The 57671-nt window shown below is 71.8% G+C and carries 50 protein-coding genes and 5 pseudogenes (2 of these 55 cut by a window edge); 17 read left to right on the forward strand and 38 right to left on the reverse strand.

The window, feature by feature from the left end; genetic code table 11:
• Together Phou_RS15545 and proB are read right to left on the reverse strand one after the other, a co-directional pair.
• A protein-coding gene (locus tag Phou_RS15545; protein ID WP_246273571.1) for a glutamate-5-semialdehyde dehydrogenase crosses the window boundary here: on the reverse strand, positions 1–361 show its 5' portion. The gene continues 884 nt to the left of window position 1, outside the view; the window shows 361 of its 1245 coding nt (coding positions 1–361); its start codon is at positions 359–361; the stop codon falls past the left edge of the window.
• A 13-nt stretch (positions 362–374) separates the two neighbouring features.
• Positions 375–1484 carry a glutamate 5-kinase gene (gene proB, locus Phou_RS15550; protein WP_173056691.1) on the reverse strand — a complete coding sequence of 370 codons (1110 nt, stop codon included), beginning with the start codon at positions 1482–1484 and terminating at the stop codon, positions 375–377.
• Positions 1485–1512: 28 nt separating this feature from the next.
• Between proB and Phou_RS15555 the strand changes: the two genes are divergently transcribed.
• The gene (locus tag Phou_RS15555; protein ID WP_173056692.1) at positions 1513–1827 is read left to right on the forward strand and encodes an MGMT family protein; all 315 of its coding nucleotides are present in this window, start codon (positions 1513–1515) and stop codon (positions 1825–1827) included.
• 70 nt (positions 1828–1897) lie between these two features.
• Here Phou_RS15555 and Phou_RS15560 read toward each other — a convergent pair whose 3' ends face one another.
• Positions 1898–3352, reverse strand: coding sequence for a gamma-glutamyltransferase (locus Phou_RS15560; RefSeq protein WP_308784453.1), 1455 nt, complete (start codon positions 3350–3352; stop codon positions 1898–1900).
• Between the two features lie 59 nt (positions 3353–3411).
• On the opposite strand from Phou_RS15560, the gene Phou_RS15565 reads away from it, so the two are divergent.
• Both Phou_RS15565 and Phou_RS15570 read left to right on the forward strand, forming a co-directional pair.
• Complete coding sequence (locus tag Phou_RS15565; RefSeq protein WP_173056694.1) at positions 3412–4755, forward strand: MFS transporter; 1344 nt, start codon at positions 3412–3414, stop codon at positions 4753–4755.
• A 54-nt stretch (positions 4756–4809) separates the two neighbouring features.
• Complete coding sequence (locus Phou_RS15570) at positions 4810–6207, forward strand: pyridoxal phosphate-dependent decarboxylase family protein (protein WP_173056695.1); 1398 nt, start codon at positions 4810–4812, stop codon at positions 6205–6207.
• Between the two features lie 53 nt (positions 6208–6260).
• Here Phou_RS15570 and Phou_RS15575 read toward each other — a convergent pair whose 3' ends face one another.
• Both Phou_RS15575 and Phou_RS15580 read right to left on the reverse strand, forming a co-directional pair.
• Complete coding sequence (locus tag Phou_RS15575; protein WP_173056696.1) at positions 6261–7466, reverse strand: hypothetical protein; 1206 nt, start codon at positions 7464–7466, stop codon at positions 6261–6263.
• On the reverse strand, positions 7459–7956 hold the full coding sequence (locus tag Phou_RS15580) for a SigE family RNA polymerase sigma factor (RefSeq protein ID WP_173056697.1): 498 nt from the start codon (positions 7954–7956) through the stop codon (positions 7459–7461). Before Phou_RS15580 ends, Phou_RS15575 begins: the two co-directional genes overlap by 8 nt.
• A gap of 168 nt (positions 7957–8124) precedes the next feature.
• Between Phou_RS15580 and Phou_RS15585 the strand changes: the two are divergent.
• Positions 8125–8661: pseudogene (locus tag Phou_RS15585) on the forward strand (NADH-quinone oxidoreductase subunit B); the annotation flags it as partial.
• Between the two features lie 353 nt (positions 8662–9014).
• Here Phou_RS15585 and Phou_RS15590 read toward each other — a convergent pair.
• The 6 genes and pseudogenes from Phou_RS15590 to Phou_RS15615 all read right to left on the reverse strand — a co-directional run bounded on the left by Phou_RS15590 (position 9015) and on the right by Phou_RS15615 (position 16019).
• Positions 9015–9803 carry a prenyltransferase/squalene oxidase repeat-containing protein gene (locus Phou_RS15590; protein WP_246273787.1) on the reverse strand — a complete coding sequence of 263 codons (789 nt, stop codon included), beginning with the start codon at positions 9801–9803 and terminating at the stop codon, positions 9015–9017.
• Between the two features lie 69 nt (positions 9804–9872).
• Complete coding sequence (gene moeZ, locus Phou_RS15595) at positions 9873–11054, reverse strand: adenylyltransferase/sulfurtransferase MoeZ (protein WP_173056699.1); 1182 nt, start codon at positions 11052–11054, stop codon at positions 9873–9875.
• Positions 11055–11176: 122 nt separating this feature from the next.
• On the reverse strand, positions 11177–12169 hold the full coding sequence (locus Phou_RS15600) for a DUF3152 domain-containing protein (protein ID WP_246273572.1): 993 nt from the start codon (positions 12167–12169) through the stop codon (positions 11177–11179).
• A gap of 89 nt (positions 12170–12258) precedes the next feature.
• Positions 12259–13074 (reverse strand): DUF3152 domain-containing protein, encoded by an 816-nt coding sequence (locus Phou_RS15605; protein ID WP_173056700.1) that lies wholly within the window; start codon positions 13072–13074, stop codon positions 12259–12261.
• A gap of 143 nt (positions 13075–13217) precedes the next feature.
• Positions 13218–14152: pseudogene (locus Phou_RS15610) on the reverse strand (alpha/beta fold hydrolase); the annotation flags it as partial.
• A 40-nt stretch (positions 14153–14192) separates the two neighbouring features.
• On the reverse strand, positions 14193–16019 hold the full coding sequence (locus Phou_RS15615) for a hypothetical protein (protein ID WP_246273573.1): 1827 nt from the start codon (positions 16017–16019) through the stop codon (positions 14193–14195).
• Positions 16020–16657: 638 nt separating this feature from the next.
• Between Phou_RS15615 and Phou_RS15620 the strand changes: the two genes are divergently transcribed.
• Together Phou_RS15620 and Phou_RS15625 are read left to right on the forward strand one after the other, a co-directional pair.
• Complete coding sequence (locus Phou_RS15620; protein ID WP_173056701.1) at positions 16658–17296, forward strand: TetR/AcrR family transcriptional regulator; 639 nt, start codon at positions 16658–16660, stop codon at positions 17294–17296.
• Positions 17297–17459: 163 nt separating this feature from the next.
• Entirely contained in the window at positions 17460–17687 is a 228-nt protein-coding gene (locus tag Phou_RS15625) for a DUF3107 domain-containing protein (RefSeq protein WP_173056702.1), read from the forward strand.
• 196 nt (positions 17688–17883) lie between these two features.
• Here the strand turns inward: Phou_RS15625 and Phou_RS15630 are convergent.
• A pseudogene (locus Phou_RS15630) lies at positions 17884–18341 on the reverse strand (ferritin-like fold-containing protein); the annotation flags it as partial.
• A 338-nt stretch (positions 18342–18679) separates the two neighbouring features.
• Here Phou_RS15630 and Phou_RS15635 point away from each other — a divergent pair.
• Positions 18680–20269, forward strand: a complete 1590-nt coding sequence (locus tag Phou_RS15635; protein WP_173056703.1) for a DEAD/DEAH box helicase — start codon at positions 18680–18682, stop codon at positions 20267–20269.
• 87 nt (positions 20270–20356) lie between these two features.
• On the opposite strand, the gene Phou_RS15640 is transcribed toward Phou_RS15635, so the two are convergent.
• Entirely contained in the window at positions 20357–21160 is an 804-nt protein-coding gene (locus Phou_RS15640; RefSeq protein WP_173056704.1) for a hypothetical protein, read from the reverse strand.
• 126 nt (positions 21161–21286) lie between these two features.
• On the opposite strand from Phou_RS15640, the gene Phou_RS15645 reads away from it, so the two are divergent.
• The gene (locus Phou_RS15645; RefSeq protein ID WP_173056705.1) at positions 21287–22429 is read left to right on the forward strand and encodes a class I SAM-dependent methyltransferase; all 1143 of its coding nucleotides are present in this window, start codon (positions 21287–21289) and stop codon (positions 22427–22429) included.
• Here Phou_RS15645 and Phou_RS15650 read toward each other — a convergent pair.
• The gene (locus Phou_RS15650) at positions 22413–23312 is read right to left on the reverse strand and encodes a DUF8832 domain-containing protein (RefSeq protein ID WP_173056706.1); all 900 of its coding nucleotides are present in this window, start codon (positions 23310–23312) and stop codon (positions 22413–22415) included. The two genes, Phou_RS15645 and Phou_RS15650, sit on opposite strands and share 17 nt — an antisense overlap.
• A gap of 83 nt (positions 23313–23395) precedes the next feature.
• Between Phou_RS15650 and Phou_RS15655 the strand changes: the two genes are divergently transcribed.
• The gene (locus Phou_RS15655; protein WP_173056707.1) at positions 23396–24337 is read left to right on the forward strand and encodes a C40 family peptidase; all 942 of its coding nucleotides are present in this window, start codon (positions 23396–23398) and stop codon (positions 24335–24337) included.
• 273 nt (positions 24338–24610) lie between these two features.
• Here the strand turns inward: Phou_RS15655 and Phou_RS15660 are convergent, their stop codons facing one another.
• Together Phou_RS15660 and Phou_RS15665 are read right to left on the reverse strand one after the other, a co-directional pair.
• On the reverse strand, positions 24611–25966 hold the full coding sequence (locus Phou_RS15660; protein ID WP_173056708.1) for an IS701 family transposase: 1356 nt from the start codon (positions 25964–25966) through the stop codon (positions 24611–24613).
• A gap of 458 nt (positions 25967–26424) precedes the next feature.
• A complete protein-coding gene (locus tag Phou_RS15665) occupies positions 26425–28518 on the reverse strand; it encodes a RecQ family ATP-dependent DNA helicase (RefSeq protein ID WP_173056709.1) in 2094 nt (697 codons plus the stop codon).
• Between the two features lie 171 nt (positions 28519–28689).
• Between Phou_RS15665 and Phou_RS15670 the strand changes: the two genes are divergently transcribed.
• Positions 28690–29595 carry a hypothetical protein gene (locus tag Phou_RS15670; RefSeq protein ID WP_173056710.1) on the forward strand — a complete coding sequence of 302 codons (906 nt, stop codon included), beginning with the start codon at positions 28690–28692 and terminating at the stop codon, positions 29593–29595.
• Positions 29596–29602: 7 nt separating this feature from the next.
• Here Phou_RS15670 and Phou_RS15675 read toward each other — a convergent pair whose 3' ends face one another.
• Positions 29603–30655: a glycerophosphodiester phosphodiesterase gene (locus Phou_RS15675; RefSeq protein ID WP_246273788.1), complete on the reverse strand. Its 1053-nt coding sequence runs from the start codon at positions 30653–30655 to the stop codon at positions 29603–29605.
• A 107-nt stretch (positions 30656–30762) separates the two neighbouring features.
• Here Phou_RS15675 and Phou_RS15680 point away from each other — a divergent pair.
• Together Phou_RS15680 and Phou_RS15685 are read left to right on the forward strand one after the other, a co-directional pair.
• Positions 30763–32099 (forward strand): annotated as a pseudogene (locus Phou_RS15680) (TrkH family potassium uptake protein).
• Positions 32092–32769, forward strand: a complete 678-nt coding sequence (locus Phou_RS15685) for a potassium channel family protein (RefSeq protein WP_173056712.1) — start codon at positions 32092–32094, stop codon at positions 32767–32769. The pseudogene Phou_RS15680 and the gene Phou_RS15685 overlap by 8 nt, the downstream one beginning before the upstream one ends.
• A 3-nt stretch (positions 32770–32772) precedes the next feature.
• Here Phou_RS15685 and Phou_RS15690 read toward each other — a convergent pair whose 3' ends face one another.
• The 5 genes from Phou_RS15690 to Phou_RS15710 all read right to left on the reverse strand — a co-directional run bounded on the left by Phou_RS15690 (position 32773) and on the right by Phou_RS15710 (position 38418).
• The gene (locus Phou_RS15690) at positions 32773–34251 is read right to left on the reverse strand and encodes a serine/threonine-protein kinase (RefSeq protein ID WP_173056713.1); all 1479 of its coding nucleotides are present in this window, start codon (positions 34249–34251) and stop codon (positions 32773–32775) included.
• A gap of 45 nt (positions 34252–34296) precedes the next feature.
• A complete protein-coding gene (locus Phou_RS15695; RefSeq protein ID WP_173056714.1) occupies positions 34297–35808 on the reverse strand; it encodes a fused MFS/spermidine synthase in 1512 nt (503 codons plus the stop codon).
• Positions 35809–35823: 15 nt separating this feature from the next.
• Entirely contained in the window at positions 35824–36807 is a 984-nt protein-coding gene (locus Phou_RS15700; RefSeq protein ID WP_173056715.1) for a coiled-coil domain-containing protein, read from the reverse strand.
• Positions 36808–36892: 85 nt separating this feature from the next.
• Positions 36893–37666: an SDR family NAD(P)-dependent oxidoreductase gene (locus tag Phou_RS15705; RefSeq protein ID WP_173056716.1), complete on the reverse strand. Its 774-nt coding sequence runs from the start codon at positions 37664–37666 to the stop codon at positions 36893–36895.
• 23 nt (positions 37667–37689) lie between these two features.
• Positions 37690–38418: an SDR family oxidoreductase gene (locus Phou_RS15710; RefSeq protein ID WP_173056717.1), complete on the reverse strand. Its 729-nt coding sequence runs from the start codon at positions 38416–38418 to the stop codon at positions 37690–37692.
• 102 nt (positions 38419–38520) lie between these two features.
• Here Phou_RS15710 and Phou_RS15715 point away from each other — a divergent pair, with 102 nt between their 5' ends.
• Entirely contained in the window at positions 38521–39372 is an 852-nt protein-coding gene (locus Phou_RS15715) for a helix-turn-helix transcriptional regulator (RefSeq protein ID WP_173056718.1), read from the forward strand.
• On the opposite strand, the gene Phou_RS15720 is transcribed toward Phou_RS15715, so the two are convergent.
• From Phou_RS15720 to Phou_RS15735, 4 genes are read right to left on the reverse strand one after another with little or no spacing between them, the layout of a single operon-like run.
• Positions 39365–40162, reverse strand: a complete 798-nt coding sequence (locus Phou_RS15720) for an inositol monophosphatase family protein (protein WP_173056719.1) — start codon at positions 40160–40162, stop codon at positions 39365–39367. The genes Phou_RS15715 and Phou_RS15720 overlap by 8 nt on opposite strands.
• Complete coding sequence (locus Phou_RS15725) at positions 40155–40607, reverse strand: response regulator (RefSeq protein ID WP_173056720.1); 453 nt, start codon at positions 40605–40607, stop codon at positions 40155–40157. Before Phou_RS15725 ends, Phou_RS15720 begins: the two co-directional genes overlap by 8 nt.
• The gene (locus Phou_RS15730; RefSeq protein ID WP_173056721.1) at positions 40604–42199 is read right to left on the reverse strand and encodes a sensor histidine kinase; all 1596 of its coding nucleotides are present in this window, start codon (positions 42197–42199) and stop codon (positions 40604–40606) included. Before Phou_RS15730 ends, Phou_RS15725 begins: the two co-directional genes overlap by 4 nt.
• On the reverse strand, positions 42196–43410 hold the full coding sequence (locus tag Phou_RS15735) for a PP2C family protein-serine/threonine phosphatase (RefSeq protein WP_173056722.1): 1215 nt from the start codon (positions 43408–43410) through the stop codon (positions 42196–42198). The genes Phou_RS15730 and Phou_RS15735 overlap by 4 nt, the downstream gene beginning before the upstream one ends.
• 108 nt (positions 43411–43518) lie before the next feature.
• On the opposite strand from Phou_RS15735, the gene Phou_RS15740 reads away from it, so the two are divergent.
• Positions 43519–45924: a M20/M25/M40 family metallo-hydrolase gene (locus tag Phou_RS15740; RefSeq protein ID WP_173056723.1), complete on the forward strand. Its 2406-nt coding sequence runs from the start codon at positions 43519–43521 to the stop codon at positions 45922–45924.
• Positions 45925–46964: 1040 nt separating this feature from the next.
• Here Phou_RS15740 and Phou_RS15745 read toward each other — a convergent pair.
• Positions 46965–48479, reverse strand: a complete 1515-nt coding sequence (locus Phou_RS15745; RefSeq protein ID WP_503827007.1) for a glycoside hydrolase family 9 protein — start codon at positions 48477–48479, stop codon at positions 46965–46967.
• Positions 48465–49219 (reverse strand): annotated as a pseudogene (locus Phou_RS56175) (cellulase N-terminal Ig-like domain-containing protein); the annotation flags it as partial. The gene Phou_RS15745 and the pseudogene Phou_RS56175, both read right to left, overlap by 15 nt.
• Positions 49220–49403: 184 nt before the next feature.
• Here Phou_RS56175 and Phou_RS15750 point away from each other — a divergent pair.
• Positions 49404–49730 (forward strand): hypothetical protein, encoded by a 327-nt coding sequence (locus tag Phou_RS15750; protein WP_173056724.1) that lies wholly within the window; start codon positions 49404–49406, stop codon positions 49728–49730.
• 66 nt (positions 49731–49796) lie between these two features.
• On the opposite strand, the gene Phou_RS15755 is transcribed toward Phou_RS15750, so the two are convergent.
• Positions 49797–50027, reverse strand: coding sequence for a hypothetical protein (locus Phou_RS15755; RefSeq protein WP_173056725.1), 231 nt, complete (start codon positions 50025–50027; stop codon positions 49797–49799).
• A 28-nt stretch (positions 50028–50055) separates the two neighbouring features.
• Positions 50056–50184: a hypothetical protein gene (locus Phou_RS54440; RefSeq protein WP_281365032.1), complete on the reverse strand. Its 129-nt coding sequence runs from the start codon at positions 50182–50184 to the stop codon at positions 50056–50058.
• Between the two features lie 237 nt (positions 50185–50421).
• Between Phou_RS54440 and Phou_RS15760 the strand changes: the two genes are divergently transcribed.
• A complete protein-coding gene (locus Phou_RS15760) occupies positions 50422–50712 on the forward strand; it encodes a hypothetical protein (RefSeq protein ID WP_173056726.1) in 291 nt (96 codons plus the stop codon).
• 329 nt (positions 50713–51041) lie between these two features.
• Here Phou_RS15760 and Phou_RS15765 read toward each other — a convergent pair whose 3' ends face one another.
• Positions 51042–51296: a Smr/MutS family protein gene (locus tag Phou_RS15765; RefSeq protein ID WP_173056727.1), complete on the reverse strand. Its 255-nt coding sequence runs from the start codon at positions 51294–51296 to the stop codon at positions 51042–51044.
• 143 nt (positions 51297–51439) lie between these two features.
• Entirely contained in the window at positions 51440–52135 is a 696-nt protein-coding gene (locus Phou_RS15770; RefSeq protein ID WP_218579030.1) for an ArsR/SmtB family transcription factor, read from the reverse strand.
• A gap of 93 nt (positions 52136–52228) precedes the next feature.
• Between Phou_RS15770 and Phou_RS15775 the strand changes: the two genes are divergently transcribed.
• Entirely contained in the window at positions 52229–52861 is a 633-nt protein-coding gene (locus tag Phou_RS15775; RefSeq protein ID WP_173056728.1) for a DedA family protein, read from the forward strand.
• On the opposite strand, the gene Phou_RS15780 is transcribed toward Phou_RS15775, so the two are convergent.
• From Phou_RS15780 to Phou_RS54445, 6 genes are all read right to left on the reverse strand, one after another.
• Complete coding sequence (locus Phou_RS15780; RefSeq protein ID WP_173056729.1) at positions 52842–53486, reverse strand: response regulator transcription factor; 645 nt, start codon at positions 53484–53486, stop codon at positions 52842–52844. The genes Phou_RS15775 and Phou_RS15780 overlap by 20 nt on opposite strands.
• Positions 53477–54598 carry a sensor histidine kinase gene (locus Phou_RS15785; protein ID WP_246273574.1) on the reverse strand — a complete coding sequence of 374 codons (1122 nt, stop codon included), beginning with the start codon at positions 54596–54598 and terminating at the stop codon, positions 53477–53479. The genes Phou_RS15780 and Phou_RS15785 overlap by 10 nt, the downstream gene beginning before the upstream one ends.
• A 492-nt stretch (positions 54599–55090) precedes the next feature.
• Entirely contained in the window at positions 55091–55300 is a 210-nt protein-coding gene (locus tag Phou_RS15790) for a hypothetical protein (RefSeq protein WP_173056730.1), read from the reverse strand.
• Between the two features lie 657 nt (positions 55301–55957).
• Entirely contained in the window at positions 55958–56872 is a 915-nt protein-coding gene (locus Phou_RS15795) for a GlxA family transcriptional regulator (protein WP_173056731.1), read from the reverse strand.
• A complete protein-coding gene (locus tag Phou_RS15800) occupies positions 56869–57453 on the reverse strand; it encodes a cysteine hydrolase family protein (RefSeq protein ID WP_173056732.1) in 585 nt (194 codons plus the stop codon). The genes Phou_RS15795 and Phou_RS15800 overlap by 4 nt, the downstream gene beginning before the upstream one ends.
• A gap of 43 nt (positions 57454–57496) precedes the next feature.
• On the reverse strand, positions 57497–57671 hold the final stretch of the coding sequence (locus tag Phou_RS54445) for a LysR family transcriptional regulator (RefSeq protein ID WP_173056733.1). Its footprint extends 689 nt past the window's final position; only the last 175 of its 864 coding nucleotides appear in the window; the start codon falls outside the window, past its right edge; it ends in the stop codon at positions 57497–57499.

A 57671-nucleotide genomic window follows, 5' to 3' on the forward strand; every position in this document is an offset into this window, starting at 1 on the left:
CGTAGACGATGCCGACCACGCCGAACGGCACGCGGATCTGCCGCAGCTCCAGGCCGTTGGGCAGGGTCGAGCCGCGCACGACCTCGCCGACCGGGTCGGGCAGGGCGGCCATCTGCCGCAGCGCGTCCGCCATCGCGGCCACCCGGCCCTCGGTGAGGGAAAGACGATCTATCATGGCCGCGGTCAGGCCACCTTCGCGGGCCGCATCCACGTCCGCGGCATTTCCGGTCAGAATCTCCGGGGTACGGGCCATCAGCGCCTCAGCCATTGACAGCAGCGCCGCGTCCTTGGTGGCCCGTGTGGCGGTGCCCAGCGCGGTGGCGGCCTCGCGGGCCCGCCGGGCCTGCTCGTTGACGCTCATCAGACTTCTCCTTCTAGAGCAGGACCAGGTCGTCGCGGTGGACAACTTCACGTTCGTACCCCGGGCCGAGCGCCGCAGCGAGCTCCACAGTGGAGCGACCGAGCAGCGACGGCAGCTCGACCGCGTCGTAGTTGACAAGGCCGCGAGCCACCGGGGCGCCGGAGGAGTCGACGAGGTCGACCGGGTCGCCCGCGGTGAAGGCGCCGTCCACAGCGGTGATGCCGGCCGGCAGCAGTGACTTGCGCCGCGCCACGACCGCCTGCACCGCTCCCGGGTCCAGGTGCAGCCGCCCGCGCGGGGAGGTGGCGTGTGCCAGCCAGAAGAGGCGGGCGGTGGGCCGCTGGCGTACCGGATGGAAGAGAGTGCCCACCTCCTCGCCGGCCAGCGCCGCGGGGGCGAGTGGCGCGGCGGTCAGCACCACCGGGATGCCGAACCCGGTGGCGATGCGCGCGGCCTCGACCTTGGTGACCATGCCGCCGGTGCCGACGCCCGCCTTGCCGGCCCGGCCGAGCGTGATGCCCGCCAGGTCGGCCTCGCCGCGCACATCAGTGATCTTGCGGGTGTCCGGCCGCGCCGGGTCGCCCGTGTAGAGCGCGTCGACGTCGGACAGGAGCACAAGCAGGTCGGCGTGTACCAGCGCGGCGACGAGCGCGGCCAGCCGGTCGTTGTCGCCGAAGCGGATCTCCTCGGTGGCGACGGTGTCGTTTTCGTTGACGATCGGGACGGCCCGCATGTCGAGGAGCTTGCGCAGCGTGCGGTACGCGTTGCGGTAGTGCGCGCGCCGGGTCACGTCGTCGACGGTCAGCAGGACCTGGCCGACGATGAGGCCGTGGCGGTCGAAGCTGGCGGCGTACCGCCCGATGAGCAGCCCCTGCCCCACGCTGGCCGCCGCCTGCTGGGTGGCCAGGTCGCGCGGTCGGCGCGGGATGGCGAGCGGGGAGAGGCCGGCGGCGATCGCGCCCGAGGAGACGAGCACGACCTCGCGGCCGTCGGCGCAGAGCCCGGCGAGCACGTCGGCGAGGGCGTCGACGCGCGCGGTGTCCAGGCCTCCGGTGGCCGTGGTCAGCGACGACGAGCCGATCTTGACGACGACCCGCCGCGCTGAGGTGACTGCTTCGCGCACCCAACCATTCTGCATAGGCTGTGTTTCCGTGAGCCCGGAGGAGTACGTCGAGCAGGTTCTCGCGCTCGTCGAGCGGATACCACCGGGGCGTGTGATGTCGTACGGGGCGATCGCCGACTACCTGGCCGACCGCTCCGGCCGCTCCTCCGCCCGGCTGGTGGGGTCGATCATGGCGCGGTACGGCGGCCCGGTCCCCTGGCACCGCGTCGTCAACAACGCCGGCCGCGTGGTGCCTGGGCACGAGCTGGAGGCGATGGCCCGCCTGATCGGCGAGGCCACCCCGATGCGCAACGGCCGTGTCGACATGAAGAAGGCTGCCTGGTCGCCCGACCCCACCGGTTGATCAGGGACTTGGTGGGACGACACGCCGCGCGCCACGCCCACCAACTCCCTGATCAACTGCATCAAGGGGGCTAGGTGACTGCGCCTACGCCGCCGCGTCTGGGGTCGCCGGCTGCTCCCGCTACGCCTACCGCGCTGACGCCGCCGAAGTAGTGGTCCATGTTGGGCCAGCGGGTTACCTCGTAGCCGGCTGTCTCCAGCGCTTGCAGCTCGTCTTCGGGGTAGCCGAGCTCGGCGTGCACGGTGTTGTCCACGACGTGAAAGCGTGGGCGGGCGATTGCGGACGGCATGTCGAGGCCGTCGACCAGCACGCCGAGGAGGGTGTCGACGAGCGCGGTACGGATGCGCGAGGCACCGGCCGAACCTGCGGCGACCACCAGCTCGCCGCTGTCGTCGACCACCACGAGCGGGCACATCATCGACTGGACGCGGCCGCCGGGTGAGAGGCCGGGCGTCATCAGCTCGCCCTCGCCGAGCATCGAGTTGAGGTTGATGCCGAAGCCGGGCAGCCACACGCCGGCCCCGATGCCGAGCGTGGTGGTGATCACGCAGGCGTCGCCCTCGTGGTCGACCACCGAGATGTTCGTGGTGTCGCCGAGCCGCTGGCGGCCACGGGTGCGCAGCGCGTCCGCCACGGCGACGGCCCGCGACGGGCGTGACATGGTGGCCAGGTCGGCGGGGAGCGCGGCGAGCGTGTCGATGGTGCCGTTGAGGTCGTGCCGGGCGTACACGTGGGCGCCGCCGACCAGCGCGTGACCCACCTCGAGCTCCAGCACCCGGTACGCCGCGAGGTCGGCCGGGCCGAGCGCGCCGCCCTCCGCTCGCACGGTGTCGACCATCAGGCGCCCGAGGCGGCCGGTGTAGAAGGTCGCCGGGCCCTCCTCGGCGAGGATGGTGAGCGCGCGGTCGAGGCCGGGGTGGTGCAGCAGCTCGCCGCCCTGCAGCAGCTCGCCGGCGGGCGCGTAGATCGCGGCGCCTTCGCCGGGCAGCAGCGCGGGCGCGACCGAGATCAGGGTGCGGGCCTGCGCGGCGGGCAGTACCACCCCGCTGCTGGCCAGCGTGATCGCCGGCTCGACGACGCGGTGCCAGGGCAGCCGGCCCCAGCGCCGGTGCACCTCGCCGCAGCCGGCCGGCACGCCGGGCACGCCGACGCTGGCGCCGCCGATGGAGTACGTCTGTGGCACGCGGCCGAAGTACACCTCGATCGGCACCATCGGCCCCGCGACGATGTCCCCGTCGAGTCCCGGATTGGAGCAGAAGAAGTCCAGACACGTCACGGTCTGTGTCGACGCGTCGTAGTACGTGGCGAAGCCACCCCCGCCGATCCCGGTCAGGACGCTCTCGCTGGTCGTAGTGGCGAGCACGGCCGCCACCGCGGCGTCGGCCGCCGAGCCGCCCGCGGCGAGAATGCGCAGCCCCACCTCGGCAGTGGCCGGATGACCTGCGGCTACGCCAGCGGGCACGCGCTTCGCCTCCGTCCGGAGCGGCGCGGCGACCTTCGTCGCCGTCGGGACACCAATAGTCACGCGCCGCAGCGTAGAACCAACTTCCGCTGCGCGCCGGCAGATGACTAACATCCGCGACCATGAACGACGCGTTGCCACGCAGGGTGCACGCCGGGTACGCGTCGGGCTCGTTGGCGACCGGCACCTTCGGCACGGTGCCGGGGCTGCTGTTACTTCCGTACCTCACGGACACGATGGGCGTCGCCGCAGGGGTGGCCGGCCTTCTTGTGCTGGTACCCAAAGCGTGGGACGTGCTCGTCAACCCCGTCGCCGGACGGATATCCGACAGGTGGGGCGGGCGTCGGCCGTACCTCCTCGGTGGTGGTTTCGCCCTTGCCGTGCTCTTCGCGGCGATCTTCGCCGCGCCCGCCGGGACCGGCGCGGGCGCCGCGGCCTATGTGGCGGTGGCGTTCCTGGCGACCGCGACGGCGTTCGCGTTCTTCCAGGTGCCGTACGTGGCGATGCCCGCGGAGATCACCGACGGGTACACCGAGCGGACCCGCCTGATGACGTGGCGGGTGGCGTTCCTCGCGCTGGCGATCCTCATCTCCGGCGCGGTGGCGCCGCTGGTGGTGAGCGCGGGCGGCGACGGCATACCCGGACACCGGTGGATGGGGCTCTTCTGCGGCGCCTTGATCGTGGTCGGCGCGGTGGGCGCGTACGTCGGCACCCGCGGCGTTTCCACCAGCGCGGCGCGGGAGAGCGAGCCGAGCCTGCGCGCCCAGTTGCGGGTGGCGGCGGGCAACCGGCCGTTCCGGCTGCTGCTGCTCTGTTTCGTGGTCCAGGCGGCGGGGATCGGCACGATGCTCGCCGGCGTGAAGTACTTCGCCGACCACGTGATCGAACGGCCGGACGACGGGCCGACCGTGCTCTTCGCCTGCTTCGTCGGGCCGGCGTTGCTGGTGATGCCGGTGTGGCGGCGGGTGGGGGCGCGGGTCGGCAAGCGGCGCGCGTTCGTGTGGGCGTCACTGATCTTCGCGGTGGGCGCGCTCGCGCTGGTGGCCGCGCCCGCGCTGCCGCCGGTCGCGGTCTACCTGCTGGTCGCCGCGGTCGGCTGCGGGTACGCCGGCGAGCAGGTCTTCGCGCTGTCGATGCTGCCGGACTGCATCGCGTACGACACCACGCGCACCGGCCGCCGCCAGGCCGGCGTCTTCACCGGGCTGTGGACGGCCGGCGAGACGCTCGGCCTCGCGCTGGGACCCGGGATCTACGCGGTGGTCCTCCAGATCTCCGGGTACGTCTCCTCGGACAGCGGCGACGCGGCGGTGCAGGACGGCACCGCACGGCTGGGCGTGCTGCTCGGCTTCACGGTGCTCCCCGCGGTCGTGGTCGGCGCGGCGGTCCTGCTGATGCGCGGATACGACCTGGACGAGCAGCGTCTGTATCGCGGGGCGATAGCGAGTGAGCATCGTAGGGAGCGCTAGCGACCGAGGAGCGGAGGGAGCGTAAGAGCCTCGCCAGGAACTACCGTGATCCGCATGTCGTTGCCGAAGGACGGCCTGCCAGCTGAGCAGGTGCTCGACGAGATCCGCGCGCTGCGCGCCGCCGACCGCCCCACGCACGGCGGGCGCCTGTTCGCGTACGTGTACGACCCGGGGCTCGACGGCCTCGACGAGCTGGCCATGGCCGCGTACGCCCTCTCCGCGCACGTCAACGGCCTCGACCCGACCGCGTTCCCGTCGCTGCTGGCGATGGAGAACACGCTGGTCGGCGCCGCCGCCGTGCTCCTTGACGGGCCCGAGGGCGTCGTCGGCAACGTGACCAGCGGCGGTACCGAGTCGCTGATGCTGGCGGTCAAGGCGGCGCGCGACGGCGCGCCCGGCGTGCAGCGGCCGCGCATGGTCGCGCCGGTGACCGCGCACGCCGCGTTCGCGAAGGCGGCGCACTACCTGGGTGTGACGCTCGACCTTGTACCCGTGTCGCCGCAGACCCTGCGCCCGGCGGCGGCCGACGTGGCCGCGGCGGTCGGGCCGGAGACGGTGCTGGTGGCCTGCTCGGCCCCGTCGTACGCGCACGGCGTCGTCGACCCGGTGGACGAGATCGCGGCCGCGGCCGCGGCGGCCGGCGTGCGGTGCCACGTGGACGCCTGCTTCGGCGGGTGGACGCTGCCCTACCTGCGGCGGCTGGGCGTGGAGGTGCCGCCGTTCGACTTCTCGGTGCCCGGGGTCACGTCGATCTCGGTGGACCTGCACAAGTACGCGTACACCCCGAAGGGCGTCTCGGTCCTGCTGCACCGCGACGCGCAGCTGCGGCGGCCGCAGTACTTCGCCTACGCCGGCTGGCCCGGCTACACGATGGTCAACCCGGTGATCTCGTCGACCCGCTCGGGTGGACCGATCGCCGCGGCGTACGCGGTGCTGCGCCACATCGGCGACAGCGGCTACCTCGCGCTCGCCTCCCGCACGCTGGAGGCGGTGCGTGGCCTGGCCGACGCGGTGTCCGCTGTGGACGGGCTGCGCCTCGTCGCGCCACCTTCGTCCACTGTGGTGTGCTTCACGGCCGACGCGTTCGACGTCTTCGTACTCGCCGACGAGCTGGCCTCGCGGGGTTGGCACACGCAGCCACAGTTCGCGTTCGACGGGGTGCCGCCGAGCATCCACCTGAGCGTGACGGCGTCGGTGGCGCCACGGGTGGCCGAGTTCGGCCCCGACCTGGCCGCCTCCGCCGCGGCGGCCCGCGCGGCCGGTCCCGTGTCGCTGCCGGAGGTGTCACTGGACCGCCCGCTGCCCGAGCTGCTCGCCGCACTCGGCTTCGGCGCCGGCCTGCCCGAGCGGATGGCACCGGTGAACGCGCTGCTCAACGCCGTACCGCCACACATGCGCGAGGCCCTGCTCGTCGACTTCCTCGGCTATCTACAGCGCCCGAACGGGGAGTAGCGCGGTGACCACCGACCCTGGTCAAGGTCAGTGGTCACCGCACTCGTGCTGGATCAGCTGATTTTGAACTGGGTGCTGTTGTCCTCGCCGGTCTGATCCGGGAGGTACTCGCCGTTCGGCCGGTCTGACACGGTGACGGAGCCCGTCGCGGTGACCGGGCCGGTCGCCGCGGCCTGGATGCCGAACCTCAGCACGCGCTCCTCGCCGGGCGCGAGCGGCTCGTCCACGTCGCACTGGTACGAGGCGCTCGGGCCGTCGGACACGCCGGCGATGCTGGAGCAGGCGGCCCAGCCGGGGCCGATGCGGTACGCCTCGATGGTGCCGAGCTCGAGGTTGACGGACACGTCGGCTTCCAGGTCGCCCTTGTTCCGCACGGTGACGCTGACCGTGCCGTACGGGTTGCCGTCGTTATTGATCATGAGTTTCAGGTCCGGCACGCTGACCACGAGGTCGGTGAAGAGCGGGTTGGGCTCGAAGCGCACCGGACCGCCGGTCTGCCGGAAGCGGCCGTCCTGCCAGGTGTACGTCCGGGCCTGCTTCTGCGACCACTCCTCCTCCCAGCCGCAGCAGGGCCGGACGTCGCCCACGGTCACCCTCACCCCGCCGTCCGCCAGTGGCTCGAAGGACTTGATCCAGCCGACCTGGTCCAGTGTGGGATAACCGACGATCCGGTCGGTCGCCACCACCCGGCCGAGCGTCACGATCTTCCTGCCCGCGTCCCGGTCGAAGACCACGACCTGCGCCTGCCCCGTCTGGGCGTACACGCAGTCGACCAGCGCGATAGTCTCCTCGGCGCCGTCCCGGTCGACATCCCCGTACTTGACGCTGGTCAGGAGGATGTCGCCGTTTTCGTCGCCGACGCTGGTGAGCCGCGCCCCCTCTTCCGCGCAGGGCGCGTCCGGCGCCCAATCAGGCAGCGTGACGCGGGCCCTCAGCAGGTCGGCCTTGCTGATCCGGCCGTCGGGAGGTGGCGGCGTGGTCGAGGCCGGCGGTGAAGGAGTGGGCGTCGAGGTGCTCTCCTCCGGTGTCGGCGTGTTGGAGCCGGCGGGTGCGGGCGCCGGGTCGGTGCCGCGGTTGAGGGCCGCGTACCCGGCGACGGGCGCGGCCACGAGCACCACGGCGGTGGCCACGAGCGCGGTCGCCGCGATCCGGCGGCGCCGCCGGACGGTGGCCCGCACGGCACCCGGCCCGGCGGGTGCGATCTCCGGCGTCAGGCCGGCGCGGTAGTCCGCGAAGAAGTCGTCAAGTTGGTCAGTCACGGCTTTCCTCCGGCTGCTCGTTGCGCTCCCGCAGCAGGGTCGCGAGCGTTGTACGGCCTCGGTGCAGCCAGGACTTCACGGTCCCCTCGGCCACACCCTCCTGGCGGGCGATCTCAGCCACGGTCATGTCGGCCAGGTGGTGCATCACCACCGCGCGCCGCTGGTTTTCGGGGAGCTTCGCCAGCGCGGCCGTCAGCATCACGCGGTCGGGGCCGGGTCCCGGGACGTGCTCCTCGCGCTGCCGCCGCAGGTACGCCCGCGCGGTCCGTAGCCGCCGCCACCGGCTGGCCGCGAGGTTCCACGCGACGCGGCGGACCCATGCCACCGGATCGTCGTACTGGACCACTTTGCTCCACCGCGCGTACGCGCGGCAGAACGCCTCCTGCGCGAGGTCCTGCGCCTGGGCGAGATCGCCGGTGTACGCACACAGCTGGACGGTGAGCACCCTGAAGTGCGCATGGTAGAAGTCGTCAAAATCGATCTCGGTCATGCCCCGTCCCACATCCGGCGGTGCCCCGTCGAGGCGTGGTGGCGTCGACACCTGCACAATCCCTCCCCGCGTCAATCCCCGTACTTCCGGGTTTCGGCCGGAAGCGCGCTTAACACGCCCCACCGTTCGGGCCGGTTGCGGCCGCGCGGGCTGTGGTTGACTTGTGTCGTGCAGTTGCCAGGAGTGCTCGGCGAGCCGATCCGGTTCGTGCTCAACTGGGGCCGGCGCTACTCGCTGTGGGTCTTCAACTTCGGCCTGGCCTGCTGTGCCATCGAGTTCATCGCCACGAGCATGGGCCGGCACGACTTCATCCGGCTCGGCGTGATCCCGTTCGCGCACGGCCCCCGCCAGGCCGACCTCATGGTCGTCTCCGGCACGGTGACCGACAAGATGGCGCCCGCGATCAAGCGCCTCTACGACCAGATGCCCGAGCCGAAGTACGTCATCTCGTTCGGCGCCTGCTCCAACTGCGGCGGGCCGTACTGGGACTCGTACTCGGTCACCAAGGGCGTCGACCAGATCATCCCCGTGGACGTGTACGTGCCGGGTTGCCCACCGCGTCCCGAGGCGCTGCTGCACGGCATCCTCCGCCTGCAGGAAAAGATCGCCGCCGAGCAGTCCGGCATCGGCGGCGTGTCCCGCCCGGACCCGCTCGCCCTCCCCGACGCCGAGACGCTGACCGCGCCACTTGTCACGGCGCCGGAGTCGCACCGCCGCGTGGTGCTCCCCGACAACATCGACTGGCATCGCTCCGTCCCGCCGCCGCAGGCTCCCCCGCTCGGCCCCGACGGCCGCCTCCCGGTCCGCGAGATCACCGGCGACCGCGCGGGTGCCGGCGCCCCCTTCGGCGACGACCGCGAGCTGCCACTCCCCCCGGACAAACTCGACTACCAACACCCCCACGAGGAAGACCGCGACTGACCTCGCCGCCCCCTGTCGCCTCCCCTGCGGACCTCCCCTGCGGTTGATCAGGGAGTTGGTGGGCGTGTCGGCCGGCGTTTCCACCCACGAAGTCCCTGATCAACCGCGGAGGGCGGAGGTCCGCGCAGGGGCGGAGGTCAGCGGGTGGCGCGGATGGCGGCGAGTGTCGTGTGCACGTCGAAGGCTGAGCCGTCGTCGCTGGGCCAGCCGCCGTCGCTGCGTTGGGTCTCGGCCAGCCGGCGCCGGGCGGCGGTGAGCAGCCAGTCGTCCACGGCGACACCGACGCGGCGCAGCGCGGACGCCATCGCGGCCACGTCAGCCGGACTCATTTTGCTCAGGCGCTCGCCGAGCATGATCTGGATGCGCGCGGACTCGTAGAACATGTCCTGCCGGTTGAGCACCGCGGCGCTCAGCCACGCGCTGACCAGAAAGGACTTCCACGAGCCGTCCTCGCCGATGTGCGCCGCGATGGCCTGGGCGGCGGGGCGGAGCTGTGCGCCGTACCGACCGCCGCCCCAGCCGGCGTCCAGGTCGGACACCGACAGCCAGAAGGCGGCGTTGGCGGTCAGGTAGAGCCTGGCCTCCGGGTCGCCGGGCTTGGCCCAGGACGGTGCCTCGCCGGCCAGCGAGTCGTCTTCCTCCCACATGCTGTTGTGCTGGCGGCTCGCCAGCCAGTCCAGCCCGCGCCGCGCCGCCGGCCGGCCGAGTGCGCCGAGGTCGTCGAGCTCGGCCAAGCGGAAGCAGGTGGCGTCAATCGACGCGATCTCGGCGGCCCAGCGGGCCGGCCAGCCGCCGTCGGGCGCCTGGCCGATCTCCGCGGTGGTGAGGATGTCTTCGCTGGGCACCGCGCCGGTGCGCAGGTAGGACAGTCGGGCACGATCCACGGCGTCCCCGTGGGCCACCACGAACCCGATCGCTCCGTCCATGTCGACCACGGGCGAAACCATACCGGCGCACCCGAAGTTACGCCTCGGTAAGTCAGACCAAAGACCAGGTCAGTAGGCGGGTAGCGAGGGGTCCACCTGCTTGATCCAGGAGAGCACGCCGCCCTGCACGTGCACCGCGTCCTTGAAGCCCGCCGCCTTGAGCGCGGCCAGCGCCTCGGCCGAGCGGACGCCGGACTTGCAGTGCAGCACGATCTGGCGGTCCTGCGGGAAGCGGGACAGCGCCTCGCCGGACAGGATCTCGCCCTTGGGGATCAGCGTGGCACCGGGGATGCGCACGATCTCGTACTCCGCGGGCTCGCGCACATCGACCACGAAGACGTCCTTGCCGGAGTCCTGCCAGTCCTTCAGCTCGCGGGCCGTGATCGTGGAGTCGATCGCCGCCTCCTGGGCCTCAACCGACACCGCGCCGCAGAAGTCCTCGTAGTCTTCCAGCAGGTCGGTGACCGTCGGGTTTTCCCCGCAGAGCGCGCAGTTGGGGTCCTTGCGGACCCGGATCTTCCGGTACGACATCTCGAGCGCGTCGTAGACCATAAGGCCGCCCACCAGCGGGTCGCCCACGCCGGTCAGCACCTTGATCGCCTCGGTGACCTGGATGGAGCCGATCGACGCGCACAGCACGCCGAGCACGCCACCCTCGGCGCAGGACGGCACCATGCCGGGCGGCGGGGGCTCCGGGTAGAGGCAGCGGTAGCAGGGGCCGTGCTCGGCCCAGAAGACCGACGCCTGACCGTCGAAGCGGTAGATCGAGCCCCACACGTACGGCTTGCCGAGCAGCACAGCCGCGTCGTTGACCATGTAGCGGGTGGCGAAGTTGTCGGTGCCGTCGACGATCAGGTCGTACTGCGAGAAGATCTCCCGCACGTTGTCCCGGTCGAGCGACGTGTTGTGGATGACCACGTTGACGTACGGGTTGATCTCCCGCACCGACTCCGCCGCGGACTCCGCCTTGGGACGGCCGATGTCCGACTGGCCGTGGATGATCTGGCGCTGCAGGTTGGACTCGTCGACGGTGTCGAAGTCGATGATGCCGAGCGTGCCCACACCGGCCGCGGCGAGGTACATCAACGCGGGCGAACCGAGGCCACCGGCGCCCACACACAGCACCTTCGCGTTCTTCAGCCGCTTTTGCCCGTCCATCGCGACGTCCGGGATGATCAGGTGGCGTGAGTAGCGGCGGATCTCGTCGACGGACAGCTCGGCGGCGGGCTCGACGAGCGGGGGCAGCGACACGGTGGACTCCCCGAAAGGTTAAGAGAGAGCGCTAACCGCACCATTGTTGCTCGCTGGTGACAGGACAGGGCAATGACGTGGCCCACGGCCCAGAAGGCGGGATCGGGGAATAGCAGCGCCCTTCAGGGAACTGCTGGTCCGGTATACCTGCGCCCAGCCAGGTACGGCCACGCGTAGGCCAGGCAGCCCTTCAGCCCCAGCGTCTGCTGCTGCATCACCGGAGCGGGCGAGCCGGGCGCCGGGCATGCCTCGTGTCCCTGGCCGAGCTGGTGTCCCACCTCGTGGTTGATCATGTAGGCCCGGTAGGTCGACACCGGCGCCCCGTAGTCGGGCACGGCGGTGAGCCAGCGGGCGAGGTTGATGATGACCTGGCCGGGCAGGCGGCAGGAGGTGTAACGCTCGGTGTCCAGGCCGCCCAGCGCGCACATCCGTTCCGAGGTGGCGGGCGTGGCCAGGTAGATCGTGAACTCGGCCGCCGCGCCCTTCGGCACGCGCTGCAGGCGGAAGCGCTTGGCCGCCACCCAGCTGCGGGAGTCGCCGAGGATGGCGTCCACCTCGGCGGCGAACGCTGCGGGGTTCTGCCGGGTGCCGTTTTCGACCGCGACCCGGAAGCGGCGCAGCGTGCCGGCGGTGCCGAGCGCCCGACCGGCGGTGCCCACCTCGGTGAACGAGCCCTGCCCCAGCTCCGGGTACTGCACCGCCGCGACCTGGCGCGAGGCCAGCGGGGACGGCGACTGGGTGCGCGTCGGCGCGGGCCTGGCGGAGGTCGGCAGTACCGGCGACGGCGAGGCCAGCGGGGACGGCGAAAGCGAGGGCGACGGGGCCGCGGTGGTCGGCGCGGGCGCGGACGCCGACGTGGCCGGAGCCGAGGACGGTGCGGCGGGCGCCGCCGACGTGAGCATCTCGGGCCGGCCGCGAGCCGCGTCCACGACCACGAGGGTGGTGCCGGCGAGGAGGAGTACCAGGAAGGCGGTGCGCCTGCGCCGGTGCAGCATCCGCTCCTCGGCGGCCGGCCGCGCGGCTGCCCCGGCCTCCGTCCGCCCGCCGCGGGGCGCGGAGGCGCGCGGGGTGCGTGCCGCGGGCGGAGCGGGGGCACGGGGTGCGCGCGTCGTCATGGTTCACTCAGCGTGCCAGTGATCATGCGTTGGGTAAGTGACGGCACGCCGACTTGTCCAGATTTATGGCTCGATTTCCGGCAGCGAGCCTACTTGAGCGGTCCGGCGTACCGGCGCCCGTTCAGAAACGGCCACGCGTTTGCCGTGCAGCCCTTCAGGTCGAGCGTCTGCTGCATCATCACCGGCGCCGGCCGTCCGCGCGCCGGGCACAGCTCGTGCCGGTGCCCAAGCTGGTGGCCGACCTCGTGGTTGATCACGTAGTCGCGGTACACCGACAGCGGCACCTTGGCCGCGACGAAGTGGTCGACCGACAGCCGCCAGCGGTCGAGGTTGATGACCACGCCACCGCCGATGCGGCACGAGGTGTACGGCCGGCCGCGCACCGTGATGTCGACCCCGCCCGCCCGGCACATCCGGCCGGCGGTCTCGCGGGTCGCCAGGTGCACGGTGAAGTCGAACGGCGCGCCGCGCGCCACCCGCTGCATGCGCAGCCCGCCGGCCGTCCAGCTCTGCGCGTGTCCGAGCGCCGCGTCCACGACCGCGCCGAACTCCTCGGTGTCCTCACCCGAGCCCCGCTCCACCGCCACGCGGTAGCGCAGCAGGGTGCCTGAGCGTCCGCGGACCGGGCCGGCCGTCGTCGCGTACTCAAAATTGCCACTCCCCCTGGTCGGCACCGGCTCGGCGAGCCGGAGCACCGGTGGGGCCGGCTTGGGTGAGGCCGGCGGCGACGGCGCTGCCGGCGGCGACGGAGACGGAGTGACCGGCAGCGTCACCGCCAGGGTTTCCGGGGCGGGTGACGGGACCGGCGCGGCCGGCGACAGGTTGACGGGAAGCACGCCGAACCCGACCAGCGTGAGACCGGCGAGCACGGCCGTCCCGGCGACCACGCCCAGGGCGCGACTCACGCCGGCGCCACCTGGGCGGGGCCCTGCGGGTTGCCCTTGCGCTCGGGGTGCTGGCGTGCGGAGTCCGCCTCCTCGGCGCTGGCCAGCGGCGCCGGGCGGATGGCTCGGCTGGCGCGCGGCGCGCGGGCGGTGGGGTGGCGCACCTCGTCCAGCAGTGCGACCACCGCGCGGGCGACCAGCCGCGGCACCTCCATCTGCGCCACGTGCCCGACCTTGTCGAGGATCAGCAGCCGGCTGTCCGGGATCGCGCGGGCCACTTGCGGCGCCACCCGGATGTCGACGAGCTGGTCCTGCCGCCCGCCGATGACGAGGGTGGGCGCGGTGATGCGGGAGGCGATGCGCCAGAGCGAGCCGGCCCCCGGCAGGTACGCCCGGAGGAAGCTGGAGACGAGCCCGCGCAGCGTGCTCAGGTATGCCGGGACGTAGTGGTCGAGCTCGTACCGGATGCGGATCTCCTCGACCGCCTCCAGCCGCCGCCGCTCACTGACCCGCGCGGGTCGGCGAAGCAGGTGGCGATGATCTGGTTGGCCATGTCTTCCGGCTTGATCCGGTTGAGGAAATGCGTGGCGAGGCGGTCGCCGCGCGGGATGGCGAGCAGCGGCAGCACCCGGCTCTGCGAGGAGCGGCGCGGGTCGAGAAACGGCATCGCCGGCGAGACGAGCGTCAGCGAGCGCACGAGGTCAGGCCGGGTGCCGGCGACACGGACGGAGATCGCCCCGCCCAGCGAGTTTCCGAACAGGTGCACCGGACCGCGGCCAGAATGCTCGATCCACCTGATGACGCGGTCGGCGAAGGCGGCCAGCGTGTACCTGCGGGCCGGCTCGCTGCGCCCGAAGCCCGGCAGGTCGATCGCCTGCCCGTCGAGGCGGCCGGAGAGCAGGCCGGCGAGGTCGGTCCAGTTGGTCGAGGAGCCGCCGAGGCCGTGCACGTACAGAGCGGGCTCCGCGCCGGGCGCGGTAGCGGGCGTGTCGCGCACGAAAACGCGGGTGCCGTCGAGCGTCTCCAGGCGACCGGGCCAATGCGGCGACTCCCGGTCGGCCGGGAAGATGTCATCCGCTCCGAGCAGCGCGCGCTTCATCGATCAATGATGCCCTGAGCGGGCCAGATAATGCCCCGCCTTACGCGAGCAATGCCTCCAAACGGCGGTTAACGGCGTTGAGTGTCGCACGTACGACAGCCTGTCGTGGGTCACCGGCCACCAGCGCGGAGCCGGCGAGCTGCTCGACCCAGCCGCCGCAGACCAGCAGCACGACGACGACCGCGACCTCGCAGCTGCCGAACGGCACCACGGCCGCGTGCTCCACGAAGCACTTGCCGCGGTCGCCCACCTGCTCGGCGGTGCTCAGCAGGTCGTCCACCGCTGACGCGCTCGCCTCGGCGCACAGGCGCAGCACGTACGCATCGACGGCGGGGCCGTTGGACCGGCCGGTGGCACGCCGCTCGTCGGCGGCCAGCCTCACCTCGACGGTGGCGTCCAGCCCGAACGTGCTGACCTGCACCTCGTCGATCACGATGCGCGGGCCGGGCTTGCCGGCCGGCAGCGGTCGCGGGGGCGGGGGCGGGGGCTCGACGGGGGCGCTCTGACCCAACGGGCTCTCCTCCCGCGCCCGGCGGGCCCGGCGGCGCGGAGTCTCGGGGGCCGGCCGTCGCTGCTCGGCGATCGGGCCGCCCGCCTGGGCAGGGAGGTACGAACCGGCGGGTGCCGGGAAGGAACCGGTGGCTGTGGGCTCGCTCCGGACGCGGGCGGGCGCCAGCGCGCCGGCGGGCTCGCCGGGACCGGACGACTCCTTGGGCGCGGCGGCGAGGCCCATCCGATCTTGCAGGAGGCGGGCGACGATGCGGCTGACCTCGGCCGGGTCGGCCCCGTCGGCGAGGTCGAGGCGGAGGCTGTGCGCGCCGGCCTGCGTGGTGCGCAGCGACGCGTCGCGGACGCCTTCCACGCTGCGGACGGCGCCCAGGATCGCCTGGACGTCGAAGCCCTCGGGACGCTCTCGCGGCTGCACGTCGTCGCGCTGTAGATGGCTCCAGATGCGGGTCAGGTCAGGTCCGTCAGCGGGCGGCTCGACAGGCGGCTCCGGTGCGGTGGGCACGTCCGGCTCGGACGGCACCCGCTGCGGGAGCGCCTCCGGCTCCGGTGTTCGCACCGGGGGCGGCGGTGCGACCTGGCTTGTCGCGGCGGGAGCGGGTGCGGCGGCGGGCGGCGGCGGTGGGGCGACCGGCACGGGGTGGACGGCCGGCGCCGGGACGACCACCGGGTCGCTGGCCAGGTCGGTCGGGCGGCCCGGCACGCGCGGCCCCGGCTCGGGTGCCCGCTCCGGCTCCGGCCACTCGTTGGCCCAGGTCGCGGCCGGGCGGGCGGGTGCGGGTGCGGCGGCCCGGGCCTGCGGCAGCGGCGCGCGGGAGGGTGCGGGCGGCGACACGGGCCGCTCGTAGAGCGTGGTGTCGTATCCCGGTCGCTCGTGCGCCGGCTGGGGCCGGAACCCGGGCGGCACGTCGGCGGCGGACGCACCCTTGCCCGCGTCGCGCGCCTCCCGCCACTGCTGCGGGGTCATCGAGGCGCCGGCCTGTGGCCGGGAGGCGGTCGGGCCGAACGACGGTCGTGGCGGCGCGACCGGCGGCACGCTCTGTGCCTGGGAGGCCTGGCCGGCACCGCTCTGGTCGCCGGGCGCCCCGGGAAGCCGCCGCCACGCGGCCTCGTCGCCGCGCTCGTCGGCGCGGAGCCCTCCGGGCCCTGCGCTGTCCGCGCTTGCGCGCTCCGGCAGCGGCTGCCGGCTCGATCCGGACTTGTCGCTGCGCACCCAGTCTCGGGTCGCGCCGGTCCCGGGACGGCTGCTCTCCGGCTGCGTCGCGGGTCGGCGGCTGGGCAGCGTCTCCTCGGCGCCGTGGCGGGCGGCCTCGGCGCCGTGGCGGGGCGCCTCGGGCTGGGGCGAGAGGGCGGCCTGCACCGGCGGGGGCGTGCGGTCGACGGCGATCGGCGGCAGCGGGGAATCTCGGCCAGGCTGGAGGCGCGCACGGCGTCCTCGAGGTCTCCCTCGTACGGGTACGGCGGGGCACTCGCCGGCACGCGCGGCGCGGAGATCGAGGAGTCGGCACCGTTGAGCGGCGGCTGGGGCTGCTGCTGCCCGTGGGAGTGGGACGGGGCGGGGCTGAGGGGCGCGAGCAGGTCGGCGTAGCGCGGGGCGTCGGCCCAGCCGTGCCCCATCCCGCTGTCGGCGGGCCCGGTGCGCCACGACGGCTGCACCGGCTCGGGCGCGGGCTCCAGCGCGGCGCCGGCGTTGGACCACACCGCGTCGGCCGCCGCCCAGCCATTCAGCCGGGCCTGGCCAGCGCCGTCGGCCTTACCGCCGCGGTCGGCACGCTCGGCGTGCGGACCTGCGCCGTTGCCGTTACCTCCCGGCGTGACGCCACCGGGTTGCCCTGTTTCGTCCACCGTGTGCTCCTCGGTTGCCCCCGCTGAGGCTACCGTGTGCTGACAGCAGCGATAAGCCGCAACGTCAGGCTAGTTCGGTGGTAGGTCGATGTTTACCAATCCGTCGGATTGGCCGAAAGTCTTAGGTTCATATGTGAAAGTCGAGGTGACGGCATGGCCGTAGGGTCGGGAAGCGCGCCGGCGACAGGCCGGCCCACGCGCCTGCCGCGTTCCGCGCGCCGGAAGCAGCTTCTGGAGGCGGCGCAGGAGGTCTTCGTGGCGCAGGGGTACCACGCGGCGGCGATGGACGACATCGCGGAGCGCGCGGGTGTCTCCAAGCCAGTCCTCTACCAGCACTTTCCCGGAAAGCTGGAGCTCTACCTGGCGCTGCTCGACACGCACTGCGACGCGATCGTGGCGAAGGTGCAGAGCGCGATGACCGCGACAAACGACAACAAGGAGCGGGTCCGCGGGTCGGTACAGGCGTACTTCGACTTCGTCGACCACGAGAGCGAGGCGTTCCGGCTGGTCTTCGAGTCGGACCTGCGCAACGAGCCGGCGGTTCGCGAGCGGGTCGAGCGGGTCGAGAGCGGCTGCATCGCCGCGATCACCGACACGATCATCTCGGACACCGGCGTGAGCCGCGCCCGGGCCGAGTTGCTCGCTTCCGGCCTGGTCGGCGCGGCGGAGACGGCGGCGCAGTTCTGGCTGGCCGCGGGGCGCCAGGTGCCGAAGGCGGAGGCGGAGGCCCTCGTGGCGGCGCTCAACTGGCGCGGCATCGGCAGCTTCCCCCTGCAGGGCGAGCCGAGCTGACCCGGCCCGCTCCCCGCGGGCTGAGGTCGGCGCGGAGCGCGGGACGAGGGCCGGCGCGCTCCGCGCAGGGCGTAACGCGGCGCGCGAGCCAAGCGGAGATTCCCGCGCGGCGGTCGGATACCGTTGCACGGGCGGAGCATCCGCGGCGATAGAGGAGGGTCACGTGGAGGTCAAGATCGGCGTGCAATACGCACCGCGCGAGCTCGTGATCGAGAGCGCGCAGACGCCGACCGAGGTGGAAAAGATCGTGACCGACGCGATCGCGTCCGACGTCGGCGTGCTCTCGCTGCAGGACGAGAAGGGCCGGCGGGTCATCGTGCCGGTCTCCAAAGTGGCGTACGTGGAGATTGCCGAGGCATCGCCCCGTCCGGTCGGCTTCACGGCTCGATAGCGGCTCTCGATCGGGGCGGCCCAGCCGCCCCGACGGGCCACGCCGGCTAGTTGTTGAGACCCACCGCTGCCATGCGCGCGGTGTGCGCGGCGGTCAGCCGCTTGAGCAGCGCCTGCACTCCCGCCTGATCCTTTGAGCCCTCCACGATCAGGATCGTGAGCGCGATCCGCTCCCCCGCCATCCGCTGCGCCTGGGAGAGCCCTTCCCCGACCAGGCGGCGGGCCCACATCGAGAGCCGGTTGGCCACCTTGGGGTCGGCGGCGATCGCGGCCCGGATCTCCCCGCAGCGAAGTCGTTGTACTGCGAGTCGTGCAGCACCTCCTGCACCAGGTCGCGGTCTTCCTTGCTCAGGAAGGCGGCCACCTCGCGGAAGAAGTCGTCGGCGATGCCGTCCCACACGTACGCCTTGGTGAGCGCCTCCAGCCAGTCCTTCGGCTCGGTCAGTTCGTGGTACTCCTGCAGCGCCGCCACATACGGCGTCATCGCCTCGCCCGGGTCGGCGCCGTGCTCGACGAGGCGGGTGGCCAGGCGGCGGTAGTTGACGATCTCCACGGCGGCCATCTCGCTGAGCACCGCCCGGCGCCGCAGGTCCGGGGCGAGCCGGGCGTCGGCCGCCATCCGGTCGAAGGCGAGCAGCTCCGCGTACCCCACCATGCCGAGCAGCTCGACGACGGCGGAGCCCGGCTGGGAGACCTCGGGCACGCCTTCGGAGACTTCTGTCACGTCCGCAGGCTACTCGCCCTGACCGGGGCGCGCCGCACGACCGAGCACCCGGTGAGGGCTCGGCGGACACAATCTGAGCATGGTTCGCCCACGTCAGGTAGCATTGCGCAAGTTGCCGCTGGCCAGAGATCGTTCCTACCCCACCAGCGGCGCGCGCGTGCGGCCCGCGATCGCATCGACTACCGCGATTGCGCGTGGCCCGCGCCAGACCGAATGAGCGCCCTTAGGACGAGACGGGGCGCACCACGAGAGGGCACCCCCAAAACTCCATGAGTGAGATCGAAGAAGAAACAATCACCCGAGCCCCGGTCCGACCCGACAGCCCCGCTTTCGCCGACCTCGGTGTCCGCAAGGAGACCGTTGAAGCGCTGGCGAATGTCGGCATCACCAGGGCTTTCGCCATCCAGGAGTACGCGCTGCCGATCGCGATGCGCGGCTCCGACCTGATCGGCCAGGCGCCCACCGGCACCGGCAAGACGCTGGGCTTCGGCGTGCCGCTGCTGGAGCGGGTCTTCGCACCCGCCGAGGGCAGCGACGGCGTGCCGCAGGCACTCGTCGTCGTGCCCACCCGTGAGCTGGGCCTCCAGGTGGCCAAGGACATCGCCGCCGCGGGTCGCACGCGCGGTGTGCGCGTGCTGCCGATCTACGGCGGCGTGGCGTACGAGCCGCAGATCGAGGCGCTCCGCGCGGGCGTCGAGATCCTGGTCGGCACGCCCGGCCGCCTGCTCGACCTGACCAAGCAAAAGCGCCTCCGGCTCGACCGCGTGCACGCGCTCGTGCTCGACGAGGCCGACCGCATGCTCGACCTGGGCTTCCTCGACGACGTCGAGAAGATCCTGGCGATGCTGCCCGAAGACCGCCAGACCATGCTCTTCTCGGCCACGATGCCCGACCCGATCGTCACGCTGGCCCGGCGCTTCCTGCGCCACCCGGTGGCGATCCACGCGGGTCACAGCGTCGAGACGGGCGCGTCACCGCTGACCAAGCAGGTGGCGTACCGCACGCACCCGATGAACAAGATCGAGGTGCTCTCCCGCATCCTCCAGTCGGAGGGCCGCGGGCTCACCATGATCTTCACGCGCACCAAGCGGGCCGCCGACCGGGTCGCCGAAGACCTCGACTTCCGTGGCTTCGCGGCCGCGGCCGTCCACGGTGACCTGGGGCAGGGCGCGCGCGAGCGGGCGCTGCGGGCGTTCCGGGCCGGCAAGATCGACGCGCTTGTCGCCACCGACGTCGCCGCCCGCGGGCTGGACGTCTCCGGCGTCACCCACGTGATCAACTACGACTGCCCGGAAGACCAGGACACGTACACGCACCGCATCGGGCGCACCGGCCGGGCCGGCGCCAGCGGGGTGGCCGTGACGTTCGTCGACTGGGAAGACATGCCCAGGTGGCGGCTGATCGACAAGTCGCTGGGGCTGGAGATGCCCGAGCCGCCGGAGACGTACCACACGTCGTCGTGGCTCTACACCGACCTCGACATCCCCACCGACATCTCGGGCACCCTGCCCACCGCCGAGCGCACCCGGGCCGGCCTCTCGGCCGAAGTCGAAGAAGACCTGGGCGGCCGGGGTCGTGGGACCCGCCGCCGCAGCCAGCCCACGGCCCGTGGCCGGTCCCGCTCCCGCAGTGGTACGAGCGACGTGCGCGAGCCCGCCGCCGATCCGTCGGAGTCCGGGGAGCCGAGCGGCCCTCGCCGCCAGCGCCGGCGCCGCCGGGCGGGCGAAGTCATCGCGGGTGAGCAGGAGGCCCCGGCCGCCGAGGCGGCGACCGCCGTCGAGGCGTCCGCCACGGCCGCCAAGCCGCGCCGCCGCCGTCGCCGCCGCAGTGGTGGTGGCGCCGAGGCCGAAGGCGCCTGAGCGCAAAGCTGAGAAAGGGCCCCTCCGCGTTGGCGGAGGGGCCCTTTCGACCCCGGTGCGCTGCGGGTCACACCAGGGAGCCGTGGGTCAGCTGACCGTGCAGGGCGCCAGCGCGTCGAGACCCACGGGACGCGCGTCGATACGCCCGATGGCGGTCGCGATCCGGTTGATCGCGGCGAACCGCTTGTCTTCCAGCGGCCCCAGGATGGCGTTCTGTACGAAGTTCGGACCGCCCTGGCCGACCGTGGCGACCAGGCGCGCGTTGGCCTCGGCGATCTGGTTTTCGAGCTGGGCGAGGTTGCGGTCGACCTCGGCCTTGGCACCCGCCGGTACGGCCGGCAGGCGGCTCTCCACGTCGGGGCAGGTGATCGTGCCCACCGCGGCCGGGTCCTCGGCGGCCGGCGGCTGCTCGGCGGGCGGCTGCTCAGCCGGCGGCTCACCGGCCGGCGCCTCGGGGTCCTCCGCCGCACCGCCACCGCCGCCGCCATTGGCGAGCGTGCACGTGGCCAGCGACTCCAGGCCCTGCGGCCGGGTGCCCTTGCGGCCGATCGAGATCGCGATCCGCTCGATCGTGGCGGCCCGCTTGTCCTTCAGCGGGCCGAGGATCGCGTTCTGCACGAAGTTGGGACCGCCCTCGCCCCGGCTGGTCACCAGCCGGCGGTTGGCCTCTTCGATCTGCGTGTTCAGCTGCGCGAGGTTGCGCGACACTTCGGCCTGCGCGGACGCCGGCACGCCGCTCAGCTTGTCGCCCACAGTGGGGCAGTCGACGGTGGGTGCGGCCGACTCGCCGCCGGCCGCGGCGACCCCGATGCCCGTGCCGAAGAGGGCGAGCGCCACACCGACGGTGATGGCGACCTTCGTGCGGCGGCTGAACTCTCTGCTCCTGGACATGCGCGTGAACTCTCCTGCTGTGATGGAGAAGCGCCGTCCGACGACTGAGTGTCATCCGCTTCGCACGTCTTTACGTGGGAAGGCTCCCAAAGGTTCAACCGCAGGTCAGTCGATAGGCTTCATTACATGGTGCGTCCGCTCGACGACGCGCTCGCCGAGGTGCGGGCGCTACTGCTGGACCCGGGGCTGACCCGGGCTGTCGCCGCCGGCAAGCGGCGGGGACAGGCTCCCTCGGTCGTCCGGGCGGAGTTACGCCCGGTAACCCTCAAGGGCGGTACCCGGCTCCAGATCGTGACCAACGACGGCGCCCGGCCGCTCACGCGCAACGTGGCGCCGGGGCGGGAGGCGGGTGCGGCGGTCGACGCGCTGCTGGCCGAGCCGTTCGGCAACTGGCACGTGGAGACCGCCGACGCGACCGTGCAGCTGCGGGTGACCAAGAAGGGCGAGGCCCAGGTGCACCGCGCCGCCGCCGACCGCACCGCCGAGCCGGGCAGGCACGACCGGGCCAAGGAGTACCTGCTCGACCCGGGCGACCCGCTCTTCGACGCGATCGGCGGCAACGCGGCCAAGCGGCGCCAGGTGGACGCGTTCCTGCGCGCGCTGACCGCCTCGGTATCGCCCCTGCCCGAGCGGCTGCGGGTCGTCGACCTCGGCTGCGGCAACGCGTACCTGACGTTCGCCGCGTACCGGTACCTGTCCGGGCAGGGCGTCGACGTGGAGGTTGTCGGCGTCGACGTGCGCGAGGACCAGCGCCTGCGCAACACCGAGCTGGCCGAGCGGCTGGGCTGCGCCGACCGGGTGCGCTTCGTGGCCGGCACCATCGCCGACGCGGAGGTGGACTTCCGTCCCGACCTCGTGCTGGCGCTGCACGCCTGCGACACGGCGACGGACGAGGCGCTGGCCCGCGCGGTGCGGTGGGAGGCGCAGTGGGTGCTCGCCGCGCCCTGCTGCCACCACGACGTGGCCGCGCAGTTGCGTGGCCAGGCGGCGGCAGAGCCGTACCCGCTGCTCACCCGGCAGGGAATCCTCCGCGAGCGCTTCGCGGACGTCCTCACCGACGCGCTGCGTGCCGGCCTGCTGCGCCTGCGGGGCTACAAGGTGGAGGTGGTCGAGTTCATCGACTCCCGCCACACGCCACGCAACCTGCTGCTGCGCGCGCGCCGCACGGACGCGCCGCCGACTGAGGCGCAGCGGGAGGAGTACACGCGGATGGTGGACGAGTGGGGCGTGACACCGGCGCTCCAGCGCCTGCTCACACCCGCATGGTGAACTCGGCGGTGTGCACCTTTCCGGCGACCTGGAAGTCGAAGTACATCCGGTAGCGCCCCGGGCTCGGCGCCGCCAGCCAGAACTTCACCGCGCCCCCGGACAGCTCCGGCTCGGGGTGCACGTGCACGTAGCCGAGGTCGCCCTCGCGCACCACCACGAGGTGCCCGTACGCGCCGAGGTAGCGCTCCAGCGTGGCGGCCGGCGCGACGGTGAAGAGCAGTGGCTGGACCGCCGCGGTCTTCGGCGTGCCCTGGTAGCTGACCGTGAAGCCGTCGACGGCGGCCTCGGTCGCGGGCTCCGGGAGGGCCCGTGGCGCGTAGTCGCCGCGCACGGTGAGGTCGGCGCCGAGCGTGACGGCGGCCTGCTCGGCGGGTGCGTTGGCGGTGAAGTCGGCGTACGCCCGCCAGATGCCCGGCTCGCGCAGCGTGAGCGGGACGCTCCAGCGCCCGTCCGCCGCCATGGTCGGGTGCAGGTGCTGGTAGCCGGTCAGGTCGCGGCGCACCACGATCAGGTGCAGCGGCTTGTCGTGTACGACCGCGAAGTCGGTGACCGCCCGCTGCCCGCCGTCCACGATCCGGAAGGCGAGCTCGCCGGGACGGCCCGCGGTGAACGCGGTGGTTTCGGGCACCAGCGTGTACCCGCTCGCGCTGATCTCCAGGCCGCCGGCAGCGGCCCCGCTCCCTCCGCCGGCCGAGTGGGTGTGCGGTCCGGCCCCGGGGGTGTGGGTGTGGTCGGCGGTGGCGGTCGGCGCGGCGACCGCCGCGGCGGGGCGGGTGCTGTCGCCGCCGGTCAGCCGTCCCAGCCCGAAGCCGCCGAGGAGCGCGACGACAAGCCCCGCGACGATGAACGCCACGCGGCCGCTGCTCTGGTTCTGTTCGGGCACGCCACCAGTATTGCGGTTCGATGTGATCCAATGCCTCTGACATATTCCGTCGCTTTTGTCAGATATAGCTCGTTGATGTTTCTGTGTTCCGGTCTCTTGTCCTCTTCGCGGTCCTCGTCCCGGCGCTCTTCGCATCCGAGCCAGCGGCCGCCGAGCCGCGGGGTGACCAGTTGGACGGCAAGCTCTACGCGGCTGCCGAACGCCTCGAGCAGGTGATCGAGGAGTACAACGAGGTCCGCGACGACCTGCGCGCCACCCGCGGCAAGCAGGCCGCGCTGGCCGCACGCACCCTCCCGCTGGAGCGGGCCGCCGCCGCCGAGGAGGCGCGCATCGGCATGATCGCGGCGACCGAGTACCGCAACAGCGGCGCCGGCCCCGCACTCGCCGTGATCACCTCCACCTCGCCGGAGGACTTCGCCGACCGGCTGCTCGTGCTCGACCGGCTGGCCGCACAGCAGCGCGCCGCCGTCGACAAGCTCACTGCGGCGCGGGCCCGGTTCGACGGCAGCCGGCGCGCGCTGGAGGCGGTCGCCGAGCAGCAGCAGGCGCAGCAGGAGCGGCTGGCCAGCCGGCGCAAGCAGATCGAACACGACATCACGCAGCTGGAGAGCCTGCGCGAGCGCAGCGGCTACCGCCCGGCGACCGGGATCCGCGGCTTCAAGCCGGTCTTCTCCGCGGGCAAGGCCGGGGCGGCAGTGCGCTTCGCGTACGCCCAGCTGGGCAAGAGCTACCGGTTCGGCGCCGAGGGACCGGACGCGTACGACTGCTCCGGGCTCACCTCGGCCGCGTGGAGCCGGGCCGGGGTCGCGCTCCCCCACAACGCGCGGCGGCAGCAGCAGGCGGTACACGGCGTGAGCCGCTCCGACCTGCGCCCCGGCGACCTCGTCTTCTACTACCGCAACGTGCGGCACGTCGGCATGTACGTGGGCGGCGGCAAGATAATCCACGCCCCACAACACGGCGAGCCGGTGCGCGTTGACAACGTCGACTACCAGCCGGTGCACAGCTTCGGTCGCCCCGGCTAGCTCGCGCGGCGACCGGGACGGCCCGCGCGCTGGAGACCTTTCGCGGTCAGGGTGAGCTTCTGGGAAATGTCCAACTCAAAACGAGATGTGAGCTGCCGCGATGTCCGCCGTGGTCCGGACCGTTGCGCGGGGACCCCGGGAAACGTGGAGCGCAGCGTCTTCTTGGGGTGCGTTCCCGCGGCCTCACCATCCGCGGTCGCTCAGCTCAACCCAGGAGCCGAACCGGCAGATCTTGGCAAGTTAGCGTCGCTCGACTTTTGGGGTTTTGTTGATCTATGCGGCTGCTTCGGCCCAGGCTTGGTGGACGGCGAGGATTTCGTCGGGGGTGGGGTTGCGGGGCTTGTCGGTACGAAATCGGGCGGTGATGAGGGTGCGGCGGAGTTTGGTGATCATGTCGTGGTAGGCGGGTTGGGTTTTGCTGCGGTACCAGGGTGCGGTCGCTCGTCGTTGGTTGGCTAGGTCGGGGTGGTGGCCGTGTAGGGCGTACCAGCACACGACCAGGGATTGGGTGAATAGTCCGAAGGGGACGGTGCGTTCGACGGCGGTGCGGGTGCGGGTGTGGGTCTGGCCGACGCCGGTGATCTGTTTCGCGTCCTGGAAGGCGACCTCGATGGTCCAGCGGGTGGCGTAGCGGGTCACGATCTGCTCGGGTGGGCTGGTCAGGTCGGTGGTGACCAGGGCTAGGTCGTAGCCGGTTTTGGTGGTGCTGCCGGGTTCGCGGACCAGGATCACCCGGATGGTGCGGGATCGGTAGACGCCGTACCACAGGCAGGTGATGTCGGCGAGGTCGACGGTGTCGGTGCGGCCGTAGCGGCGCACCGTCGCGGTGGTCCAGGTCGTGTTGCCGGCGATCTGTGTGGGGGTGCCGAGTCTGGCGCCGATCCGGCGGGGTCGGCCGCGGGCGCCGGGGATCGGTGCGGCGATGGCCTGCAGTGCGGCGTTGGCGCGGAGTCGGCTGGTCAGCGACACCCCTTCGGGCAGGCCCCTGGTTCGGGCGGCGCCGACGGTGGCGCCGCCGGCGCCGTCGGCGCCGGCGTACCAGGCGTCGCCGACTACATGCACTTGCCGGCCGGGGCACGCCTGCACGATCGCGGTGACCAGCTGGCCGGCCAGCACCTGCTTACTCGGCGAGTGTGTGGTGCATAACGCGGCCGCTACTGGCAGGCAGACCGGCCGGTCCAGGAACGGCAGATCCACGATCAGGCCGGCCACGACCCAGCTGTTGCCCCACCCGACCCGGCTGTTCTTCGGCCGCTTCGCCGCGCCGTCGTGGAACCAGGCCGCCGCGTGGACCTTACGACCCGAGCGGCGAAACAGGGTGTCGTCCACCGCGACCACCAACGGCACGCCGGCCGGTAGCAGCCGCGTCACGACCAACCGGAGCACGGCCATGCCCAGAATGTCGACGCACCAGCGGGCCCTGCCGAAGAACCAGTAAGCCCGGTAGTGGTGCCACACCCCGCCCAGACCGGCAGCGGTCAGCATGCCGGTCACCGTGCACCGGCCCGGCTGGGCGATCATCCCCGCCAGCAACGCGGTGAACGTGCGAAACGACGGCGCGGTAAAACACGGCCGGAGGGTCGCCAAAAGCGCGGCGAACGACGCCGGTAAAGTCTCGAACTGGAGCATCGGCGGCACTCTTCACGAAGAGGTACAAAGGCAACCGCCGATGCTCCCCCACCAACCCCAACCAACCCACCCCGCCACACCGACTTTCACCCACACGGGACCCCAAAACCCCGAAAGTCGAGGCGTCGAAATAACGCGCCAACTCACCAAAATCTCGACTGCGGCGCCGCTTGCGTCCGACGGATGGTCGCTGACGGTAGTAAGCCCTCCACGACGGCGGCGCAACGTGGGCGGAATCGGCGCCACAGTCCGTGGCTGTAGCGGTGTGGTCACCGATCAGGTGCGGGCGGCGCAGATCTCCCCGGATTCGCGGGAGCGGGCTCTTTGGGGTGAGCTGGGCGACCGCGGACGGTGAGGCCGCGGGAGCAACGGTCCGGACCACGACGGGCATCGCGGTAGCCCGGATCTGGTTCGAATTGGATCTTTAGAGACGGCTACCGCGGTCGCCCCCCAAACTCTTAGCCGCTCACCGCCAGTGCCAGCGGGAGGACCAGTGGGGCGCCGGCCCGGCGGAGCTGGCGTGCCGCCATCGTCATCGTCCAGCCGGAGTCGACCAGGTCGTCGACGAGCAGGACCGGACCGTCCAGTGTGTCCAGTGCGGAGGCCAGGTCGTCGGGCGGGGCGAAGCCGCCGTGCAGCGCGCGCACCCGCTGCGCGCTGTTGCCCCGCGCCCCGCCGCCCTCGCCGGCCGGTGGCAGCACGCCGAGCAGCGGCAGGCGCCCCACTGTCGCGATGTGCTCGGCCAGGCTGCGCACCAGCTGCGGGTGGCGGCGCGAGCCGACCGCCACGATGCCGGCCGGCCGTGCGGGCCACGGGTCGTCGCCGCGGGCCCAGGTCTTGAGCACCTCCACCACCGCGCCGGCCACGTCGGCCGGTAGTGGGGCGTCGGGCGCGTCGGCGCCGGCGACCGCGCGCAGTCGGGAGCCCCAGCCGAGGTCGGAGAGGCGGCCGACCGCCCGGCCGCTGGCCGCCTGCTCGTCCGGCGAGATCTTGCCGCGCAGGGACACGCCGACCTGCTCCAGGCCGGTGGGCCACAGCTTCTTCGGCGGTATCTCGACGCCGGCCCGCCCCAGAAACGCCTGCGCGGCCGCGAGCGCGGGCGACGACACCTGCGCGTCGAAGCGCGGGCCGGTGCAGTTGTCACACCGTCCACACGGGACAGCGCCCGGGTCGTCGAGGCAGCGGCGCAGAAACTCCATCCGGCAATCGCCGGTCGCGGTGTACTCCCGCATCGACTGCTGCTCGGCCGTGCGCGCCTCGGCGACCCGGCGCAGGCGGGCCGCGTCGTACGTCCACGGGTCGCCGGTCGCCAGCCACCCGCCGCGCACCCGGCGGACCGCGCCGTCGACGTCGAGCACCTTGAGCATCAGCTCCAGCCGGGTGCGGCGCAGGTCGACGATCGGCTCCAGCGCGGGCGTCGAGAGTGGACGGTCGCTGGAGAGCGCCGCCAGCACGGTGCGCACCTGGTCTTCCGGCGGAAACGCGAGCGAGGCGAAGTACCGCCAGATCGCCTGGTCCTCGGGGCCGGGCAGCAGCAGCACCTCGGCCTGCTCGACCGCGCGGCCGGCGCGGCCGACCTGCTGGTAGTACGCGATCGGCGACGGCGGCGCCCCAAGGTGGACCACGAAGCCCAGGTCGGGCTTGTCGAAGCCCATGCCCAGCGCGGACGTGGCGATCAGCGCCTTGACCTTGTTGTCCAGCAGGTCCTGCTCGGCGGAGCGGCGGTCGGCGTCGTCGGACTGCCCGGTGTAGGACGCGACGGGGTACCCGCGGGAGCGCAGGAACTCGGCCGTCTCGCCCGCCGCCGCGACCGTCAGCGTGTAGACGATCCCGGAGCCGGGCAGCTTGTCGAGGTGGTCGGCCAGCCACGCGAGGCGGTGCGCCGGCGTGCCGAGGTCGAGCACGGCCAGGCGCAGCGAGTCGCGGTCGAGCGGGCCGCGCAGCACGAGCGCGTCGCCGAGCTGGTCGGCCACGTCGGCGGTGACCCGTGCGTTGGCGGTCGCGGTGGTGGCGAGCACCGGCGTGTGCTCGGGCAGGCCGGCCAGGAAGGTGCGCAGCCGCCGGTAGTCGGGGCGGAAGTCGTGCCCCCAGTCGGAGACGCAGTGCGCCTCGTCGACCACCAGCAGCCCGGTGGTGGCGGCCAGCCGGGGCAGCACGGTGTCGCGGAAGTCCGGGTTGTTGAGACGCTCCGGGCTGATCAGCAACACGTCGACGGCGCCGGCGCGGATCTCGTCGGTGATCTGCTCCCACTCGTCGAGGTTGGCCGAGTTGATCGTGCGGGCGTGGATGCCGGCGCGGGCGGCGGCCTCCACCTGGTTGCGCATGAGCGCGAGCAGCGGGGACACGATGACCGTCGGCCCGGCCGTGCGGTCTTCGCGCAGGAGCGCGGTCGCCACGAAGTAGACGGCGGACTTGCCCCACCCGGTGCGCTGCACGCAGAGCACCCGCCGCCGCTGGGCGACCAGCGCCTCGATCGCCGTCCACTGGTCTTCGCGCAGCTTGGCATGGTCGCCGGCCAGGCGCCGGAGGATGGCTTCCGCTTGTTCCCGCATCGCCCCTTCTTACCAACCCGCCCCGACATCGGCCGCCCGACGCACGCCGATCATGGCTGTTCATGCCGTTACCGGTTCATTACCGCCGGTAGGATTCGCTACTTTGATCGGCAGAACACGCTAATAATGCGCCCTTTCCGGACACGTCCGGTGACGCCTAGCGTGGGCGTTGTGAAGGGCGGACGACGCTTTGTGATGCGGGCGGCCGTGGTGGGCCTCGGGCTCGCCGGGTTGGCGCTGACCGTACCCACCTTCGCGGCCAGCAAGGACAAGAAGGCCGCCCCGGCCAGGCACTGCTGCGCCGTCAAGCTGGACGGGCCCGCCCGCACCGTGACCGCGGGCGGCGAGCCGGCCAGCTTCGACCTCGTGGTGAGCCGCTCCGACAAGGGCTGCACACAGACCCGGCGCACGATCACGGTACGGCTGAAGGGCCTCGCCACCGAGCACGTCCGCCTCGAACGGGTGGTCTCCGGACAGGTGCTCGCGCTGCGCGAGACCTCTGCCGAGCCCGGCACCGTCGAGGCGGTCGACCCTCTGGTCGACTCGAAGCTGATCTGCGGCAAGGACACCGCGGTGGCGGCCAGCTACCGGATCGCGTTCCTTGAGGGTTCGCCGTTCGGGCGGGCCGAGCTCGTCGTCTCGGCACACGCGGTCAGCGGAAAGCTGCTGGACAGCGCCCGGGCGACGACCGCCGTGGTCGAGGCGGTCGGCTCGACGACGCCACCGCCCGAGACCGCCGCGCCAGAGACCACAGCGCCGCCGCCGGTCACCGAAGCGCCGGTGGAGGAGACGACCGCGCCGCCCCTGCAGCAGGCACCGGTACCGCCGGACTCGGTGGCCCGCCCGCCGCTCCGGCCGGCCGCGGAGGTCGACCCGCTCTCCACGACGCTGCTCACCGCCAGCATCGTCTTCGCGCTCGCGGCGATGCTGCTCGTCGGCGTGCTCTGGCGGCTGCGCCGCACCCCCACCGCCGACGAGGCACCCACGACGACGCTCCCGCCCGGCGTGGGCGCCGAGCTGGCGATGCTCCAGGAAGGCGACGGTGCCGCCGGCCACACGCGACCGGCGGCACCGTAGAGATCGTTTACTTCGCGAAGCCCACGCGGGCGGCCACGGCCGTGTCCGGGTGGTCGCTGAACACGCCGTCGATGCCCAGCCCGTAGTAGAGCGCGAACTCGGCGAAGATGTCACCGCGCGCGTTCGGGTCGGTGCCGATGCGGAAGTCGGCCGGCAGAAACTGGTTTTCCGCCCGGAACGTCCACGCGTGCACGATCAGGTCGTTGCGGTGGGCGTCGCGGATCAGCGTGGTCGGCGCCAGCAGCTTGCCCGAGGCGTCGCGCGGCACGATGAGGCTCTTCTCCACGCCCACGCCGTCGGCGTACCCGCTGATCCACTTCAGGCCGGCCGGCTTGACCAGGTCGGCGTAGGTGCGGGTGTCGCCCGCCACCACGAAGTCGTAGGGCCGGCCGGACGCGTTGATCAGCTGGGCCAGCTTGACGTCGATCAGCGTGTCGAGCTTGCGCAGGTTGGCGGTCTCGAAGGACTGGATGATCACCGCGTCCTTCTTCTCGTTGAGCCGGTTGCGCTTGAGGACGCGGACCAGCGGCTCCTCCAGCGGCAGGCCGATGCCCTGGAAGTAGGTCGGGTGCTTGGTCTCCGGGTACACGCCGATCGTGCGGCCGTGCCGGCGGCTCTCGGCCCGGGCCAGGTCGACGACCTCCTGGAAGGTCGGGATCTCGAGCTTGCCGTCGAAGGCCGTGTTGGTCGGGCGCACCTGAGGCAGCCGCTCCTTGGCCCGCAGCGTCTTCAGCTCAGCCAGCGTGAAGTCCTCGGTGAACCAACCGGTGACCGACACGCCGTCGATCGTCTTGGTCACCCGCCGGCCCGCGAACTCGGGCTTCGTGGAGACGTCCGTGGTACCGGAGATCTCGTTTTCGTGCCGGGCCACGAGGACGCCGTCCTTGGTGGAGACAAGGTCCGGCTCGATGTAGTCGGCTCCCGCCGCGATCGCCAGCCGGTACGCCTCGAGCGTGTGCTCGGGGCGGTAGCCGCTGGCCCCGCGGTGTCCGATGACGGTCGGCTCCTCGTCGCGGTGCGCGACGGCGCCGGAAGGTACGGCGATGATGGCCGCCAGCATAGCGCCGGTCAGGACCACAACTGGAAGTTTGGTTCGCACGGCCAGAGTCAAGCCGCCCCGGACTAAGACAGACTGTCCAATGATCGGCCGTGATATGAACATGCCTGATGCGCCGGACCCTGCAGCACCCCGCTCGGATCGTGCCGCTCGCGTTTCTGGCTGTGATCGCGATCGGCACCATCCTGCTCATGCTCCCCGTCTCCCGCCGCGGGACGGGTAACGCGTCCTTCATGACGGCGTGGTTCACGGCCACGTCCGCGATCACCACGTCCGGGATGACGACGGTGGACACCGCGACGTACTGGTCGAACTTCGGGCACGTGATGCTGGCGGTGCTCACCCAGATCGGCGGCTACGGCATCGCGACGATGGCGACGCTGCTCGGCCTGCTCGTCTCCCAGCGGCTGGGGCTGCGTGGCCGCCTGATGGCCCGCGCGGAGACCAGCAGCGGCCTGGCGCTCGGCGAGATCCGCACGGTGCTCACGCTGGCCGCGGTCGTGATGTTCGCCAGCGAGCTCGTGATCACCGTGATCGTGGCCGGCCGGCTCTGGCTGACCTACGACGAGCCGCTGGGTTCGGCCCTGTGGGAGGGCGCGTTCAACTCGATCCAGGCGTTCAACAACTCGGGCTTCTCGCTACGCAGTGACGGCCTGTTCAGTTTCGTCGACGACTGGTGGATCTGCGTGCCCCTGGTCCTCGGCGTGATCATCGGCGGCCTGGGTGTGCCCGTGCTCTACGAGCTTGTCCGCGAGCTGCGCAAGCCGGCCGCCTGGTCGACGCACACCCGGCTGACGGTGTGGGGCTCGGTGGTGCTGCTGGTCGTGGGCTTCGTGACCGTGCTGGCATTCGAATGGGCCAACCCGGACACCCTCGGGCCGCTCGGTGTCACCGAGAAGATCCTGGCCTCCTTCGTTCAGGGCACAATTCCCCGATCCGGTGGCTTCAACACCGTCGACTACGGCGCGATGGACACCGACACGACGACGATCGTCACCGGCCTGATGTTCATCGGCGGTGGCAGCGCGAGCACGGCCGGCGGCATCAAGGTCACCACGTTCTTCCTGCTCGCCTACGTCATCTGGACCGAGGTGCGGGGCGAGCGTGACGTCGTCGTCGGGCGCCGCCGCATCGCCGAGGCGACCCAGCGGCAGGCGACCACGGTCGCCCTCCTCGGGGTGGCGACGGTCGCCGGGGTACCTTGGCGCTGCTCGCCCTCACCAAGGGTGTGCCGCTGGACCGGGCGCTGGTCGAGGTCACGTCGGCGTTCAGCACGGCTGGCATCACGGTCGGGCTGACCCCGGAGCTGCCGGTGTCCGGGCAGATGGTGATGATCGCGTTGATGTTCATCGGCCGGGTGGGCCCGATCGCCGTCGCCTCGGCGCTGGCGCTCAACACCCGCCACCGGCAGTACCGATACCCGGAGGAGCGACCCATCGTTGGCTGACAAATCGAAAGCGCCGACCGCTGACGAAAACGTGGCGGTGATCGGGCTGGGCCGCTTCGGCGGCCAGGTGGCCGAGTCGCTGACCCGGCTGGGGCATGAGGTGCTCGGCGTCGACGAAAACACCAAGCTGGTACAGCAGTGGTCCGACCGGCTCACCCACGTCGTGCAGGCCGACGCCACCGACGAGGAGGTGCTGCGGCAGATCGGGATGACCGAGTTCTCCCGCGCGGTCGTCGGCATCGGCAGCGACATCGAGGCGAGCGTGCTGACCGTGCTGGCGCTCACCGAGGTGGGCGTGCGGGAGATCTGGGCCAAGGCGATCTCCGTGAAGCACGGCAAGATCCTGCGCTCGGTCGGCGCCCACCACGTGATCTACCCCGAGGCGACGATGGGCGAACGGGTTGCCCACCTGATCACCAGCCGCATGCTCGACTTCATCGAGCTCGAAGACGGTTTCGCGATCGCCAAGACTCGCGCGCCCCGCGAGGCCACCGGCCGCACGCTGGCCGAGGTGGGGCTGCGCACGAAGTACGGGGTGACCGTGGTCGGGGTCAAGCTGCACGGGACGGACTTCGTGTACGCGACGCCGGAGACCGTCGTGCCCAACGGCGCGGTGCTGATCGTGGCCGGCAACACCGAGCAGGTGCAGCGCTTCGCCGCCACGACGTAGCGGTCAGTCGTCGTCCTCGTCGCCGCCACCACCCTTGCCCGACTTGTCCTCGCCGCCGCCCTTGCCCTTTCCGGAGCTGTCCTTGGCGGGGGCCTTGTCATCGGTCGGCTTGGGAGGCTTGGCGGGCTTGGCCGCGGTCCGTGGCGAGGTGACCGGCTGCGACGCGCCCGAGACCAGCGCCTCGCACTCGGTGCCGTCCACGGCAAACGTGGTCGGTAGCGGGTTGCCCTTCTCGTACCGGCCGGTCACGCCCACCGCGACCGAGTCGCCGGCCGCGATCGGCTGCTCGCGCGGCGGCTGGATCACCACGTTGCGCCCGCTCTGCGCAAACTTCGCCGCCCGCGCGCCGACGAGCCGCTGGTCACCGGGGAACGCGAAGGTGAGCCGCCACCCCTCGACCGGATGACCACCGGCGTTGGTGACGGTCAGGTCCGCGTGAAACTCGCGGCCCGAGTCGCGCTTCAGCGCGTAAGTGACCGAGCAGGCCGTGGAGGTCTGCGCCGTGGTCGCGGGCAGCGCCGCCGCGGCGGCCGCGCCCGTGCCCGCCGTGCCGGCCGGGTTGCGGTTGCCGGTGACCCAGAGTCCTCCGGTGACGGCGAGCAGCGCGGACGCCGCCAGCACCGCGGCGGCCAGCTGGCGGCCCCGCGACTGGACGGCCGGCGCGGCGACCGGCAGCCACGACGGTGACGAGAAGGCCGCCAGCACGCTCGCCGCCTCCGCGGCGCTCGGGCGCATCCTCGGCTGCTTGGACAGGCAGCGCCGGCACAGCAGCGCAACCGCCTCGGGCAGGCCGTCGACGGGCGGCAGCGGGCCGGGATCCTTGTACCGGTGGGCACGCAGCATCTGCGTGGTGGTCGCGACCTCCCACGGCAGGTGCCCGGTCAGCGCGCGGTACAGCAGCAGGCCCAGCGCGTACACGTCGGTGGCCGGCGAGACCTGGCCGCCCTCCATCCGCTCCGGGGCCAGGTATGCCGGGGTGCCCAGCAGGCTGCCTTCCGGCGTCACGTCGTTCGCGCCGATGAGCGCGGAGATGCCGAAGTCGACGACCTTGGCGCCGCTCGGCGTGAGCATGACGTTGGAGGGCTTCACGTCGCGGTGCACGACGCCGTGCGCGTGGGCCACGGCCAGCGCGGAGGCCACATCGGAGCATGCCTTGACCGCCTCCGGCCATGGCATCGGCCCGTCGTGGTCGAGCGCCGCCGCCATCGGCTGCCCGTCGATGAGCTCCATGACGATGTACGGCGCGCCGTCCTGCTCGCCGTAGTCGTAGACGTTCGTGATGTGCGGGTGGCACAGCTTGCCGGCCGCCTGCGCCTCCGCGCGAAGTTGCCAGCGGAAGCTGGGATCGGTGGCGTGCCGCGGCGCGAGCACCTTGACGGCGACCGGCCGGTCGAGCACCTCGTCGTACGCCCGCCAGACCACCGCCATCCCGCCTGCGCCGAGTCGTTCGTCGAGGCGGTACCGCCCACCCAGCACCGTCATGCCTGGTCAATTGCCCAGGCAGCCAGCGACGAAACCGCAAGGGCCCTACGGCCCGGCGAGGAGTTGGTCGACGGGCGCGAAGTCGTCGGTCAGCACCCGGGCATCCCGCACGAATGCGTCCAGATCGGCGCCGGCGAGCAGCGTGACCGGCTCCTGCGCGGTGCTGGTCAGGTGGGCGCGGATGGCGTCCAGCGGCAGCGGGGCGGCGGAGGCGACGATCACGAAGTTGGCGCCCTGGTCGCCGGCCAGCGCCTCGGGCGGCCCGATGAGCGCGACGTGGGGAAACACGTCGGCGACGGTCGCCACCTCGGCCCGGATGAAGCGCAGCGGCGGGTAGTCGATGACGTTCTGCGCGTACACGCCGGCGGGCCGCAGTGTGCGCCGGATCTGCTCGGCCATCTCGCGGGTGGCCAGGTGCCAGGGCACCACGAGGTGGCCGAACGCGTCGCCCACCACGAAGTCGACGCTCGCCGCCGGGCGCGCGGTGACCAGCACGCGGGCGTCGCCGACCACGGGCGTCAGGTCGGGGCCGGTGCGCAGCTCCAGCTGGTCACGGGCCAGGTCGACGAGGCCGCCGTCGATCTCGTACACCTCGTTGGTGCCGCCGGGCCGGGTGGCGTTGAGGTAGCGCGGCATGGTGAACCCGCCGCCGCCCAGGTGCAGCGCGTCGAGGCTCAGCCCGTCCGGGGCGATGGCGTCGGCGACCGCGCCGAGCCACTGGGTGTACGCGAACTCGAGGTGCTCAGGGTTGCCGAGGTCGACGTAGGAGTGGCGGGCCGAGTTGAGCATGAGCACGCGGCCGAACGGGTTGGCCGGGTCGTCGACGACGGTGGCGCAGTGGTACGCCGTCTCGATGTCGCACGGGTTGGGCGCCACAGTGGACAGTCCGGCGCCGGCCAGCCCGACGGCGGCCAGCAGCGCGCGGGCGCGTGGTGGGGCGGGCACCGGGTCGCGGCGGTGCAGGTACACGCCCAAGCCGATGCCGACCGCGGCGAGCAGCCCGGCCACACCGAGGATGATCACGGTGGTGGGCAGCGCGGCGACCAGCACGAAGCCGGTCACCAGCGTGGCGGTGATGCCGCCCAGCGTGCCGATGCTGGACAGCTTGCCGACCACCTGGCCGGTGCGTTTGAGGTCGCCGAGCTGGAGCTTGACCACCAGCGGCGAGACGCCGGACAGCAGCGCGGCGGGCAGGAAGATCGCCAAGGCGGTGAGCAGGATGATGCCGGTGTCGGCGTTGCCGCGCAGCCCTTCGCCGGCCCACCGCACGACCGGCAGCGTCACGGCGGTGGCGATGGCGGCGAGCACCAGCGCCGGGGCGAGCAGGCGGCGCGGGTCCTGCCGGTCGGCGAGAAAGCCGCCCAGCCAGGCTCCGTACGCGATCGCGCCCAGCGCCACGCCGATCACCGCGCTGGTCACCTGTAGGGTCACGCCGACATAGGGCCCCACGAGGCGCAGCGCGACCGTCTCCAGCACGAGGACAGCGCCGCTGGCCAGGAAGACGAGGGCGGCCGCGAGCTTGGGGGGCAGCGGGGCGGCCTGCGGGTTGGGCTCCATCAAGGAGAAGGGTAGTCAGATCATCGAGAGGTGAACGTGGTTGGTGTGGCGGGCCGCCGCGCTGCCGCTGCCGCTGTACGCCCGCCAACCCGAGCTCGGTGACCAGATCTGCCTGTACCAGATCACGTAGAGCACGCCCAGCCGGTCGGCGTTTTTGACGAAGAACGACGCGAGCCGGTCACCGTACGCCTTTTCGGCACCCGTCGCGTCGCTGTTTCTGAACGTCGACTTCGCGGACGAGAAGTCGCACGCGCGGCCCAGCGGGTGCTCGCCGCCGCCGCCGGTGCGCTTGCACGAGGTGTGGTACGTGAAGCCGGCCGCCCTCGCCTGGTTGTACGCGTGCAGCGTGCGGGCGGTGATGCAGCCGCTGGTGGTGGGGTCGTCGACGATGCACCGCTCGCTCGGCCAGGAGCCGTCGGAGTTGCGCGGCGCGGGCTTTGCCAGCGGCGAGTTGGCGTCGACGAAGCCGCCGGCCGTGCCGATGCCGAGCGCCTTCTCCAGGTCCTTCTTCTTGGCCGCCATGATGGCGACCTGCTTGGTCTGCTCACGGATCTCGTTGTCGATAGCGGCCTTGGTGCGCGCGACCTCCTCGCGCGCCTCCTCGAGCCGGCGCATCGCGGTGCCGTCGCGCTGGGCGAGCAACTCCAGGCCGGCCGCCCGTTGCAGGAACTCGTTGGGCGAGGCGCTGTTGAGCATCAGGTTGATCGGCGTCAGGCGGCCCACCCGGTAGGACTCCGCGGCGAGCACGGCCACCTCGTTGGTGATCAGCGCCAGGTCGTCTTCGACCTTTTTGAGCTGGACCTTGAGCTCGAGCTGGCGCTTTTTGGAATTGGCGAGCTTGGCCTTGGCCTCGATGTGGCCCTTGTTGGCCGCCGAGAGCTGAGCACGCAGTGTCTTGGAGGCGCCCTCGTCGTCGGTATTCGGCGCGGCGAGAGCTGGCCCCGCCGCGACACACGCCAGGACGAGACCGAGCAGCACCGCTACGGGACGACGAAGCACGGTGCGACAGCCTACCGGACTCACCAGCCCCTTAAGTCACAAGAGCCTCAGAATTAAGCCCCACCTGTGGTATAAGCCCACTTGATCAAGCGACCGAGAAGCCGCCGTCTACGAAGAGCGTCTGTCCGGTCACGTACATGCTCGATTCGCTCGCCAGAAACACCGCCGCGCCCGCGAAGTCGTCCAGCTCGCCGTTTCGCCCCACCATCGTGCGGGCGGCCGCCGTCGCCACCCGGGCCGGGTCGGCGAACAGCTCGGCGGTCAGCGGCGTGCGCACGATGCCCGGCGCGATCGCGTTCGAGGTGACGCCGTGCCGCGACCACGCCTCGGCCTGCGAGCGGGTCAGCCCGGTCAGGCCGGCCTTCGCGGCACCGTACGCGCCGCTGTTCCCGTACGCCCGCACCGCCTGCTGCGAGGCGATGTTGATGATCCGGCCCCAGCCGCGCGCGGCCATGGGCGGGCCGAAGCGCTGGCCGAGCAGGAAGGGCGCGTCGAGGTTCGCGGAGATCGTCGCGTCCCAGTCGTCCTCGGTCAGCTCGGAAAGGTGGGGGCGGCGGTTGATCGCGGCCGAGTTGACCAGGATGTCCGGCTCGCCGTACACCGTGGCAGCCGCCTCGGCCGCCTCCCGCAGCGCGCCGCGGTCGCTGAGGTCCGCGGGCACGGCCGCCGCCTGCACTCCCAGGTCGGTGAGCTCGGAGACGGCCGCGGCCAGCGGCGCCTCGCGCCGCGCGACCACCACCACCTTGGCGCCCGCGCGGCCGAGGGCCTCCGCGATGGCACGGCCGATCCCCGAGCTGCCACCGGTCACGAGCGCCACGCGCCCGGCAAGCGAGAAGAGACTCTCCAGGTACGTGGACACGCGTGGATCTTAGATCGCGCGCCTCACCACGGCACCGTGCCGGCGTCGTCGAAGAAGGCCGCGGTCGGGCCGTCCGCGGGGAGTGTGGCGAGGCGCACAGCCGCGATGGCGCCCTGCGCCGGCGTACGGGGTCCCGCGTGCCCGTTCAGGTCGGTGGCGCAGTAGCCCGGGTCGGCCGCGTTCACCTTGATCGGCGTGTCCCGCAGCTCGTTCGCGTACGTGACCGTGATCGAGTTCAGCGCACTCTTCGACGAGTTGTACGCCAGCAGCAGCGCCCCCGGGTACGGCCCGCCCGGGTCGGCGGTCAGCGTCATCGAGCCCAGGCCGCTGGAGAGGTTGACGATGCGGGCGGCCGGCGCCGCGCGCAGCAGGGGAAGCAGGGCATTGGTGACCGCGACGACGCCGTACACGTTCGTGGCGTAGGTGCGCTCCAGCAGCTCCACCGGCGTCCGGCTCGGCGGCTGCCCCCGCTCGGCGAGGATGGCGGCGTTGTTGACCAGGATGTCCAGCCGCCCGTACTCCCGCTCGATCCGCGCCGCCGCCGCCGTGATCGACAGCGGGTCGGTGACGTCGAGCTCGAGGGCAACCGCGTCCACCCCGTCGGCGGACAGCTTCTCCACGGCGACCGCTCCCCGCTCCGCGTCCCGCGCGCCCACCAGCACGGTGGCTCCCGTCTCGCCGAGGCCGCGCGCGATCTCGTACCCGATCCCCTTGTTGGCCCCCGTCACGAGGGCGACCAGTGTTTCGCTCATGCCTCGACCCTGCGGCGCGGGCGCGGCGGTGAGGAGAGCACGCTTCAACCACGGACTGCCGGTCCCTGGATACGACTCCTGGCCAGCGGAGATGATGGGCGCATGGACCGCCGCCAGCTCGCCGACTTCCTGCGCAGCCGCCGCGCGAGCGTGCGCCCCGCGGATGTCGGCCTGCCCGCCGGCCCGCGCCGCCGCACGCCTGGGCTGCGCCGCGAGGAGGTGGCGCGGCTGACCGGCATCTCGGTCGACTACTACGCCCGGCTGGAGCAGGCTCGCGGCCCGCGCCCGTCCCGGCAGGTGCTCTCCGCGCTGGCCCGCGCCCTGCGGCTGTACGACGCCGAGCGCGCCCACCTCTTCCACCTGGTCGGCGAGGTCCCGTCGCCACCGTCGGGCCCGAGTGCCGACGTGCCTGCCGGCGTGGTTCACCTGCTCAACCGGCTGGACGACACGCCGGCGTACGTGATCGACATCAAGTACGAGATCCTCGCCTGGAACGCGATGGCCGCCGCCCTGCTCGGCGACCCCGACACCTGGCCGCCGGGGCGGCGCAACATGATCTGGAACCTGTTCGGCGGCGAGGTCTCGGAGGTCGCGCTGGCCGACCCGGACACGTCCGCCTTCGCCGACGAGTGCGTGGCCGAGCTGCGCGCCGCGGCCGCACAGTTTCCGGACGACGCCGGCATCCACGGCCTGATCGCCCGGCTGCGCGCCGCGAGCCCCGAGTTCGTGCGCCGCTGGGAGCAGCTGCGGGTGTGCGTGCGCCGCGGCACCACCGTCAAGCGCGTGCGCCATCCGGTGGTGGGCGAGCTGGAGCTGGAGTGCGAGACGCTCGACATCGCCGGACACGGCCAGCGCCTCATCCTCTACAGCGCCGCGCCCGGCAGCCCCACGGCCGAGGCGCTGAAGCTGCTCTCGGTCGTCGGCACGCAGTGGCCCGCCGACTCGGTCAGCTGAGCAGCGTGGCGTGCACCCGGCGCCAGGTGGCGTCGTTGGCGGCCGCCAGCAGGCCGTAGCCGTCCCCGGTCAGGTCGTACGGCGTGCCGTCCAGGCGGCGGACCACGCCACCGGCCTCCTGGACCAGCAGGGCGCCCGGCACGTGGTCCCACGGCAGCGTGCGCCAGAAGAGCACGAAGTCCTGGGCGCCGCTGACGATGTCCACGTACTCGCGGCCCGCGCAGTGCAGCCCGGGCAGCACCTCGTCGATGGCCGACAGGCCGCGCTGGACGCGGGCCCGCAGGTCGGCGGGGAGGAAGCGGTTCATGGCGGCGCCGCGCAGCGGGCGGGAGCCGTCGTCGGGCAGGGTGGCGCGCACGCCGTCGACGTAGGTGCCCGAGCCGGACTCGGCCACGGCCAGCGTGCCGGCCAGCGGGTCGAGGATCCAGGACGCGACCGGCGCACCGCCGCGGACCAGGGCGGTCATGATGGCGAACGGGCCGTGCCCGGCCGCGAAGTTTCCGGTGCCGTCGATCGGGTCGACGATCCACACCGGGCCGGACTCGCGCAGCAGGTCCAGCACCGACGGGTCGGCCGCCACGCCTTCCTCGCCGACCACCACCGAGTCGGGCAGCAGCGAGCGCAGGCCGTCGGCGATCCTCACCTCGGCCCGCCGGTCGGCGACCGTGACCAGCTCTCCGGGTGCCTTCTCCTCCACGTCGCCCTCGGCCAGGTGCTGAAACGACGGCAGCACCACCGTGGCCGCCACGTCGCGCAGCAGCTGTCCGACCGAGTCGACCAGGTCAGCCACGAGGCGGCAGCTTCACCACGCTGACGAAGAACTCGTCGATCTGGCGGACGACGGCGATGAACCGGTCGAAGTCGACCGGCTTCGTCACGTACGCGTTCGCGTGCAGCTCGTAGCTACGCAGGATGTCTTCGTCGGCCTGCGAGGTAGTGAGCACGACCACCGGGATGCGGCCGAGCTTTTCGTCCCTCTTGATCTCGGCGAGCACCTCGCGGCCGTCGCGGCGGGGCAGGTTGAGGTCGAGGAGGATGAGGTCCGGCGGGACGGCGTCCGCGTACTGACCTTCGCGGCGCAGGTAAGCGAGAGCGGCGTCACCGTCGGTGACCACGGTGAGCTTGTTGCGAAGCTTGTGCTCCTCGAACGCCTCCTGCGTCATCAGGACGTCGCCCGGGTCGTCTTCGACAAGCAGGACCTCGATCGGGCTCCTCCCGTCCGCAGGCACCGTCACGCGTTCACCTCGCTGTCTCGCACCGGCTCATTGTCGCCCTCCGGCTCCTCCTCGCTCCCGGCAAGCACCGGCAGCGTGAATCTGATCACCGTACCCTCGTCGACACCGGGCGCGACCCAGATCCGGCCGCCATGGTATTCGACGATCTTCTTTGCGATGGCCAGCCCGATGCCGGTCCCCGGATACGAATCCTTGGCGTGCAGCCGCTGGAAAATAACGAAAATCTTGTCGGCGAACTCCTCTTCGACACCGATTCCGTTGTCGCGGCAGCTGATCTCCCACTCCTCGCCGACCCGCTCCGCGGAGATGTGCACCCGCGGCGGGCGGTCGGGGTGGCGAAACTTGATCGAGTTGCTCACCAGGTTGGCCAGCAGGGTGGTCAGCAGCGCCTGCTCGCCGAGCACGGTCGGCAGCTCGCCCCAGGTCAGCTCACCCTTGGCGTAGGTGCGGGCGGACTCGGTCACGCCGGCCACCTCGGTCATCAGCGCGTTGAGGTCGACCTCGGTGAAGCCCGAGGTCATCCGCCCGATCCGGGAGAACGCGAGCAGGTCGTTGATCAGTCGCTGCATGCGCTGCGCGCCGTCGACCGCGAAGGCGATGTACTGGTCGGCGCGTTCGTCCAGCTGCCCCGCGTACCGCCGCTGGAGCAGCTGGCAGAAGCTGGCCACCTTGCGCAGCGGCTCCTGGAGGTCGTGCGAGGCCACGTACGCGAACTGCTCCAGATCGCGGTTGGAGCGCATCAGCTCCTCGGCCTGGGTCTGCAGCTGCCCGTTGACCCACTCGATGCGCTCGCGCGCCTCGCGCACCTCGGCGAGATCGGAAGCGATCTTGCGGCGCATGCCGTCGACGTCGGCGGCGAGCGTGGCCAGCTCGGGCGGCCCGGCCACCTCGATCGGCCGGTCGTACTGCCCACCGGCCACCGAACGGACCTGCTCCGCGAGCCCGGTCAACGGCTCGATCACCAGCCGGCGCAGCGAGATCAGCAGCGCGATGCCGGCGAGCAGCACGATGACCGTGGCCGTGATCAGCAGGATCACCAGGACGTTGCTGCTCGACTTGGCCTTGTCGGCCGTCGCGTTGCGGAACGTCCGGATTTCGTTTTGCAGGTCCTCGACCGACGCCCGCACCCGGTCGAAGCGCTGGCGGGACGCGTCGGTGACGAGCTCCTGGCCGGCCGCCGCGCCCTGGGTCCGCACCGCGGCGACGACCGGCTCGGCGACCTCGCGGCGCCAGCCCTCCGCCTCGACGGTGACCCGGTCCAGCCGCTCGCGGATGCCCTGCTCGTCTTCGATCAGCGCGGTCATCGAGTCGGTCAGCCGGCGCTGCTCGGCGATGCCCTCCGTGTACGGCTCCAGGTCGACCTCGTTGCCGTTGAGCGCGAAGCCGCGCACCGCGGTCTCCTGGTCGACCAGCGCGGTGAGCAACGCCTCCGAGCCGGTGCGCAGCGGCGTGGCTCGGTTGGCCAGCGTGTCGACCTGCGAGCGGGCGGCGGCAGCGGTGCCGGAGGCGATGAGGGCCACCAGCGCGAGCAGCCCGCCGACCACGGCACACAGCGCGGTCACCCGCTGCCGCAGGGTCCAGGATCGCTTCACCGGCCGGCACCCCTTGAGATCAGCAGCATGGCCACATCGTCGGCGAGTGGACCATCGTTGGCATCCTCCGCCCGGCCGATCAGCCACTGCGGCAGCGCGGGCAGCTCGACGTCGCGGGCCGCCGGCTCGCCGAGCAGCGCGCACAGGCCGCTCACGTCGAGCCGCTCGTTGCCTCGGCCGACCCGCCCTTCGATGAGGCCGTCCGTGTACATCAACAACGACCAGTCCTCACCGTCGAACTCGAGCTCGTATGGGCGCGGCGGTCGTGGCTGCACGCCGAGCAGCAGACCGTGTGGCGCGGGCACGGGCCGCACCTCTCCGCCGGACAGCAGCAGCGGTGGCGGGTGCCCGGCCAGCCGGAAGGTGGCCCGGTTTGCCGACAGGTCGAGGGTCACGGCCGCGACCGTGGCGAAGATCTCGCGCGCCTTGCGCTCGCTCATCAGCACCTGCTCCAGCGCGGGCAGCACCGCGTCTTCCGGCACGCCGGCGAGGATCAGCGCCCGCCACGCCACCCGGAGCTCGACACCGAGGGCCGCCTCGTCGGCACCGTGGCCGCAGACGTCGCCCACCATCAGGTGCAGGCGGTCGCCGGCCTGCACCACGTCGTAGAAGTCGCCACCGATAACGGCGGCGTGCCGGCCCGGCTGGTAGAAGGGGTGCGTCTGGACAAGCTCGGTGGTCATGAGCGGCTGCGGCAGCAGGCCGCGCTCCAGTCGGGCCGACTCCTCCGCGCGCAGCTCCACCTCGCGCAGCCGGCGGGCGTTGTCGTCGGCCCGCTTGCGCTCCACCGCGTACCGCAGGGCGCGGGTCAGCAGCACCCCGTCGACCTGACCCTTGAGCAGATAGTCCTGCGCGCCCTCGGCGACCGCGCCGACGCCCAGATGCTCGTCCTGGCGGCCGGTCAGCACCACGACCGCGGCCTGCTCGGTCATCGCGAGCACCTGGCGGAGCCCGTCGAGCCCTTGCGCGTCAGGCAGCCCGAGGTCGAGCAGGACGCAGTCGACGCTGCCGAACCTGTCGCGCGCCTCGGTGAGGCTGGTGGACACGGCGAGATCGACTTTGGCGTCGGCCTCGGCGAGCAACTCGCCGACAAGAAACGCGTCGGCTTCGTCATCTTCGACGAGGAGGACGCGCAAACGCTCGCCAATGGGCACGCCCGCGCCCGGATTGGCCCCTCCGTACGGATATGCCCGCGGAGGCACGACCGTCATCGCCGCACCCCGTGGGAGCGCGATCTGTGCACGCGGGCGAGAGCCATGCCAACACGCTAGGCCACGGGTGGCGGTACCGGCGACCCGCCGTCCCCGGAGGGTGCCGCAGTGGCGTCAGCAACGGATGATGTCTGCCATGGTCGTGGATCTCGAGCCCCCGCGGACCGTGCTCTCACCCGTCCCCGCCGCCGCGGGCTGGCCGCGCTCGCGGCCGTTGCCGCGCTGGTCGCGGTGGGTGCGATCACCCTGCTTGACATCCGGCCGCCGGCACCGCGCGGCACCGACGCGCCCGCCGCGGACTTCAGCGCCGGCCGCGCCTACACGCACGTCGAGGCGCTCGGCGCGCGCACGCACGTCACTGGCAGCCCCGCGAACGACGCCAATCGTGAGCGGATCGTGACCACTCTCCGCGACCTCGGGCTGTCACCGACCGTGCAGGACACGGTGGGCACCGAGGCGGGGCAACTGTCCGGCGGCGCGGGCGGCGAGACGTTCGCCCACGTGCGCAACGTGGTGGCCACCCTGCCCGGCACCGCATCGACCGGCCGCGTGTTCCTGGTCGCCCACTACGACTCGGTACAGACAGGGCCCGGCGGCAACGACGACGGCGCGGGCGTGGCCACGATCCTGGAGGTGGCGCGGGCGCTGAGCAACGGCCCCCGGCCGCGCAACGACGTGGTGTTCGTGCTGACCGACGCCGAGGAGGCGTGCCTGTGCGGCGCCTCCGCGTTCGTCTCCTCACACCCGCTCGCCGCAAACGGTGGCGTGGTGCTCAACCTCGAGGCTCGCGGCAGCGGCGGCCCGGTCATCACGTTCGAGACTTCGCGCCGCAACGCCGCGCTCGTGGGCGTCTTCGGGCAGGACGCGCCGCACCCGGTGGGCACCTCGTTCGCGGTCGAGGTGTACCGGCTGCTGCCCAACGACACCGACTTCACCCCGTTCCTCGACAAGGGTTTCGCCGGCCTCAACTCCGCGTACATCGACGGCGCCGCCGTCTACCACACGCCGCTGGACACGCCGGCCTCGATGAACCGGGCGAGCCTGCAGCAACACGGCGAGAACGCGCTCGCGCTGGCCCGCGCTTTCGGCCGCGTCGACCTGTCCACTATGGAGGCGGGTGGCGACGCCACGTACTTCCCCGTCCCCGGCGGCCTCGTCCGCTACCCCGGCTGGCTGACCTGGCCGCTCGCGCTCGCCGCACTGGTCGCCACGGCCGCGCTGGCCTGGCTCGCCCGCCGCCGCGGCCGCACGACCTGGCCGCGGGTGGCCGGCGGCTTCGGGCTGGGCCTCATCCCGGTGCTGCTCGCACCGGTGCTGGCCCAGGTGCTGTGGGCCTTCCTCGCCGCGGTGCGCCCCGGCTACACCGAAATGGTCGACCCATACCGCCCGCTGTGGTTCCGGCTCGCGGTGATCGCACTCTCCGCGGCGGTCCTTTTCACTTGGTACGCGTTACTGCGTCGCCGCCTCGGTCCAGCCGCTCTGGCGATCGGCGGCCTCGGCTGGCTGGTGGTGTTCGGCATCGTGCTGGCGTTCGTGGCGCCCGGCGGCTCGTACCTGGCCGCGCTGCCCGCCCTCGCCACCGCGGTGGGCGGCCTGCTCGCGCTCGCCGCGCCGCGCGTCGCCGTCGTGGCGGTCACCGCCGCCGCGGCCGTGGCCACCGTGATCCTGGTACCCACCATCACGCTGCTCTTCCCCGCGCTGGGCCTGGCGATGGGCGCGGTGGGCGCGCTCTTCGCGGTGCTGCTGGGCCTCGCCGCGCTGCCAGTGGTCGACCTGCTCTTCGCGGAGGCGGGCGGGCAGCGGGCGATGGTGGCGATGCTGGCCCGCCGGCACGCCATCTACCCAGGCCTGGCCGCCGCCCTGGCCGCGGTGGTCTTCACGGTCGTGGGCCTCACGGTGGACGGCTTCGACGCGCGGCACCCGTCGCCGACCCACCTCATGTACGCGCTGGACACCACCACGGGCAAGGCGGTGTGGCTCAGCGAGGAGAGCACCGAGCAGGAGTGGACCTCACAGTACGTCTCCGGCGAGCCCGCGCCCCTGCCCGACTTTCCCGGCCTGGGCGACGACGACTTCCGCACCGGCCCGGCCGAGGTGGCGGCGCTACCACCGCCCACAGTGGACTCCCAGCTGCTGCCCGGCCCGGGCGGCGACCGCACCGTCCACCTGCGCGTACGACCACAGCGCCCCGTGCGCCTGCTGTCCCTACACGTCGACGCCGCCACCGCCACCGTCGTCTCGGCCCGCGTCGCCGGCCAGCCCGCGCCGGTCGGCCGCGAGGGCGAACGCTGGTCGTTCGGCATGGTCTTCCACGCCCCACCACCCGAGGGCGTCGAGGTGGAGCTGGTGTTGCGCCCAACCGCCGGCTGGACAGGAAAGGTCGGTCTACGCGTGATGGACGGCAGCGACGGCCTGAACGGTTTGCCCGGCTTCCACCCCCGCCCACCCGACGTCGGCATAGCCGGCACCCACACCAGCGACCTGGTAGCGGTAGCCACAACCACCCAAATCTGACCCTCGGACTGTTGCGCAGAGTTGGAGCGTGACCAGCGGCGGACCGGTAGGGCCGCCAAAACGGGCGCTCCGGATACTGCCCAAGCCACGATGCTTAAGCTCTGCACCGACGCCCGACACGCAGTGGCGCGATCGCCCGGCTCAAGCGACCGCAGCTCCTTGATCGGCGCCGAGAGTGAGCTGCACCGGACAGATCGTGGACGTTCGCTGCCCCCACAGGGGCAGTTGGAGACCACGATCTCGACCCCGGACGACCTCGATCAAGGAGATCGGCACACACGTCAACGGTGACCGCGAGAAGCGTAACCAGACGCAGACGGTGAGACCGGGAGTTCAAGGGCCCAGACCACCGCGCCGACCGCGACGCCCGAGTCCAGCCGCGGACCGCTACGTCGGCCGGCACGATTCCCGCCCAATCAGCCCGACCGGAGTGACCACCGCTCCTTGATCAGCGCCGAGGCTGGCGGATCCGAGCAGATCGTGGACGTTTGTTGCACCTGCAGGGGCAGCTGGATACCACGATCTCGTTACGGACGGCCTCGATCAAGGAGAGCGGCACCCGCACGCGTCAACGGTGACCGTCGGAAGCGTGACCAGACGCGGAAGGTGAGACCGGGAGAGCAACGGCCCGGATCACCGCGCCGGCCGCGACGCCTGGGTTCTGCGCGGGCGGCTACGTCAGCCCGGCACGATTCACGCCAAAATCGGCCCGGCCACCACGACCGCAACTCCTTGATCGGCGCCGAGGGTGGGCGGATCCGGGCACAGCGCCCCCACAGGGACAGGCGCGGACCGCGAGCTCGATACGGACGGGCTCGATCAAGGAGAGCGGTGCGCGCACGCGTCAACAGTGACCGCGGGAGCGTGACCAGGCGCGGAGGAGGCCGCGGGAACGCACCCCAAGAAAACGCTCCGCTGCGCTCCACGTTTCCCCGGGGCCCCGCGCAACGGTCCGGACCACGACGGACAGTCGCGGCAGCTCCATTTTGGATGGTCGTCCCCCACCCCGGCCGGACGACCGAGGTGGGGGAAGCGACCGGCTAGCCGCGGTCCTGGTCCGCGATGAAGGCGGAGATCCAGGAGAGCGGCGCGTTCCAGTTGATGGTCAGCTCGTTCGTCGACCACGACTCGATGTCGTCGAGGTAGCAGAACTGCGGTTCACACCCCTGCAGCTTCTGCTGGGCGACCGGGTCCTGGATGGAGGAGTTCGGGCCGCCGGAGAGGGTGCCGACCGGCGGGTTGGGCAGGTCGGGGTTGAGCTGCCTCGCGTACCAGCGGCTGTGCTGGTTCTTTGAGGCCACCTCGCCGTAACCGGTCACGTAGGACTGGTTGAGCGCGTTGCGGCCGAAGATGTAGTCCATCCCCTGCAGCACGCCGTCGAGGTAGCGCTCCTTGCCCGTCAGGTCGTACGCGGTCGCGATGACCGCCAGGTTGTTGATGATGAGGTTGTTGGAGCCCCAGTCGTACACGTTGTCGCTCGGCGCGTACGGGATGCCGTACGGGTGCGCCTTCTGCGTCGCCAGGTACTTTTCGGCGCCCTGCACCACCGACGCGCGCACGCGGTGCCGGTCGGGCAGGTGGTTGGGGCGGGTGGCGAGTTCGAGGCGGCCGAGCTGGGCGGTGTTGCCCCAGTCGAAGCCGCGCTCGCGCCAGATGTCGGCCGTGTGGTGCGGCGAGGCGAGGATGAAGTCCTTGAACTCGCGGGCGCCGGTGGTGATGTACAGCTCGGCGGCCGCCCAGTAGAACTCGTCGCTCACGTCCGGGTCGCTGTACGTGCCGCCGCCGTTGCCGTCGGCCGGGTCGGCGATGCGGTCCGGGTTCGCCTTGGCCGCCGCCCACGCGGTCTTCGCGGCCGCGAGGTTGCGGAGGGCGAAGGCGCGGTCGTACGGCCAGAAGACGCGTGCCGACTGCGCCGCGGTGGCCGCCAGGTTGAGCGTCGCCGCGGTCGACGGGGCGTGCAGCTCGCGCAGCCGGTCGTCGAGGTGCGGCATCAGCGGCAGGCCGGTCCACGTGGCGTCGTGAATCTTGTGGTGGGCCATGCCGGCGAGCGGCTTGCCGGCCGGCACCTGCATGCTCAGCAGGAACTCCTGCTCCCACCGCGCCTCGTCGAGGATGTCCGGCACGCGGTTGCGGCTCTCCGGGATGTTGAGCGTGCCGTCGCGCAGGGTCCACGGCTCGCGGGAGCGCTCGTACTCGCTCATCAGCTGGTGCACCGAGATGCCGCCATTGACGACGTACTTGCCGTGGTCGCCGGCGTCGTACCAGCCGCCGGAGACGTCGAGCGTGTAGTCGCACACGCCGGGCTGGCAGGGCACGTTGGTGTCACCCTGGTTGGGCGCGACGCCGACGTGACCGGCGGGGCGGCCGTAGCCGGGGCGGAGGCTGTCGAGGATCTCGATGCCGCTGCGCTGCGTGTAGTAGAACTTGAGCGCGTCGGTGCGCAGCTTCTCCCAGAAGCCCTCACCGATGTCGAACGGGTGGCTGGTCTCCCCGTCCGCCGTGATCGTGTAGCCGGTGCCCGACCGCGTGTAGCGGCTGAAGTCGAGGCTGTGCACGTTTTGCCCCGACGAGGCGTCCACGCCGCGCGGGCGGTGCGCCCGGATGCGACGACCTTGCCTGCCGAGTTCTTCAGCTGCCACGGCAGGGCCGCGGTCGCCTCGGTGACGACGGTGGCGTTCTTGGGGCCCTTGGGCAGGTAGCCGACCTGGTTGACGCGGACGCGCGGGCCGGTGTCCGGCTCGTACGGCTCCTGCACCGCGCCCCCGGTCAGCGACACGTTGTCGAGGCAGAGGCGCCACGGGTCGGTGCTGCCACCGATCTGGAACGCAACCTGCGCGTTGGGCAGATCCACCGGGGAGGTGAACGTGTACGTGTACTGGTTGCCGGAGACGCTCAGCTCCGGGTTGGCGCTCAGGTACTGCGTCCACGGGTCGACCGGCAGCTGGATGAGCGCCTTGGCCACCTTGGCGGGGGTGGCGGTGGCGAAGAAGGTGTACGCGTAGGTCTCGCCGGCGACCAGGGGCACGTTGTCCTGCCCGATGATCACGTCCCACGGGTTGACGGTGCCGCCCGGCACGTTGGCGCAGAGCTGGCCGCTGCTGGAGTCGAGGGTGATGTTCGCGGTGCCCCACCAGGGGGCGTGGCCGCTGTCGAAGGTGCCGTTGACGATCTGCTCGGGCCCTTCCGCGGCTGCGGAGGAGGCCGTGAGGCCGGTGGCGAGCATGGTGCTCGCAACCACTATGGCGAGCCGTCCAATAGGTCTGGTCACGTTGTTCCTTCCCGATGGGTGGGGCATCGGCAGGTGGGAGCGCTCCCAATCATCGCCCCATGTTGTCAACGTGTTTCAGACGTGTCAATGGACCGATTTCCCGAACCGCCGCCGGAGGAGGGCCCAGAGTCGTTCCACTCTGCTACATATGCCCCGGATGCTAGGGTCGGCTAGAGAGATCGACTTGGTAACCCCAGGTCGGGAGGCTGGCATGACGAGTCCGGTTGCGCCATGGCATCCAGATCCAAGGACGCTTGACGAGGTCGTCACCATCTTCGTCGCTCAGGGGTGGCGGGTCGAAACACTGACGCCCACCTCGGTGGTCCTGGCAACCGGCCGCGGCGGGCCGGCCGTTTCCAGGGACTTCCACCTGGTGAACGCAATCATTTCCGTCGTGACCTGCGGAGCATGGCTGCCCGGGTGGCTGATTCTGTGGGCCGTCCTGACGCTGGTCAACCGCCCCAACCTGCAACGCAAGATGATCACAGTCAACGAATCGGGCCAGTTCTCCACGTTTGACATTGCCGCCAACACCTAGGTGGTCTATTCCAAGGGGTGGTTAACGCGAGGAGGTGTTGCCGGACGCGTTCGGCTACGCCTTGTTTCAGCCGGGTTCGCCCTTTGAAGGTGTCGTTTGACTGGCTGATGGCCTGACGCACGCCTGCGTGGCAGTGTTCGGCGGCGCGGGTTTCTCGCCCCTGGTCGGCCGGGCGACCATGGTGAGGCCGCGTTCGGCAAGCCATCGTTCGGTGGTGAAGCCCTTGTCCAGGACCAGGACCAGCCCGTCGGGGTGGGACAGCAGGCCCGGTTCGAGTTCGAACAGGTCGACCAGCACCTCGCGCTGGTCGGGGTGAACGCGAGTGTCAGGTGGCGATCAAGTGCAGGCGAGGGCCCCAGAACCGCGCGGACGTGAGGGGGCGGTAGCCGTACCGGCCCACCCCGGCCAGCCGCAGGTGCTCACGCCACAGGTCGGTGTCCAGGCTCCGGACCAACTGCTTGAGTTGCGGAGCCAGGGCGCGTAGCCGCTTGTTGTAGCCAGGCTGGCGACGGGCAGATGCGACCAAAACGGGCAACCCGCCCCCGCTGACCTGCGCAAACGGCAGCGCGTCTGCAGGCCTGGCGCGGTAGCTGGCAGATATTCGACACCGGAGCCTCGGGGCGGCCGGGCATGATCGGGAGCGACTCACCCGGGATCGTTGCGGACCAGGATCCTGTGAGAGCCTGTCCCGATGTCGCGCTCTCGCCTGGCGCTGAACGCCGTGGCGATCCTGTTTGTCGCCTCCTGCGCGCTGTCGTCCCTGGCGTTCCTGGATCTGGCTCAGACCTCGATGCCCTACCAAGACCCGACCCCAGAGATGTTGGAAAAGCAAGCCGCCGACATCGCCGCAGCCGAGCGCCTATTCACAGTGTCTACGGCCATTGCCGGCGCATTGGCTCTCATCGGCCTGGCCGCCTTCTTCCACTTCCGGAAGCACCGTCAGACCCGTACGACCGACCACGGACAGTGCGGTGACCACTAACGTTTCCGGGTCTGCCCGCTGCGCGGGCGGACCCGGAAACCCTGCGCCTGGCAGGGCCAGGTAGTCACCGCACTAGCGAGGGCCGGCCAACGGGTGGCACGCTCGCCGCCAACGCGGTTGGCACACATTCGGCACAGCGACTGGAAGCCTGCCATCCGCGCGGCCGGCATCGAAGACAACCGTCGCAACGGCGTCTACACCCACCCACTGCCGTCCAATGAGGACCGCACTCGACGCGCCGTCGATCGAGCACATGACCACACATCCACCGTCAGCGACGGCCCAGAACCGGCCTGGTCACAAACAGAAGCTGTCCAGCCACCGATGGGTTACTTCCAGCGAAAATGGACGAAAAGGCGACCGAAGTTCTTGGAGTCCTTTTCGACCCGGTGGTACAGCTCCTTGATCTCCTTCTGATCCAGGAACCGTAGGACGCGCTTCTTCAGCTGGCCCGAGCCCTTCCCCGGGATGATCTCCACCATGGCGGCCTTCTTCGCCACGGCCTCATCGATGATGCCGCGCAGCGCGCGGTCGATGTCCTGGCCACGGTTGAAGATGTCGTGCAGGTCCAGCTTCAGCTTCATCGCGACCGATAGTAAAGCCTTGGGTGGGAGTCCACGATGGCGACGCCGGCACCGCTGGCCGCGGCCGCCGCCGAGGGCGCCCGCGAGGCCGGTCCGCCGAAGCTCCACTGCCGCGGAGGCGCCGATACCCAGCCCACGTACGCCTACGCCAGGTCAGCCGGCGTCAGACCGAGCAGCTCGCGCAGGCCGGCCTCACCCGCAGGCGTGACGCGGACCGCGCGTTGGGAACCGATCCGCACCACCCACCCGCGCTCGTGCAGGCGCTGGCACAGCGCGGCACCCGCGGCGCCCGCCAGATGAGGGCGGCGTTCGGTCCAGTCGAGGCAGGCGCGCACCAGTGGACGGCGTCCGCCGCTGCCCAGCGTGGCGCCCACCTCAGACTCCAGCCACACGCGGCCGCGCTCGGTGACGGCGAAACCGGACTCCGTGCCCAGCAGGCCGCGTGCGGCCATCGCGTCCGTCACGCGCACGCCGAGCCGCCCGGCCAGGTGGTCGTAGCAGGTGCGGGCCCTCGCCATCGCCTCGCTCGCGACGGCGCCGCGCAGGGACTTCGGGGGTGCGGGCGAGCCGGCGTCCGCGTACACGGACATCTCCTCGATCAGCTCAGCCACCCTGGGCGTGGCCAATCGGACGTAGCGGTGGCGGCCCTGGTGTTCCTCGGCCAGGAGGCCGCCGGCGACGAGGAGGGTGAGGTGCTCGCTGGCGGTGGATGCGGCGACGCCCGCATGGCGGGCGAGCTCGCCCGCGGTCCAGGCCCGGCCGTCGAGCAGCGCCATGCAGAACGTGGCCCGCGTGCCATCCGCGAGCAGCGCCGCGAGGCGGGCGAGAGGTGGCGTCATGCCAGCCATCATGCGCGCAGCACACTTCGGCGGCCGCCGAAAGAAGGCTAAACCATGCATAAACGGCCACCGCGCGGTTACTAATAACCGACGATGATCGAGCAGAACGAGCCCGGCGGCGTCGCCGGCTTTGCCACCGGACTGATGGAGACCCTCGGCGCGCCTGGCGCGGGTCTCGCCGTCGCGCTGGAAAACCTCTTCCCGCCGCTGCCCAGCGAGCTGATCCTGCCGCTGGCCGGCTTCACCGCGAGCCAGGGCGAGATCAGCCTTTGGGCCGCGATCGTGTGGACCACTGCAGGCTCGCTCGCCGGCGCGCTCGTGCTCTACGCACTCGGCGCGCTGCTCGGCCGTGACCGCATGCGTGCGATGGCGGCCCGCGTCCCGTTGGTAGAGGTTGCGGACGTCGATCGCAGCGAGGAGTGGTTTGGGCGGCACGGCTACAAGGCGGTGTTTTTCGGGCGGATGGTGCCGGTGGTCCGAAGCTTCGTCTCCATCCCGGCGGGGGTGGAGCGGATGCCGCTTGCCGCGTTCGCGCTGTTCACCACGCTGGGCAGCGCCGTCTGGAACACCGTCTTCATCCTCGCCGGCTACCTGCTCGGCGAAAACTGGCACACGGTCGAGACGTACGCCGGCTGGCTGCAGTGGGTGGTACTCGCCGCCGTCGTGGTCGCGGTGGGATGGTTCGTCACCGGCCGCCTTCGCAAGATCAGGAGCCGAGATACCTGAGTACCGCCAGCACCCGCCGGCTGTACCCGGTGACGTGCGACAGGTCCAGCTTGTCGAAGATCGCGTTCACGTGCTTCTCGACCGCGCTCTGCGAGATGTGCAGCTGGCCGGCGATCGTGGCGTTGGTGTGGCCCTGTGCCATGTGGTCGAGCACGGTGCGTTCCCGCTCGGTGAGGCGGCTGATCGGGTCGGCGTGCGTCGTGCGGGCCAGCAGCTGCCGCACCACCTCCGGGTCGAACGCGGCGCCGCCGCCACCCACCCGCACCAGCGCGTCCAGAAACTCGCCCACCTGGGCCACGCGGTCCTTGAGCAGGTAGCCGACTCCCTCGGGGTGGCCGGTGAGCAGGTCGACGGCGTAGCGCTTCTCCACGTACTGCGACAGCACCAGCACCCCCACCCCCGGCCACCGCTCGCGGATCCGCAGTGCGGCGCGCAGGCCCTCGTCGGTGTGGGTGGGCGGCATGCGCACGTCGACCACCACCACATCAGGCTGCTCAGCGGCCACCGCCGCGAGGAGCGCGTCACCGTCGCCCACCGCGGCCACCACCTCGTGCCCCTCCTCGGCGAGCAGGCGCACGAGGCCCTCACGCAGCAGCGTGGAATCCTCAGCCAGCGTCACACGCACGGCAACTCCGCCACGATCACGGTCGGCCCGCCCACCGGACTGTCCACTGTAAACTCCCCATCCACCGCCGCCACCCGCCGCGCGAGGCCGGACAGCCCACTCCCGCCAGGATCGGCGCCGCCCACGCCATCGTCACGCACCCGCACGACGAGCCGGTCGGCTTGCGTGACATCCACCGTGACCTCCTGCGCGTAGGCGTGCTTGGCCGCGTTGGTGACCGCCTCGGAGACCACGAAGTACGCGGCGGTTTCGACCGCGCTAGGCGGCCGCTCAGCCAGCTCATAGCGGAGCCGCACCCGGATGCCGGCCCGCTCGGCGACGCGCAGCAGCGCCTCGTGGAGGCCGAGGTTGTCCAGCGCCGCCGGGTACGCCCGCCACGCCACATCCCGCAGTTCGTCCAGGATGTGCTGCGTCTCCTCGTGCGCCTGGGCGATCAGCTCGCTGTTGTCCGGCGCGCGGCGGGCGCGCCCCAGCAACATGCCGAGCGCGACAAGCCGCTGCTGCACCCCGTCGTGGATGTCCCGCTCGATACGGCGGCGTTCGGCATCGACGGCCGCGACCACCCCCGCGCGGCTTGTGGAAAGCTCGGTGATCCGCCGCTCCAGCACCTCACGCGTGCTCGGACCGAGGAAGTGCCGCGCCAGGCGCCGCTCAACCGCCGCGATCCCGATGAAACCCTGGACGATCAGGAACAGCAGCACCGCGCTGAGCAGCACCTGGGACACGATAAGCAGCAGCGTGCTCTGCCCGGTGAACGCTTCGAACGTCCAGATCACGCCCACCGCCGCGCCGTAGAGGAACAGCAGCAGCACAAGCCCACCCAGCAGGCCGACCGCCCACCGCAGCAGCAGGTACTCGACCGCGCGGGCGCCGGTGTAGTCGCTGGCGTTCTCCGCACGCAGGAACGCGGCCAGCCGCCACCGCTCCACCTCCGCGAGGTTGCGGGCGCCGGCCTGGATCCGCTGCACGGCCGCCCGGCGCGTGCGCGGCTGCGGCCACGCGGGGATGAGGATGATGCCGGCCCAGATCAGGTAGACGAGCTCGACGAGCCCGGTGACGGCGCCGAGCAGCACGCCGACGCCCACCCGCACCCACGTCCCGACCACGCCCACATCGCGAGGCTAGCGGTGCGGCTTTCCACAGGGTGCGGCCTGGGGGTTTGCCCACGCGATCTCGCAAAGACCCAGACCCAGACATCGAGCTACCGCGACGTCCGTCGTGGTCCGGACCGTTGCTCCCGCGGCCTCACCCTCCGCGGCTGGTCACGCTCGTACATACCGACCAAGCGAATGGTGCCGTAGCGGCTGGCCACGGATCGGCGTTGTTCGAGCCGGTTGAAGCAACGTTCGACGCCGTTACGGTGCCGGTAGCTGTCGGGATCGAAAGGCTGGTGGCCCTCCGCAGCAGCGCCGGCCGTCCTGCGGTTCGACACATTCGGGCGACGACACGCTCAGGCCAGGTGCGGGCGCGGCCAGGTCCGCCCCGGGCCACCCAGATCGTAGTCAGCACTCGCGTGAACCGGGTGCAGTCATTGACGTTGCCGCCGGTCCGCACGAGCCCCAAGGTCCGTCCGGCGCCGTCGCAGACCAGGTGGATCTTCGCAATCAGTCCACCCTGAAATCGTCCGACGGCATGAGCCAGTTCCGGCCCAGTGTTCGGTTCGCCGGGTTCTCGCCGCCCCCTTCACCGCCACCGGCGGCGTGCTGATGCGCCCCCACGATCGTCGAGTCCAGCGACATCGGACGCTGGACGTCCCCCACCGCGTCCGCGCCGGCGTGCGCTCCGGCCAGCAACCGCGCGAACGCCCCATCCAACACCCACCGCCGAAACCGCGCGGGAACGCACCTCTCCACACGATGCCGTTTAGCCCGCCGATCATCGCTTCGCGGCCGGCCGCCCATCACCGCCGACGGCAGGCACCGCGACAACAGTTCCCACTCAACATCCGTGAGCTCATACGGCGGATCCCGGGTCGGCTCCTTTGCGGCACAGACTGTTTCGGTATTTGTCGTGCCGTCACCGCGGCCGCCGCACAGCTACTCGGAGCCCCGGCCGGCGGACAGCCGGGTCACTTCGACAAACGGCTCAAGCTGGGTGACGTCGTCGCGGTTGCCGCAGCGCAAGCAGGCAGACAAAGGGATGCCCACGCGATCGGTCAGCACGTTGTGCTTGGCACCCGGTCTGGCACGGTCGGACCGGGCTCGGTCCCCTTTGGGCCACGACGAGCCGCGCATAGGTGGGAGGAGTCGATTACCACCCTGGACACGTGCCGGTCCGCAGCGGTCGCCCGGGCTACGAAACCGACGCGGCTTGACCGGCCACGACAGCTCGATCCGCTCCCACAACGCACACACCCGCGGGCCTGCCGTTGGCAGTTTGAAATGGCCGCGACCCAACGCGGAGGGCGAGGCCGCGGGAGCAACGGTCCGGACCACGACGGACGCCGCGGTAGCTCAAATCTTTCGGGTTGGTCAGGGCGTTTCCCGCGCGCGGAGCCGGCGCAGCATGCGGGCGTCCTGGAAGCCGACCGCGCGGGCCGCCGACTCCACCGTCGAGCCGTGGCCGATCAGGTGCTCGGCCCGCTCGACCCGCAGCATCTGCTGGTAGCGCAGCGGGGTGGTGCCGGTCGCCCGCCCGAACACGCGGGTGAGCGTGCGCTCGCTCACCCCCGACGCGAAGGCCAGGTCGGCGAGCGAGAGGCGGTCGGCGTAGCGGGCGTCGATGAGGTCTTGCACGCGGTGTACGACCTCGCTGAGGTGGGCGCGGTGGCGGAGCATGGCGCTGGACTGCTGCTCGTCGCCGTTGCGCCGCGCGTAGACGACCATCTCGCGGGCCACGCGCGCCGACACCCCCGGGCCGTGCCGCACCGCGATGAGGTGGAGCGCGAGGTCGATGCCGCTGGCGATGCCGGCGGAGGTGACCACGCGGTCGTCCACCACGTAGAGAACGTCGCGCACCACCGCCGCCTTCGGGTAGCGGCGGGCCAGTTCGTCCTGCAGCTGGTGGTGGGTGGTGCAGCGGCGGCCGTTGAGCAGCCCCACGCGACCCAGCGCGTCGGCGCCGGCGCACACGCTGGCGACCGTGCCGCCCGCGCGGTGGTGGGCGACGAGCCGCTCCAGCGTTGCCGCCTCCAGCTGCCCGGTGCCTTGGCTGGCCATGCCGCGCCACCCGGGCACCACGATCAGGTCGTCGGTGCCCAGTTTGGGCCATTCCACGCTCGCCCGCAGCGGTACCCCCTGCGCGCTGGGCACCTCGTCCCGCTCGGCCACGTAGGAGATGCGGTAGTCGAGCCCGAGGTCGTCGGCCGCGGTGTGGAAGACCTGCGCCGGTCCGGCGAGGTCGAGCAGGTGCACGTCGGGGACGAGCAGGAAGGCGACATGGGTCACGATGCGATCAGCTCGTCCACTCTCTTGATCGTCGCGAAGCGGCCGGCGAGCGCGTACTCGGTGCGCTCGACGATCTCCTCCACGCCGAGGGTCATCGGGTCGGCCAGGATCTCCGCGAGGGAACGCCCGGCCGGCGCGTTCCAGTGCTCGATCGGGGTCGTCGCGGTGGCGTCGATCACGAACGTCACCTCGTACCCGAAGTCGGACGCCACCCGTGCCGTCGTCTCGCAGCACTGCTCGGTGCGGATGCCGCAGATTGTCACGGCGCCGACCCCGGCGGCGGTGAGCAGCTGCTGGAGGTTCGTCGTGGTGAACGCGTTGTGCGACGTCTTGGTCAGCGTCGGCTCGCCCGCCTCGGGCTTGAGCCCGTCCATCAGGCGCACGAAGCCGAGCGCCGGGTCGAACACGTCACCGGTGTCCGGCTCGCTGTGCAGCACCCACACCACCATCTCACCGCGGTCACGCGCGGCCGACACTAGGCGGTCGACCTGGTCAGCGATGTCCGGGCGGCTGGTGGCCGCCCAGTTTGTCCGCTGGCGGAACGATTCCTGAACGTCGATCACGATGAGAGCGCTCTTCATACTCCGATCCTGGCCCCGCTACAGGCCCCGCCAGAAGGCACCATCATGCCCCGATGCGGACCGATCCAGCCAGGTCCGCCGCCGCGCCGGCGAGGTGCCCGTGCACCAACTCGGTGCGAAACACCAGCCGCGGACCGGCCAGCGGCACACCGTCGGCCGCGCCGCTCGGCACGATCGCGAGCCCGTGCCCGGCGGCGACCAGCGCGAGCAGGGTCCGC

It is taken from the genome of Phytohabitans houttuyneae, from assembly GCF_011764425.1.
In the GTDB taxonomy this organism is placed as follows: domain Bacteria; phylum Actinomycetota; class Actinomycetes; order Mycobacteriales; family Micromonosporaceae; genus Phytohabitans; species Phytohabitans houttuyneae.

Excerpts from the sequence above, each read along its gene's own strand:
- Phou_RS15710 (WP_173056717.1), bottom strand. The coding sequence starts at position 38,418 with ATGAGCGAAACACTGGTCGCCCTCGTGACGGGGGCCAACAAGGGGATC.
- Phou_RS15645 (WP_173056705.1), top strand. The coding sequence starts at position 21,287 with ATGGTGCGTCCGCTCGACGACGCGCTCGCCGAGGTGCGGGCGCTACTG.
- Phou_RS15640 (WP_173056704.1), bottom strand. The coding sequence starts at position 21,160 with ATGTCCAGGAGCAGAGAGTTCAGCCGCCGCACGAAGGTCGCCATCACC.
- Phou_RS15735 (WP_173056722.1), bottom strand. The coding sequence starts at position 43,410 with ATGACGGTCGTGCCTCCGCGGGCATATCCGTACGGAGGGGCCAATCCG.
- Phou_RS15570 (WP_173056695.1), top strand. The coding sequence starts at position 4,810 with ATGTCGTTGCCGAAGGACGGCCTGCCAGCTGAGCAGGTGCTCGACGAG.
- Phou_RS15690 (WP_173056713.1), bottom strand. The coding sequence starts at position 34,251 with ATGACGGTGCTGGGTGGGCGGTACCGCCTCGACGAACGACTCGGCGCA.
- Phou_RS15620 (WP_173056701.1), top strand. The coding sequence starts at position 16,658 with ATGGCCGTAGGGTCGGGAAGCGCGCCGGCGACAGGCCGGCCCACGCGC.
- Phou_RS15800 (WP_173056732.1), bottom strand. The coding sequence starts at position 57,453 with ATGAAGAGCGCTCTCATCGTGATCGACGTTCAGGAATCGTTCCGCCAG.
- Phou_RS15775 (WP_173056728.1), top strand. The coding sequence starts at position 52,229 with ATGATCGAGCAGAACGAGCCCGGCGGCGTCGCCGGCTTTGCCACCGGA.
- Phou_RS15580 (WP_173056697.1), bottom strand. The coding sequence starts at position 7,956 with ATGACCGAGATCGATTTTGACGACTTCTACCATGCGCACTTCAGGGTG.
- Phou_RS15765 (WP_173056727.1), bottom strand. The coding sequence starts at position 51,296 with ATGAAGCTGAAGCTGGACCTGCACGACATCTTCAACCGTGGCCAGGAC.
- Phou_RS15590 (WP_246273787.1), bottom strand. The coding sequence starts at position 9,803 with ATGGACGGAGCGATCGGGTTCGTGGTGGCCCACGGGGACGCCGTGGAT.
- Phou_RS15750 (WP_173056724.1), top strand. The coding sequence starts at position 49,404 with ATGACGAGTCCGGTTGCGCCATGGCATCCAGATCCAAGGACGCTTGAC.
- Phou_RS15760 (WP_173056726.1), top strand. The coding sequence starts at position 50,422 with ATGTCGCGCTCTCGCCTGGCGCTGAACGCCGTGGCGATCCTGTTTGTC.
- Phou_RS15715 (WP_173056718.1), top strand. The coding sequence starts at position 38,521 with ATGGACCGCCGCCAGCTCGCCGACTTCCTGCGCAGCCGCCGCGCGAGC.
- Phou_RS15600 (WP_246273572.1), bottom strand. The coding sequence starts at position 12,169 with ATGACGACGCGCGCACCCCGTGCCCCCGCTCCGCCCGCGGCACGCACC.
- Phou_RS15675 (WP_246273788.1), bottom strand. The coding sequence starts at position 30,655 with ATGCTGGCGGCCATCATCGCCGTACCTTCCGGCGCCGTCGCGCACCGC.
- Phou_RS15565 (WP_173056694.1), top strand. The coding sequence starts at position 3,412 with ATGAACGACGCGTTGCCACGCAGGGTGCACGCCGGGTACGCGTCGGGC.
- Phou_RS15695 (WP_173056714.1), bottom strand. The coding sequence starts at position 35,808 with ATGGAGCCCAACCCGCAGGCCGCCCCGCTGCCCCCCAAGCTCGCGGCC.
- Phou_RS15665 (WP_173056709.1), bottom strand. The coding sequence starts at position 28,518 with ATGCGGGAACAAGCGGAAGCCATCCTCCGGCGCCTGGCCGGCGACCAT.
- Phou_RS15660 (WP_173056708.1), bottom strand. The coding sequence starts at position 25,966 with ATGCTCCAGTTCGAGACTTTACCGGCGTCGTTCGCCGCGCTTTTGGCG.
- Phou_RS15770 (WP_218579030.1), bottom strand. The coding sequence starts at position 52,135 with ATGACGCCACCTCTCGCCCGCCTCGCGGCGCTGCTCGCGGATGGCACG.
- Phou_RS15635 (WP_173056703.1), top strand. The coding sequence starts at position 18,680 with ATGAGTGAGATCGAAGAAGAAACAATCACCCGAGCCCCGGTCCGACCC.